Here is a 56630-nt window from a genome sequence, read left to right as displayed (position 1 = left end):
TTTTTCGCTCTGCTTGAAAAAAAGGACTTGACATCGTTTTTTTTTTTGATAGATTTTATTTGTTGGTAAAAGTTATCAGAGGAGATTGATATGAAAAACAAACAAGCATTTACGCTTATTGAACTTTTAGTGGTTGTTCTTATCATCGGTATTTTGGCGGCGGTGGCTGTACCGCAATATCAAAAAGTCATAATAAAAAGTCGATTGGCTGCTGTTATACCTACTGTTAAGGCCATGAAACAAGCCGCTGAAGTCTATTACTTAGAACATGGCGCATATAGTAACTACATTACTGATTATGATATAGAATTCCCTTGCGAGGGTGCGGGCTATTGTATTACGAAAGATCATATTGCTTTTGCCGTGCGGTCCTACAATCAAATGTGTACTTGGGATGTTGCTGTTACTCTTATGAAAGATGATAACAAAACCGCTTTGTTCAATTATTCTATATGCCTAGATCATGCAGATAGATGGGGAGGAAAAGAATATTGCGGAGCTCCTCAAGATTCACAAAATTTAAAAAACATATGTTTATCAATGGGTGGTGTGCATTACAAAAATGGAAATATTTGGATAGGGAACAAAACGCCTTTTAGTTTTTCCGTTATAGGCGGCTGGAGATAGTGTGAATTTTTCAAAACCAAATAGACATACCGACAGGTACATCAGGGGTAAATCGGTGCCAAAGGTACCCAAAATATAGGAAATTGTATCGCTAGAAAGTAACACTCCCCAAAATAACTTATTTTGGGGAGTGTGCGTTACAATAGAACTTCGTGTCGGTTGTTATTTCTCTAATTTCTCAGCGGGCGTGATTGCGGCCAATTGTTTATAAAGGTCGCGTCTCCACGCATACTCGCTTTCCGCTTGTTTAATGAGCTTTTGCGCCAGTTCGGGGTTATCGCGCATGAGCCCTTTAAAGCGGTTTTCGCCACTCATATAGTCGGCTAGCGGCAACGTCGGCGCGCCGAGCGGGCTATCCACGTGCAAGGGGTTCTTGCCTTCGTAGCGGGCCTCGGGGTTGAAGCGGTAGAGGATCCAGCGGCCGGCTTGTACGGCGCGTTTGGCTTCACCCATACCTTTGGACATATCAATCCCGTGAGCGATACAGTGCGAGTAGGCAATTACCAAGGCCGGACCGTCATAGGCGTCGGCTTCCGCGAGGGCTTGGATGGTTTGGTTCATATTCGCACCCATAGCTACTTGCGCGACGTAGATGTTGCCGTACGTCATGGCAATCATACCGAGGTCTTTTTTCGGCATCGTTTTGCCACCCGCGGCAAACAAAGCTTTCGCGCCTAACGGGGTCGCTTTGGACATTTGACCGCCGGTGTTGGAGTACACTTCGGTATCTAACACCAAGATTTTGATGTTCTTGCCGCTGGCCAAAACGTGGTCTAAACCGCCGTAGCCGATATCGTAGGCCCAACCGTCACCACCCAAGATCCACACCGATTTGCGGATGAGATAGTCGGTCAAACTTAAGAGGCGTTTGCAAGTTTCGCAACCTTTTTTCGCGCCGCCTTCTAAAATACCTTTGAGTTCGGCTACGCGTTTGCGTTGCTCTTCCACGCCCGCATCGGTTGTTTGGTCAGCCGTCAAAATAGCGTCAATCAAGGCCGTATGGGCTTTGAAGTTTTCATCTTGTTTGGCTTGCTCCAAGAGGGCTTTAGCATCGTGGTTGAGTTGGTCAAACGCTAAGCGCATACCCAACCCAAATTCGGCGTTATCTTCAAAGAGCGAGTTGGCCCACGCCGGTCCTTTGCCGTCTTCACGTTGGCAATACGGGGTGGTGGGCAAGTTGCCGCCGTAAATGGACGAACAACCCGTCGCGTTGGCAACGGCTAAGCGATCACCGAATAATTGCGTTAAGAGTTTTACATACGGAGTTTCACCGCAGCCCGCGCACGCGCCGGAGAACTCAAACAACGGCTTTCTCATTTGAGAACCTTTGACACTTTCTTTCTTCGTGTTTACAGCGGCTTGTTTCAAGCCCAAGAAGAAAGCGTAGTTGTCAATTTCGTTTTCGCGCACGGAAAGTTGGTGTACCATGTTAATGGCTTTCTTTTCCGGGTTTTCTTTGTTTTTCGCCGGGCAGTTAAATACACACGCGCCGCAGCCGGTGCAGTCTTCCACCGCTACTTGCACGGTGAATTTTTTACCGGCGAGGTCGGCTTTGCCGTCGGCAGATTTAAAGGTTTTCGGCGCATTTTTGAGTGCATCGGCGTCGTACGCTTTAATGCGGATAGCCGCGTGCGGGCACACCATAGAGCAGAAACCGCATTGGATACACGTATTAGGATCCCACGCCGGAACCATAATGGCAATGTTGCGTTTTTCGTATTGGGTGGTGCCCGTCGGGTACACGCCGCCTTCCGGCATTTTAGAGGTAGGCAAAGCGTCGCCGCGTCCGGCAATCATTTCGCCCAAGACGTCTTTTACAAACGCCGGAGCATCGGCCGGAACAGGGGCTTTGGTGTGCAGTTTGGAAGAAACTTTGGACGGATATTTTACTTCGTGTAGACCCGCCAAGGCCGCATCTACGGCTTTGTAGTTCTTCTGTACGACTTCTTCGCCTTTTTTGGAATAGGTTTTTTCAATGGCGTGTTTGATGTCCGCAATCGCTTTTTCAGACGGAATTACACCCGCAATACCGAAGAACGCCGTTTGCATGATCGTGTTGGTGCGGCTGCCCATGCCGGTCTTCAAAGCAATTTCGGACGCGTCAATTACATAAACTTTTAATTGGCGGTCAATGATGATTTGTTGTACTTCCGCGGTTAAGTGATTCCACACTTCTTCGGCGGAGTAGGGCGCGTTGATGAGCACGGTCGCGCCTTTTTTGGCTTTGCCGAGCACGTCGTATTTATCCAAGAAGTCAAACATGTGTACGCCGATAAAATCAGCGGCTTGGATGAGGTACGGAGCGCGGATGTAGTTTTTGCCGAAGCGGATGTGAGACGTCGTCATAGAGCCCGATTTTTTAGAGTCATAGACGAAGTATCCTTGCGCAAAGAAACCGTTGGCAGAAATAATTTTCATCGTGTTTTTGTTCGCACCGACGGTGCCGTCAGAGCCGAGTCCATAGAACAAGGCCGCGAAAATATCGTTGCCGGCTTTGCTTTCTAATTTAGTAGCGGGGAGCGATTTATGCGTCAAATCGTCGTTAATGCCAACTACAAAATCTTTTACCGGGTTTTTAGCGGCTAAATTGTCAAATACGGCTTTGATGTCGCTAGGGGTAAAATCTTTGGAGCCGATACCATAGCGGCCGCCGATAATTAAAGGAGTGGTCGCAAATTTGGCTTTGGCTTCTTCGGTTAAAAAGGCCGCGCAAACATCTTGGAACAAGGGCTCGCCTAAAGAGCCGGGCTCTTTGGTGCGGTCCATGACGGCTACTTTCTTAATGGTGTTCGGGATGACGCGGATGAAATCGGCAATAGAGAACGGGCGGAACAGTTTAACTTTGAGCACGCCCACTTTTTCGCCTTTCATCAGTTCTACGGCGTTTTGCGCTACGTCGGCGCCGGAGCCCATAATAACGATTAAGCGTTCGGCATCTTTATCGCCGAAGTATTGGAACAAATCGTAGGTGCGGCCCGTCATTTTGGCGAGTTTCGCCATTTCTTCTTTGACGATACCGGGTACGGCGTTATAGAATTTGTTAACGGCTTCGCGTTCTTGGAAGTACACATCCGGGTTGGCAGCCGTACCGCGCACGGTCGGGTGTTCCGGGTTTAAGCCGCGCGATTTGTGGGCGGCCACAAGCTCGTCGTTAATCATTTCTTTCATTTGTTCTTTGGTGAGCGGTTCCACCATGTTCAGTTCGTGGCTGGTGCGGAAACCGTCAAAGAAGTGCACAAACGGTACGCGGGCACGCAAGGTGGATGCTTGGGCCACTAAAGCCATATCCATGGCTTCTTGCGGGTTATCCGAGCACAACATGGCCCACCCGGTTTGGCGTACGGCCATAACGTCGGAGTGATCGCCGAAAATAGACAAAGCGGTGGTCGCAATAGCGCGGGCCGAAACGTGGAAAACCGTAGGCGTAAGTTCGCCCGCGATTTTGTACATATTCGGAATCATCAAAAGCAACCCTTGCGAAGCGGTAAACGTGGTGGTCAGTGCACCGGCTACCAAAGAGCCGTGCACCGCACCGGAGGCACCGCCTTCAGATTGCAATTCGCTAACCGAGGGAACATTGCCCCAAATGTTTGTTTCGCCTTTGGCGCTTTTTGCGTCGCAGATTTCACCCATCGTGGAAGACGGGGTAATCGGGTAAATAGCGATTACTTCGTTGGTGGCATGGGCGACGTGGGATACTGCCCCGTTGCCGTCCATAGCAACTAATTTAGCCATACTGGAAAGTCTCCTTATTTTTTGAATTAAAAACGGTTTTGGGTTTTGCTTGCCGGGCAAGCTAAACGAAACCTTATACCTATTATAGAATTTTGAAAGTTCAAGCGCAAATGGGTATTTGCGCGGGAAAAAATTTTGCTTGACATCGTTTTTTTTTTTGATTTAATTTGATTAAACAGAAATCACAAGGAGGGATATGTATGCAAAAAGAAAGTAGTTCTACGGGTTGTTTAGACGCAAAAGCATTTACGCTCATTGAATTATTGGTGGTTGTGTTAATTGTCGGAATTTTGGCCGCAGTCGCGCTCCCGCAGTACCAAAAAGCAGTGGAAAAAAGCCGGGCCACTCAAGCGATTACCTTGCTAAAAAGTGTATATACGGCGGCTAAAGCGTACCAATTGGCTAACGGAGAATGGCCCGCTACGTTTGATGAATTGGCGGTAGAAATTCCGTGGACGGGAACAAGAAACGGAATATACCTTGGACATTACAAGCAAGGTAAATCTAATGCAGATTGGTCTATCCAAATTCAAAATTCGGTAGCACGTTCCGTGGCGGTAACCCGTATTTCCGGCCCGTATAGCGGGGCCTCCTTTGAAATTTATGCCGTGCCGGATCATCCGCAATACAAAGAGGACGAAATGGTCTGCGTGGAAATGGTTAGCGGAAGTGCCGCCTATAAGTTTACTAAGAGTAAAGGGGCTTATTGCAAAAAAATTATGAAAGGAACATTGTTGCATACTACCTCCGAGGGTGCTTGGAATTATTTCCGTATGCCGTAATAAAAATAAAAAATATTACAATACCGCTTGTAAAATCAAGCGGTTTTTTTGTTATACTATTAGTAGATTTACAAGGAGAAAAATTATGAACAAAAAAGGTTTTACGTTACTTGAAATGTTGGTAGTGATGTTGATTGTAGGTATTTTGTCGGCGGTGGCACTCCCTAATTACCGCAAAGCCATAGATAAATCTAAAACGGCTGAGGCCACACTTACGACGAAAACTATTTTAGATGCCGCTATGATTTACGCCGCGGCCTATCGTAGATGCCCTAGTGATTTAAATGATTTGGATATCAAGGTAAGCCAACAGGGCAAGTATTGGAACTTTGCCGTTAAACCGTACGGTGATCCCAAGTACCGCAACTGTTATGCGGTGGCTAGTTCTAAGGAAGGAACAGGAGTGGAATTAGAGCGCGGGTACGTAGGTACGGCTAATGCTACGGGGTTGCCGGTAGATGGTTTGTCCAAAGGCGAGATGTTTTGGATATGCCATAGTGGCGATTGTACGGCTTTTTTCCAAGCCGCACAGGCCAAGAAACATACTACGGGCGGCGGTACTGAATATTATCAATAGGCCGTTTCCTTTCTCCCCGTGCGTGCGCGCGGGGATTTTTTGTGTATGAATCGGAAATTATATCGTAAAATTTGTGCCCGCCGGGCTTTATGTGTGCCGTATGAAATCATGCGGCAGGTGTATCACGCATGCACGGCCTTTGTGCCGGAAAAAACAGCTCCGTGGTATCGCTACGACGGGAGCAACTGCCGCGCGGTTGTTTTACCGACGGATCCGCATTTTTACCGCATTTCGCGTCCGCTTTACCGCCATGAACATGTGCATTATAATTTGGATAACGCGCTTGCTACCGGGGCTGTTAAAGGGTTTGCGTTTATTTTCTTTATGGGTATTGGCGATTACCTATATACTACGCCCGTGTGGGGGGAGCTCAAAAAGAAATATCCTAACGTGCCGTTTTATGCCTATGTCGGCGCGCAGTTTGACCGTAATAACTCCCCGATTGTCGGTAAACTGTTGGAAGAAAACCCGCACTTTGAAAAGGTGTTTTATTTTAACGGCTCTCGTCATCCGCTCATTTGGAAAAATTATGATTACGAAGACGCTTTTAAAAATATCCCGGACGGCTTTTTAGCCGTACCCGTTTATTACGATTACAGTACCAAAGTAACCCACCGCGTGATTAGTTTGCTGGATACGTTTGGTTTGCCGTTGCCCGCCGAAGTTCCTGCCCCGGTGATGTATTTCCCGCAAGAGCCCGCCGCGGTGGTGTCGGAACATGTGCAACGGATCCGCAATAAAATGAGTGGTAAAAAAGGGCTTGTGTTTTTACAGCTAGACTCACGCGGGTCCAATTATGTGTATCCGCACGTTAAGGAACTGGCACTGGGTCTTATTAAACAAGGGTACATGGTGCTGAGCGTTACTAAAGGCGGCCCGATGGAAAACGAGAATTATTTGGAAATTGATATTAAAAAATTTACCATTAACCAAACGTGGCATTTGCTTTGGCTACTCAAACAAGAATTTGCGCTGTACGTAATTGCGGTTAATTCTGTTTTTTGGGCGGCCAGTGCGGGGTTAAATCTGCCTAATTTAGGGTTGCAACATTGGATAGATAAAAAAGTGCACAATTTATGGTACCCTAATATAGAGGTAGTAACGAATTATTTTTATCCGTTTCTGCCGCGGGAAAAACAACTCATGGCCCCGCCGGAAAGTTACACGCCGCACAACCGCAAAATCATTGACTATAAACCCGAGTGGGTATTAAAATGGTTTTTGCAAAAGTTTGGAAAATAAAAGAACGCCCGCCTTATTCTTGGCGGGCGTTCTTACAAATACGCTACCACTAATTGATTTCTTTGATTTCTACGTCAAAGGTTAATTCTTTGCCGGCTAAGGGGTGGTTGAAATCTAACACCACTTCGCTGTCGGTAATTTCTTTGACCACCGCGCGAAACGTATGCCCGGCGTTGCTGGCGCCTACCATGTCGCCTACTTTTAAATTTTCAGCTCCGCCGATAGAAGTTTTCGGCACGCGGCGGATAGCTTCATCCAACACGTTGCCGTAGCCCTCTTCCGGGGCGACTTTGACGGTTTTTTTGTCGCCTACTTTCATGCCCGTAAGTTCTTTTTCCAATCCCGGGATGATGTGTCCTGCCCCGTGGGTATATTCTAACGGGCCGCGTCCGGCGGAAGTGTCGGCTACGTTGCCGTCTACCGTCAGCGTATAATCAAATTTTACTTTAGATCCTTCTTTAATCATATTTTCTCCTTGGCCCGCAGGGGGCAGCACTACATTGTAACAGTTTTTTTGTTATAATAGTAATGGAAATTTAAAATTTTTTAATCTAGAGAGAGGAACAATGATATCCCGTGGTTTTACGTTAATTGAGCTTTTGGCCGTTGTACTCATTATGGGAGTACTAACGGCAATTGCCGTGCCGCAATACAGAAGCAGTATTGAACGATCCCGCATCGCTGAAGCGATGCAAATGTTGCCCGCTATTTTTGATTCGCGCGAACGCTTAATGGAAGAACAGCAAGTGATTAACGATAAAGCGCAAATTACATTCCCTCGGTTGGATATGGACATGAAAGGCCGCGTGGCAACGCCGGAAGAAGTCCCTGCGGGAGACACGGTGGGCCATTACTGGATAACCGATAGTTTTAAATACCGGTTGTTTGATCAGGAACAGGGTGGAGCGACAGAAAATAAAATATCTGCCGAATTGAAACGGGGCAAATTTGCCGGCGCGGTACTGTATTTTGACGGTAACCGTATCTCCTGTTGTAAAAAAACAAGTGCTGAAGCAACTACGTGTGATATCTTAAATGTGCCCGAATTAAGACACGGTTGTTAAGAGGGGGGAAAATATGAAAAAAGGTTTTACATTGGTAGAGTTGCTGGCCGTACTGATGATTGTAGCTATTTTAACGGCTGTCGGTTTGCCGCAATATAGCAAGGTAGTGGATAAGTCCCGCGTATCGGAAGCGGTGTCTATGTTGCGCACGATTTACGACAGCAGCGAACGGCTCTCCGGGGAATTTGGCTACCGTTCTTACGAACAACTGATTGCAAAAAAAAGTGCGCAGTCGGGGTATAACGCCAATGATTATGGTTTCCCGCGTTTGGATATGTTTGATGACAGCAAATTGCCGGCGGGTTGTTCGTTGGGTGATGATAAAACGGTTTTGGTGTGTTCCCGCTTTTCCTATAAAATTGCGGTTAACGGATATGTGGCGGCTAAGCAACACATTACCGGTAAGCGTTACGGCGGTACGTATATTCTGCTCAACCGCCGCACGTTGGCGTTGTCTTGCCAACCGGACAGCTCCGATACCGCGGCCGAAGCGTGCGATACTTACGGACTGGATGTAAACAATGCAGGTGTGTCATTTTAACGGAGTGAATATGAAAAAAGGTTTTACATTGGTGGAAATTTTGGTAGCGGTACTTATCATGGGTATTTTGGTAACGATGGCCGTACCGCAATATGAGAAAGCCGTGGAGAAATCCCGCATGGCCGAAGTCCGCACCGTGCTTAAACGGTTATACGATGCAAAAATGCGTGTGCTGAATAATATGGATAAGGAAACTTATAATACCACCTCGCCGCTATTTGGACTGGAAAATTTGGACTTTACGATCGCTTGTAATGCCAGTACCACCTCTAACGGACATCAAATGACGTGTAGCACGAAAGATTTTGCGTATGTGATCAATCCGTCAGGCACCGGCAATGAAAATTTTGTGTGTGCCGTCCGTAACAAAGGCGATTATAAAGGAGTCAATTTTATCTACAAAGGCGACGAAGTCGCCGTTGGAACAAGCAACTTTTTCTGCAATGAAGGAGTTGTCAGCGGACGCTGTGATGTTTACGGTATGGCGTCTACCGGCTCAACGGCTTTTTGCAGTGTGCCCAATTAATCGGCGAAATCTTTTTAGTTTAAATGCCTCGGAATTTTCCGGGGCATTTTTGCAGTTAGGTTTGTTGCATTTGCTATAATATACCCATGCCGAAAAAATCGTCTGTTTTGGTCGTGTGTACCAACCGCAAAGCGTATCACGATTATTTTATTGAAACCGATTACGAAGCCGGACTTTCTTTGTTGGGGGCGGAAGTAAAATCAATCCGCCAAAAAGAAGTGAGTTTGGAAGGGAGCTTTGTGCGGGTGGAAAACGGCCGGGCCTACGTGTATAATATGCACGTTAAACCGTATAAATTTAATTCGCTTAGCGAATTGGAGCCGACCCGCGTGCGCGAGCTGTTACTGAACAAAAAAGAACTTCGCAAACTGGCGGCTAAGGCGGAAATTAAGGGCTACGCTTTAGTGCCGTTAGAGATTTATTTTAAAAACGGTTGGGCCAAACTCAAATTGGCCGTAGCCAAAGGTAAGCACTTGTTTGATAAACGCGACGCGTTAAAAAAGCGGGATTTAAACCGCGAAATGGAACAGACGTTTAAAAACAATATCCGGTTTTAAAAAAACTGGCTTTTTGTGTTGTAATATTCTAAAATATATCTACTTGGGCGGGTGGCGGAATTGGCAGACGCGTACGGCTCAGGACCGTATGGACGAAAGTCCTTAAGGGTTCAAGTCCCTTTCCGCCCATTATTTTTTTGGTTGTCACATGAATAAATCGCGTAACTATTCCCATAGGCCGACTGTTTGTTTACCAAAGCGTAAACGGATCGGCCGCCGGAAATCAGCTACGCGGTTTTTGTTTAAATTAGCGGTCCTGTTTGCGCTGATAGCCGTTGTCGGTTGTGGGGGCTATTGGGGCGGTAAACAAATTTATACGTGGTTAAGTCAGGCGCGTTTGTCTGATTGGCATGTCAAAACAGTGGCTGTTTCCGGCGTAACCGGTCCGTTGCAACGAAACTTATCCAATTTGGCGTTACCTTACCAAAATCAACCTTTCTCACATAAAGACGCTACCACCTTACAAAAACGTATTTCCGAAAAATATCCCATGCTCACAGACGTATCGGTGCGTCGTGGTTTGTTTAACGGCAAGTTGACCGTTTCGGCCCGCCATCGCACGCCTTTGGCCAAATTTATTAAGCCGGACGGTACCGTCCGCTACATTGATTCCGACAGTACCGTTTATACGGACCCGCAACCTCCTGCCTTGCCGGTCCCGGCGGTGGAGTTAGAAGGCCCTTTGACGGAAAAATTAAGTCCGGAATTTATTGAATTGGTAGAAAGCACGCTTAAACTTAATAAGGCATTAAATTTTAAACGGTTACAGTTGAACTTGACCGAGGATACCGTGCGCATGTATTTGCAAGACGGTACAGAGTTAGATTTCGGTTCGGCCAAGCGGCTTAAAGATAAGGCCCTGCGCGGCGCACAAATTTTAACCATGGCGCGCCAAAAATATACCGGGCCGTTTGCCCTGGATTTCCGGTTTTTTGAAAACGGTAAAGTTTTTTTAACACAAAAAGCTCTGTAAATTTTATAATAAAGTAACGGTTATAAAACTACTGGACCGGAGACGTTTTTTATACTAAAATTTATTCATATTCTTTGTAGGTGGACAACGCTATGGCAAAACCAAATTTGATTGCAGGATTAGATATCGGTAGCGGTAAGATGACGTGTATTGCCGCCGCCCAAGACCCCGAAACCAATATGCTCAAAGTGCTCGCCGGACGCAGTGTGCCGTGTAAGGGCCTGCGCGGCGGGATGGTGTCGGATATCCGGGAAACTTCTGCCGCTGTTACGCATATTTTGGGCAGTATTGAACGCGAGTGTAACCGCGATATTACTAATTTATACGTTGGTATGCGCGGGGCGCATTTGGAATCGTTCAGCAACCACGGTACGTATAATATCTCGCGCATGGATAAAGAAATTACCCAAGCGGATATGGACCTTGCCGTAGAAAATGCCAAAGCCATGCCGATTAAGAACGATAACGAAATTATCAATGTCATCCCGCAAGGTTATTCCATTGACAAGCAACGCGGCATCAACAACCCCGAAGGTATGGAAGGTTCACTTTTAGAAGTAGATGTACACATTACCACCGGTTCTTCCACGCATATCAACAATTTAGCCAAAGCAATTCAACGGCCCGGTTATAAAATTGACGGTAACTTTTACAGCTTAGTACCGCTGGCCGATTGTGTGCTTACGCAGGAAGAAAAAGAAATCGGTGCGTTGATTTTGGACCTCGGCGGCGAGACAATGTCCGTGGGTATTTACATTGACGGCATTTTAAAATTCTCGCGCGATATTCCCTACGGGTGCGATTTGATCACCAGCGACTTGTCGCGCTTGTTGCACACGTCGCGCCAACACGCCAAAGAAATCAAAGAAAAATACGGCGTTTCTTTCCCCACGTTTTTAGATGAAGAGGGCGAAATTCCGGTGCCTTCTTTGGACGGGCGCAGTACACACAATATCAAAAAAAGCTACGTGTTGGATATCATCCAGCCGCGCGTAGAAGAACTGATTGAACAAGTCGCGCATTGTGTGGAAACGTCGGGCTACAAAAATTTTCCGGTGGTCGGTGTGGTAACGGGCGGCGGTTCGCTTATGCCCGGCATTACCGAACATTGTGTCAGTATTTTAGGGCTTAAGGAAGTACGCCGCGGCCTTGTTCAACGCGAACTGGTTACCAGCGACGAAGCATTTTTTGACCCGCAGTACAGTACGGCGATGTCACTAGCTATTTACGCCGCCGGTGGAACGGGTTATGACGATTACAGCGGTGCGTCGTATGAAAAGGGATCCTCTGTCTTTGGCAAATTAGGCAAATGGCTCAAAGGCGTGGACATTTTCGGCGGTTGATGGAGTTAGTATGAGAGATTTATTCATGCCGGCCAATTCGTTTGAATCTAAAAAGGCCAAAATCAAAGTAGTCGGAGTAGGCGGCGGTGGCGGAAACGCCATTAATCACATGGTAGCCAGCGGCCTTAAAGACGTTGATTTTATTGCCGTTAATACCGACGCGCAAGATTTGCGCCGCAACCAAGCACCGTATCTGGTGCAAGTAGGCGAAAAAATTACCAAAGGCCTAGGCGTCGGCGGAGATCCGGAACGCGGCAAACGCGCGGCGGAAGAATCCAAAGAAAAATTAAAACTCATCATCGGCCAATGTGATTTGTTATTTATTACGGCCGGCATGGGGGGCGGCACGGGAACGGGGGTCGCTCCGTATTTGGCCAAACTGGCTAAAGAAATTTACGGGGACGATTTACTCGTTATCGGGGTAGTAACGCGTCCGTTTAATTTTGAAGGATACGTGCGCGAAAAACAAGCCGACGAAGGTATCAAAGAAATGTCCAAGTATGTGGACTCCATGATTATCGTTCCTAACGAAAAATTATTTGCCAACATTGATCCGGAAACCTCTTCGCGCGATGCCTTTAAAATGGTAGATGAGGTATTGTTGCAAGCGGTCAAAGGAATTTCCGAAGTAATTACACAACCCGGCGAAGTAAATATTGACTTTAACGATATCCGCAAAGTGATGTGTCACTCGCACAAGTCGCTCATCGGTATCGGCGAAGCCAGCGGGCCGGGGCGTCATTTGGCGGCTGTGAAAAAAGCAATTTCTTCTCCGCTACTTGAAAACGCCGATATCCGCGGAGCCAAAGGATTTATCGTTCATTTCTCGGCGGAAGAAAATTTGACTTTGCTGGAACAAGGCGAAGTGATGAATTTAATTCGCCAATACGCCAGTAATGATTCTATTATCATGTTCGGATACACGTACGATTCGTCGTTGGCAGGAGCGTTTAAAGTCACCGTGATCGCTACGGGTTTCAGCCCGGAAAAAGCCAACGTGTTCCGTGGGCGTGTGCCGCTTCCAAAGGGTGATACCACGTCGGTTTCTAAGCCGACGATTGGGGATATATTTTCGTCGTTTGAAAAAGAACGGGCCGTAGAACCGGAAGATGAAATGCTCATTCCGGCGTTTTTGCGTCGTAAAAAAAACAGATCGTAACAGGAGAAAAAAATGGCGGTAGGATTACAAAGTTTATTAAGAACGGTAGTAGATAACAAAGCCAGCGGATTACATATTCGCGGTAACTCCAATGCGTATGTACGTCTAAACGGGCAAATGAAACCCATTGAGGACAGTTTTGTTTCCAACGATGATGCCAAAAAAATGGCGTTTGCGTGTATGGGTGAGCGCGAGCGGAAAATTTTTGAACAATATAACACGGTAGACTTTTCGTTAGATGCCAAATCGTACGGCCGTTTCCGTTTTAACGTATTTCGCCAAATGGGCAAATACTGTATGGCCATTCGCCATATTCCTTATAAAATCCCGTCGTTTGAGTCCCTGCACTTGCCCGGCGATATTTTGCGCAAAATCTCCGATAACCGCCGCGGGCTTATCTTGGTAACCGGTATGACGGGTTCGGGTAAATCTTCCACGTTGGCGGCGATGATTGACTACATCAACCAAACCCGCGCCAGCCATATTTTAACGATTGAAGACCCGGTGGAATTTATCCACAACGACAACTGCAGCGTCGTCAGCCAGTTGGAACTGGGGGTGGATACGCCGTCTTACACGAGCGCGCTGCGCGCGGCGATGCGTCAAGACCCGGATGTCATTTTAATCGGCGAACTTCGCGATGGCGAAGTGATGAAAGCCGCTATCAGCGCGGCCGAAACCGGACAGCTCGTGCTGGGTACAATGCACACGGTAAACGTCGTGCAAACGCTTTCGCGTTTAGTAGACGCATTCCCGGTGGAACAACACGAACAGGTCCGTTTGCAAATTTCGGAACTTATCCGCGGGATCGTGTGCCAACGGTTATTGCCTTCCACCGATTCCGGCATGTATCCGGCGATAGAAATTTTGGTTTCTACGCCACAGGTACGCAAGCTTATTAACGACAACAAACCGAACGATTTAGTTAAAATCATGCAAACCGGCGAGTTCTACGGCATGAACACGTTTGACCAAGCGCTTGCCAAACTTTACAAAGACGGCCACATTGATTTGGAAACCGCGCAAGGTGCGGCCACCAGCCCGGATGCGATTATGTTGGCCATCCGCGGCGTAACGGACAGCTTAGCGGCGGCGGAGGAGTAAAATGCGCACAAACGGGATGTTAATAGCCATTGACGGAACAGCCGGAACGGGGAAATCTACCGTCGGCAAAGCGGTGGCGGCAAAATTAGGATATGGTTTTTTAAGTACGGGCGAAATGTACCGCGCACTTGCTTATACGGTGTTTGCCAAACACATTGACCCGGACGATCACGACGGCGTTTTAGCCGCTGCGCGGGAAATCCGCTTTACGTTTGCGCGCCAACCCGATGCCGTGCTTAAAATGTTTGTAGACGGCGAATATCTGGGGGCGAAGTTGCATTTGGAAGAAGTGGGCAACGTAGCCAGCCGCGTATCTACCAACCGCGAAGCGCGCCGGGTGCTCACCGAAAAAATGCGCGAGGTCGGCGAGCCGGGCGGTATTGTGATGGAAGGGCGCGATATCGGTACAGTGGTGTTCCCGGATGCGGACAAGAAGTTTTATTTAGACGCGTCTGCTACGGAGCGCGCCAACCGCCGTTTTAAACAACTCAAAGAAGCCGGCGAAAATCCGAATTATGACGAGATTTTGCGTTTGATTGAGGAGCGCGACGCACGCGACAAAAACCGCGCCACCGCCCCGTTAAAACCGGCAGAGGATGCTATTATTATTGATACGTCGTCTTTAAATTTACAGCAAGTCATTGATGCTGTGTTGGAGAAAATTCCCCATCATGCTTCTTAATTTGGTAAAATTATTCTCAAGGATCTATTTTAAAACTTTCCACGATTTTAAAGTGGAAGGATTGGAAAATATCCCCAAAGAAGGGCCGGTGATTATTGCCTGTAACCATCTTTCCAATGCAGACCCGCCCGCTATCGGCGGTTTTGCGGGGCTCGTGCGCGATTCGCGTTTTGTTGCCAAAAAAGAGTTATTTGAAATTCCGGTAGTCGGTTGGTTTTTTCACCGTTGCGGATATATCCCGGTGGACCGCAACCGCACCATCGGCGATTTTGGCGCACTAAAAGAAGTGGAACATGCGTTAGAGCGCGGGGAGAGCGTGGTAATGTTCCCCGAAGGCACGCGCAGTAAAACCGGCAAGCCGCAAAAGCCCAAAAGCGGCATCGGATTTGTAGTATATAAAACAGGTGCACCGGTATTGCCGGTAAAAATAGACGGTACATTTGGCGGAAAATTATTCGGGCAAAAAATCCGTTTAAAATTCGGTACGGTTATGCACCTGAAAAAAGATGAAACCTTGGAGCCCAAGGCGCAGTACAAACAATTTGCAGTAGAAGTAATGGAAGCAATAAATTCAATTCATATCTAACGGAGGATAACGCAGGCCCTCCCTCAGGAAGGCCTGTAAATAAGGACTTATGACAAACGAAGAAATTAAACAAACCGAAGACACAATTAACGAAACCGAAATGACGATGGACCAGTTAATTGCGCAGCAAGAGTCTTTATCGGAGAAGTTGTTTAAAAAAGAAATCGTAGAAGTACCCGTCGTACAAATCAACCAAGATTATATTTTAGTGGACATCGGTGCTAAAAAAGAAGCTGCTATTGCCGTAAGCGAATTTGAAGGCAAAGCGATGCCGAACGTGGGGGATAAAATTTCTGCTGTACTCGTTAAACGCGGCGGCGATGAACGCCCGGCTCTTTTGTCTCACAAAAAAGCGTTGGAATTTTTGGGTTGGGACGTTTGCAAAAAAGCGTACGAAGCCAAAGAACGCGTGAAAGGTACTATTTTACAATGTGTAAAAGGCGGTTATATCGTAGAAGTATTTGGCGTGTCGGGTTTTATGCCGCTTTCGCTTTCCGAATTACACACCGCGTATAAACATTATTTACCCGTCGGCGCTAAGATCAAAGCCGTCATCGTGGAATTTGCCAAAGAAAAACAAAAACTGATTGTTTCGCGCAAACAAGTGTTGGAGGAGGACGAAGCCGTCCGCCGCGAACAAGTCTTGGGCGAAATTAAAGAAGGCGATGTGTTGCGCGTCGTAGTATCTAAAGTAGATAGCGACAAATTGTTCTTGCGTTTCCACGGTATTGAGGGCATTGTTACGCTTGAAAACGTGGCGTGGAAAGAGCCCGAAACGGCGATTACCAATTTCCGCCGCGGTCAACGCTTGAAAGCCAAACTCTTGGCGTTAGACAAAGAAACGCCGCGCTTGACGTTTGGTCTTAAACAACTGTTCTTGAATCCGGCCGATGCGTTAAAACGCCGCTATCCGTACAAGAGCTCGGTCAAAGCCACGGTTGTCAAAGTGTCTGCCGAAGAAGGCGTGGAATGCACGATCGGCAAGAACAATACCAAAGCGTATATCAGCCCGTTTGAAATGGGCCGCGATTTTAACGCTAAAGAAGGCGATACGATTACCGCGCTCGTTACCGGCGTCAACCCGGAGACGTTTGTGGTTAATTTGTCCGTTAAGAAATACGACCAAGCGCAAAACCGCAAAGTAGTGGCGCAATACTTAAAGCAAGCCCCGCGCCCGACCTTAGGCGAACTGTTGCAAGATTCGTTCGGTCAAACGGAAGAAGAAAACGCCGCCGAAGAAGAAAAATAAACTTCGTTAAATTGAATTGAACAAAACCCCCGCCCGGTAAATCTGTGGCGGGGGTTTTTGCGCTCAAGCTTACACCTGATCTCCTTTCTGTTTTTGTTGTTTAGATCCGCCCCTTTAGCACCGTTTACAAAAAGCGCCAAATCGGAAAAGAAAATTTATATGTTTGAGCGAAGCGAGTTTATAAATTTTCCCGATTTGTCTGCTTTTTGTGGTGCCCGGGGGCGGCGGTCTTTTGCGAGCTTTTCTGCCGTCAGAAAAGCGGAAAGCTTGTTGCGTTGCAAAGCGACAATGCTAATAGAGTGTGGCTACAAGTAAGTGAAAGTTGGCTCCCCATTTGCCTGCCCCCGGCAAGGGGGCTTGACATCGTTTTTTTTTTTGATTTAATTTGATTATACCTAAATCAAACGGAGGAGTTTTTATGGAAAAAGGAAGATGTTTTAAAGTCGTTTTAAATCAAATTACGATGTCATGCCGGAAGGTTTTTATCCGGCATCTTCGTATTTTTGTTTCAGTTGGGATGGCTAACGAGCGAAAGGAAATCAGAAGATCCCGGAGTCCTCGCCGGACGGGCGAATTCCGGGATGACAGACCTTTATTTAATAACAACAACGCATTTACACTTATTGAATTATTAGTCGTTGTCCTCATCATCGGCATTTTGGCGGCAGTGGCATTGCCGCAGTACACCAAGGCGGTGGAAAGATCCCGCGCTACGCAAGCCGTAACCTTATTAAAATCTTTGTATCAGGCGGCGCAAGAATATCAGTTGGCCAACGGCGAATGGTTTAAAAAATTTGATGAACTGTCCGTAGATATTCCGTGGACAGGTACCGTCAAATGGCGTGATCACAGCATTATGAAAGACACCCGTTCCAATGAGTATTGGTCGCTACAAAACTACGCCGGGGAAAGTAATCCTATTTACAGACCGAGTATCAGCATAGGGCGTATCAACGGTAAATATGCGGGTGCCGGATTGATGATTTCAGAGAAAGGCGAGTTATATTGTGCAGAACGCTTGTCGGAAGGTATCACTTTTGACGGCGAACCGGGCGATTATTGTGTGAAAGTAATGCGTTGTACAGGTACATTGAGTAATGCAAGTGCGGTGCGGTCTTGGCCGTGCCCGATGTAAAACACGCCACGAAATTTCCACTTTACAAAACTGCGTAATATTTCTACAATAAAAACGTAGTTTATTTTCCCGTTATTTTCAGACGGATAAAAAGTGAGGAAAAACATGAGTGGAATTTGGATTGTCGGCATTGTAGTAGTGGTGTTTGCGTTGTATGCTATTAGCGTATATAACAAATTTGTTACGCTTCGCAACCGTACCAAAGAGGCGTGGAGCGATATTGAAGTGCAGATGAAACGTCGGTATGATTTAATTCCCAACTTAGTGGAAACCGTCAAGGGATATGCCGCGCACGAAAGCGGTACGCTTGAAAAAGTAATTCAGGCGCGCAATATGGCGATGTCCGTCAACCCCCAAGATATGAAGAAATTGGCCGAATCTGAAAACGTACTCACGGGGGCACTTAAATCGGTTTTTGCGTTAAGCGAAAATTATCCCACATTGCAAGCCAACCAAAACTTTATGGAGCTCCAACGTGAATTGCGCGATACGGAAGATAAAATTCAAGCCGCCCGCCGTTTTTATAACGGCAACGTCATGGCGTTTAACACCAAAGCCGAAACGTTCCCCAGCAATATCATAGCGTCTGTTTTCCACTTTGAAAAACAACCTTTCTTTGAACTTGCCGAATCGGAACAAGTGGCCCGTCAACCGGTACAAGTTAAATTCTAAGTAGGGCCTATGGCTACTATTTACGAGCATATTGAAGAAAACAAGCGGCGCACCGTGCTGCTTGTTTTGCTTTTTCCGTTAGTGTTTGCGTTGTTGGTCGCGGCAACGGCAGGTATTTTCTTTTTTCTGCTTTCGGACCCAGGCACCTCACCTACGTACGCAAATGGACTAACCGAAGCGCAAATGAATGTTGTGCAACTGGTGCTGTGGCTGACACCTGTTTGCTGGGTAGTGGCCGTATTATGGATAGTTATTTCCTACTTTGCGGGTGATAAAATGATGATGTCCGGCGTGGGTGCGGTAGAAATTTCCCGCCAAGACCAACCGGAAATTTTCCGTTTGGTGGAAAATTTATGTATCACGCGCGGCCTACCGCTACCGCGTATTTATATTTTGGATGATGACTCTTTAAACGCTTTTGCTACCGGGCGCGACCCGGAGCATGCGTCGGTCGCGCTTACGAAAGGAATTGTAAAACGGTTAGAACGCGCCGAGTTGGAAGGCGTCGTTGCCCATGAACTGGCGCACGTGGAAAATCGCGATATCCGGCTGATGTTACTGACGGTAGCCGGTATTTCGTTTTTCACATTTGCCGGGGAAATGTTACTTCGCATGGGGCTTTCGTCCGGGCGCGGTAACCGCAAAAATGAGGGCGGCGGAATTTTTATTATTTTAGGGCTTGTCTGTTTAGTTTACGGTTATTTTTTGGCACCGCTGATCCGCTTGGCTGTCTCGCGCCAACGTGAGTATCAGGCCGACGCTACCGCCGCACTTACCACGCGTAACCCGCGTGCTTTGGCAAGTGCACTACGTAAGATTTCATCAGACAGCCGCGTAGAAGCGTTAGACAAACGCGAAAGTATGGCGGCGATGTGTATTGCTAATCCATTAGAAAAAATGGGGTTGTTTTCCAGCTTGTCGGGCTTGCTGGCTACCCACCCGCCTATCCAAAAACGTATTGAGGTATTGTTGGAAATGGACGGCACACCGTACGACCCGAGGTTATAAATGGCTATTGCTTATGATTACAAGGAGCGCAACGAACGCAAAAGTGTAATACTCATCGTCTTGTTTGCGCTTTCTTTTTTAATGTTTGTGTATTTGGCTACGTGGGGCTTTTTTATACTAAGCGGGCTACTGGCTTATTTCCGCCCGACGGGATATCTCACGTGGAACAGCACGATGACCCACGCTTTTTTGCAAACCGTAGATACGTGTGAGTGGTTATTGCCGCTTAGTTTGGCGGTATCTTTGTTTTGGGCGAGGGTGGCACTGAACGAGGGGGAAGATTTTATTTTGGGGCGTTTGCACGGGGTGCGGTTTTTACCCAAGTGGGACGATTACGGAGCAAATACCACGTTGGAAAATTTGTGTATCCGCACCGGCGATATTACACCGCGTGTATATGTATTAAAAGATAAATCACTAAACGCATTTTCCGTCGGAGCACGGCCGGACCGCAGTGCAGTGGTCTTGTCATCAGGGTTACTTAACCAATTAACACACGACCAGTTGGAGGCCGTTTTAGCCCACGAACTGGCCCATATCCGCAACAACGATACGCGGCTGATGATGGTGTTTGTGATGTGTTTAGCGTTTTTTACGTTTATGGGCGAATATTTATTTTACGGCCGGGAAAAAGATGATATCTACGAAGAAAACGGAATCCGTTTAAACCGCATTCGCTGTCCGCTGGGGTTGTGGTCTTATATCGGGTTTATGTTACTGGTGTACGGGTACGTGATTGCACCGGTACTGCGGCTCGGGCTGTCGCGCACGCGTGAGCGGTTGGCTGACGCCGAGGCCGCCCTCATTACCCGCCACCCGCGGGCACTGGCTAAGGCGCTCTGGCGCGTTAGTTTGGACAGCCGATTAGAAGCATTGGACTCGTCGGTACTGTTGAGTGCGCTATGTATTGCTTCACCGTCCGGCGAGCCGACGTTTTTTGAGCGGATCAGCGGATTGTACCGCGCTCATCCGCCGGTGGAAGAGCGTATCTACGCGCTTAATGACATGGACGGGATGTTTCTATCGTTACCCGCGCGTAAATAATTAGAAAAAACACTTTGCTAAACCGTCTGAAAAAACTACAATATAAGAAACTGTTTGCAGAGGGAAGATTATGTTGCAGTTAACTAAACCGGCCAAAGAAACCGTTTATATGAAAATCGTTCGTGTGCTTTTGGCGATGTGTTTTCTCGTCGTGCCTCTCATCTTTTTTACCGATTTGACGGCCAACCCTTTCTTTATCCAAAACAGTTTGCTTTATGTGCTTATTGCTTTAATTTACGGTACGCTCGCTGTTAAATTTTTGCGCACGCAAACCATTGACTTTACCAAAACATTTTTTGATTTAGCTTTTTTTGTATACGTACTTGCCTGCGTGATGGGGTGGCTTTCGGCAGTGTCGTCCGCGCCACAGGCCATGCGCCAAACCATGTTCTACGGCATGCTCAATTACGGCAGTTTGCTTATTATCGTTTCCGTGGGGGCGTATATCATCAGCAAAAATATCATTTGCGCCGGCGTCATTGAAAGTAAAACAAATTACATTTTGCTCTTTTTTGGATGGGGGGCTTTGTGGTATTTTTTGCCGCTTGTTAAAACCCATTTATCCTCTGAAAATTTATTTGCCAAAATGTTTGATTGGTACGCACTTTTCCTGTGGGCGGTAGGTATTTGGCTGGCCGTGCGGGTGCTGCGTAAACTGGTGCAGGAAAATATTTTAGTGCTGATGTTTGTGGCTGTTTTCTTGGCGTGTTGTTACGGTGTGTTGCAGGCACTCGGACTTGAGTTTTTGTGGCCTTTTGAAATCAACCAATTTGCTACGCGTGCTTTTTCTACCTTCGGTAACCCGAACTTTTTATCGTCGGCGGTTGTTATGTTATTACCTGCTTTGCTCGTTTACTACATGCGCACGGAAAGTAAAAAAGATTTATTTGTGTACGGTTTATTAGTGCTCGTGTATATTCTGTTTTTATCGTTTGGGTTGGCGCGTTCGTGTTGGATCGGCGCGGCGTGTGCGCTAGTAATGATGTGGATGTTCGGCACACTCCGGGCGTTGATTTGGACCCGCCGCGGGCGCGTGTTTTTATTGGCGGTGCTGGCGGTTGGTGTCGGGTGGGGGTCTGTGTATATGGATGATAAAGATACCCCCAGCCCCGTAGCGGCCCGTGCACAGGAACTTACCCAAATTTCACCCGCCACGCTAACGCTTAACATTGAGCGTGATAAAATTTTTCAATCTATGCACCAACGGCTTTTTATGTGGGATATTTCCAAAGAAATTTTCTTAAGCCGTCCCGTCATGGGCAGCGGACTTGGTAACTTCCAAATGGCGTTTGCGCAAACTCAACCCAAAACGTTACTTAAATATCCAAACTTGCGCGAACTTAAAACCATTACCAACGCTCCGCACAATGAATTAGCTTTCCAACTGGCGCAAGGTGGCATCGTCGGACTCGGACTATTTATGTTTATGTTCATGGTGCTGTTTTTGGAAGTGCGCGACTTTGCGGCCCACAAAAAAGAAGGCGATAAAAAACAACTCTTACAGGCGTTCTTCTGCGGAATTTTGGGGATGCTCGTAGACAATATGTTTAACATTTCTTTGCACGCAGTAGTGCCGGCGTTTATCTTTTGGTGGCTCGTCGGTGCGGAAGTGAGCGGCGTGGGGAAAGAAGAACGCCAGATCGTGGTAACAGCTAACCCGCTGACCAAAACGGTGGCACTCGTTGTGGTGGCGGGGAGTATAGCGGTTATCATTTGGCAAGGGTTGTGGCTAAAAAGCGAATACCGTTTCTTTACCGGACAAAAAGAGATTGCCGCGCTTAATTACGATAAAGCTGCCGAAAATTTATCAGCGGCTCTTGCCCTTTATCCGGCTAATACAGAGGCGGGGTTCCGTTTAGGCAATTTATTACTTGCCGAGCAAAAATATAAAGAATCTTTAGAGGTCTTTGAAAAAACTATTTCCGCGGCTGATTATTACGAAGAAGTCTACTACCACGCCGCGCTTGCGGCTTTTGGCGCGGGCGATACCAAAAAAGCTATTCGCTATTTGATGAAAAATTTGGAGTTGCATCCATACCACTTACAAGCGTATGAAATGTTAGCACAACTGTTGCATGAAAACAGTATTTACGCCGGCAGTGAGGAGTTGGCAATGGTGCAACGCGGGTTGGAATTGTTCCCGTATGAAACGGGACTGTGGCGTTTGGTGGGCGAAACATATGCCAAATTGGGTGAAACCGAATATGCTAAAAATGTGTACGAACGCGGGCTAAAAGTAGACACGTTAGACGCAGAACTCTTAAAACGGTTGGAAAAATTATACGCTACTTCGCCCGAAAAACCGGCTGTTTTAGCGCAAGCCCGTCAGTTGCAAAGATATAATGAGAAAGTCGGCAAGTTTGATAAAATGTCGCTCTATTACCAACAACGCTTGCGCTCGGATATTGAGGCCTATTGCAAACAATACCCGGACGATACCAACGGATTTATTTTGCTTGCGCGGGTGCTTTCTTTGGCGGGTAATGATATTAAATCAAAAGTGGTGTTGGAACAAGTATTACACAAACACCCCGATGATTTATGGGCCAATTTGGCTTTATCTACGCTTTTTTATAAGGCAGAAAATACAAAAGATGCCATACGGTGTTTGCAAGATGCCCTGTTTTATTACCCGGGCAATGAGCTGGCACTTAAACGTTTACAGGCCTTGGGAGTGAGCCAATAAAATTAAGGACGAAAAAAAACTATTTACAAAACGTGTTAAATTGCTATAATTCTTATAGTTGGCTGTGTCGGAGAATATAAAATAACAGCCCAAGAACAGGGATATTCAATGATGAAATTAAACAAACGCTGGAATTATGTACTCGTTTTTTTACTCGGCTTATTTGTAATAAGCGCGACGGAAGTTGTAGCTGCTTCGGCGGCGAGACAACTGGCCAAAGGTATTTCGCTTTATAACGATAATAAAGACGAAAAAGCCATGGATTATTTTATTGACGTGCTTGTCAACGGAAATGCGGAAGAAGTGGCGGAAGCGAACAAGTACATCACGCTTATTCACAATCGTATCGGTGGTATTCAAACGCCGGTGGAAGTGGATGTGAATTTTAAAGAAGGTGAAGTAAAAAGTTTGGATGAAGTAACTGCCCAAACCATGCAACAGGCCCAACAAACAGCGCAAGATCAGGCCGCTATGTTGCAAGCGGAACAAGAAGCCGCCGCTGCTGCGGCCGCGGCCAAACAACAGCAAGCGTTGGATGCGGTCAACGCCCAACAACAAGCGTTAACAGAACAAATTGAAGCCAATAAATTGGCGGCCCAAGAACAAGCCGATCAATATAAAGAGGCACTGCAAAAAGCCCAAACCGATTTACAAAATGATTGGGATACGGCCGTAGGTGTGGAACAAGGCATTGAAGATTCTGCCGTCGCCGCGACAGTGGGTGCTGCGGGCTTAGCGGCTACGGCACAAGAGGATGCACAAGCCGTGGAAGATCAAACCGCCAAAGAGATAAATGCTTCGCGCGATAACGTGCTCACCACCGTAAACGGCGAATCTGCCTTTACCGATTTAACTTCGGAAAAAGCCATTGAAGCGCGTGAATTATATACGGCGCAAAAAATTGCCAGTATGACCGACGCAGCCATTAAAAATATTAACGATACGAAGGGCGTTAATTTGTATATGCGCGACAACCGGCCCGATGCGTTAGACATTGACCCGGAAGTTATTTTTGATAAAAATACGTTCCGCTCCGATGCCCTGCCGCTACTCAACAGTATCTATGAATTATTGGCGTTGACGCAAGGTTCCGCTTACGTGATTTTGCCGCCCGGCTCTTACACCGATGATGTAACCTTATCGGGTATCCGTCAAGCGATGGCGTTAAATTCGTATTTGATCAACCGCGGTATTTCGCAAGGAAAGCTTCATTATAATATGGGACTGGTGGATGAAGAACCGCCGGCCCGCTTTGCTAACTTGCACGGTTTAGCGGTGGTGTTTGATTATGATGCCAAATTGCCTACCGTCATGGAAAAAAACGAAAAGAACGAAACCGCCCCGTTACTTAGCATGGCTATCGTACCGCTTTGCCATGCCATAGATCGTTCTTTGGGCGAAGCGTTTGCGATAGATTTTTCCGTATTGGAAACGGAAAATCCGTTAGATAATTGGGTGTTGCAAGTGGTCCAACACGGGCATGACGGCAAATATTATATTGTACGCCAACTGGAAGGTTTTGCACCCGTTTACCATCAAATTTTATTCAACGGGCGTAAAGGCATTATCGGTCCGGAACTTCCGTGCGGTAAATATACGCTCGTGCTTACCGGAACGGACTTAAAAGGTAAGAAGCAAACTTTACGCCGTCGGGTAGTGGTCAAATGTGCCGATGCCGTTAATTCGTGTGAGGGTACTTGCCCCGTCAAAAAAGAGGCGGCTGCCGAACAAAAAGAATTGGATTATAAAGCCGCGCGTTTGTGGGTAAAGCCCGGTCGCACCATGGTTGCGCCTGTAACAAAACAGGCCGCCGCTTCCACGGCTTCCACTTCTACTTCTACCTCGTCTAGTACCTATACAAAAACGGTAAACACCACAACCATCGTTCAAGATGATGACGGTTCGGATCCGTTAGCCGGCACGGTAGCGGGTTCTGCGACAGCGCAACCGTATGGTGCTCCGGCAGATTCGTTACCGGTCAATAATCCGTACGATATGCCGTACGAAACGTATAATAACTAATCTGGAGAGAAAATATGGGATTGTCAGAACAGTTAATCGGTCAAAACATGAATGCCCATCCGGATTGTTTGGGTATTTACATCGGATTAGATGAAATTTACATGGCACAAACCTCCCGTAAGGATGGAAGTATTGTGTTGGAGTCGCTCGTGCGTGTGCCGATTACAGATGTAGACCGTACGCTCTTAAAACCGCTTGATTTAAACGAAGCATTTTTCTCTATGGACGGTTGGACCGATTCTTTGGGCAAAGTAATGGCCAAAAAGAAATGGAAAACAAATAAAGTGGTTGTTAGCTTAGCTCCGGCGTTTTGTTTGTTGCGCCATTTCGTTATTCCTACGATGCTTGACCGCAAACTGTGGAAAAGCTCTGTCCCGCTTCAAGCTCGTAAATATATCCATTTCCCGTTTGAAAAATCGGCGTATGCCTATTATGTGTATCCGTTTGAAACGGCCGCCACTAAACAAAAACGCTTGGGTGTGGTTTTCGCCATGACCACCAAAGTTATTATTGACCAAATCCGCAAGGGACTCAAAGGATGCGGGTTGGAATTGGTATCCGTAGAACCTTCCAGTTTATCGTTGGGGCGGGCTTTTAACGATAGCGACAAAGAAGCCGTCGGCAACGGGGGGCGTATTTATTCGTTCTTCGGCAAAGATATGGCCAATTTTGTGTTCTTAAACGAAAACGCTCCGGTGTTGCTGCGCGAAGTGGAAATTTCGGGTTCTATTCCGGCAGAACGCCGCCGCTTTGAAATCACCAATTGTACGGAATTTATTGCCAAGCAGTTGGAAAAAGACCCGTTTGAAGAAGCGGTTATTACCGGCGTGGATGTGGACCAATGGGTGCCCGCGTTGGAAGCTGATTCTAAAAAACCGGTTCGTAAGTGGAACTTAAGCGAAGTATACGGTATTGAAACCCGGTCCGCCGGCGAGATCGCTGCCGTAGGAGCCAGTATTAAATTTTTAGACCATAAAACGCCGGATGTTGACTTTACTAAAGGAAACCGGCTCAGCACGTACGAATTTAACGCCAGTTTAACGTTTTGGAAAATTGCAGTTGCGCTTGTTTTGATTATATTAGCCCTTATCGGTAAAGGATATTGGGACGTTCACCAAAAAGAGCAAGAATTGCGCCAAAAAAGAAGTACGCAAAAAGGGCGTGTGGCCGATTTTGAGGGGTTAACTGCCAGTCAGATTTCGTCTAACTTGAGTAAAATTAAAACTCAAAACGCCAGCTTACAGGCCATGACGAAATACGATCACGTTGTTACGCCGATTTTGGCCGAAGTGGCAGACTCTATCCCACCCGAGGTGTGGGTTACCAAAATGACCTATAACGATACCTTCCCCGGCAACGGGCAAGAAGCGCGGGTCATTACCATTGAGGGGTCGGTCAAGTCCGGCACGGGCGACGGTCGTGACGATATGAATATCGGCAATAAGTTCAAAGATGCTTTTGCCCAACAACCTACCGTCAAGAAAATTTGCGACGGTAATCCGCTTATACGTTATACGAACATCGCCGGTACGGGCGGAAACTCTTCACGCGGGAAAGACGCGGAAACAAATTTTACGTTAACTTGCAGCAAAGGAGGTAACCGTTAATATGGCCAAGAAAGCTAAGCAAGCCAAACCTGTTAAACCGGGCAGTTTCCAACAAGGTTTGCAAGATATCAATACGGTTGCGCAAGAAGGCAATTTTAAGTTATTTGCTAAACAAGTTGTTGTGGTAGCATTGGTAGCTTTTGCCTATTGGGGATTTTTGAAGGGTAAATTTATTACCAAAATCCAAAATATGGATGGCCAAATAGAAGCTATTACGGCCCAACAAGTCAATGAACAGGAGTATTTGGCTAACAAAAAATTACTCATTTCGTTAGAGCCGCATTTTGCCGGTATTGAGTCTAAGAACGAGTGGTTGGTCAGCCAAGCCATTGCTATTTTTAAGCGGGCTAACATTACACCTAATATACAGGGCTCGCAAATGGAAGATGCCTCCAACCCGACGTTTACGGCTACGTCTATACAGGTTGGTCTGACGGGCGGGTATGAACAATTTGCACGGCTCTTGGAAAGTATTGAAAACCGGCATGAATATGTAAAGATATCTAACTTTATTATTGAAAAAGATAAAGACCCAAACCGCATGGGACAAAATAAGATATCTTTGCGCTTAAATACCATTTTCCCGAAAGAGAAAATTGCTAATAACAAGTTGTTTAAAGATTATGACCAACTGGTGGCTGCCCAAAAGAAAGAGGCCGCTAAACGGGCGCGGAAAAAGAAGGTGAAATAATTTATGAAACCGATATTTAGTTTATTTATAGCTTATATGTTGGCTTGTCCGGTGTTTGTTTTAGGGCAAACGCCTGCTGAGCCGGCTGCGTCGCAACAAACGCAAGAAGCTCCGGCTACAACGGCTGATGCCGCAACGCAACAACCGGTCCAACAAGCCGCGCAGCCCGCGCCGGCCCCGTCAACTTCGGCACAGGCCGTTACACCGCAAGAGGTGAAACCTGCGGACAAGGCCGAGCCGGCTTCCGTTTCGGAACAAAAACCGACTGAGGCGGTAAGTAAGCCGGTCCCGGCGGCTGATACACAAGCCCAACCCAATGCCGAGCAGAAAGAATTGGAGAAAGATTTAGCCCAAGCTACCTCCCAGGAAGAACAACCTAAAGAGGAATTCGTGGCGGCCCGTGAAACTGTGGAAGAAGAAGTAGAACCGGAAGAGGAGCAAGTGGTTGTATATAATCCAAAGTCGCAACGGGATCCTACGTTATCTCCGGACGATTTTCTGTTAATCCAACACCGCGAACAACAACGTTTGGCGGCTATTGAAGCCGAACGTCAACGCAAGTTGGAAGAAGAAAGACGTAAAAAAGAAGAAGCCGAGCGCTTGCGCCGGTTGGAGTTGGAACGGATTAAAGACCCGACCCGCGAAGTGCGTAACAAAATTCGCATTGGCGGGGTAATCGGGCAAGAAGTATTTATCGGCAGTAAGATTTATACCATCGGCAACACTATTTACGGTGCGCGCATCGTAGCGGTAAAGCCGGATGAAGTGGTATTTTCTTATAAAGGTCACAAATTTGTACGCAAAGTGCAGTTGTAACATTTAAAAAATTCATAGGAGGATTATGACAAATCGTTTAGCAGTTGTGCTGACTGGAGTGGCTGTACTGGGGCTAGGCACTGCTACGGCGGCGCCGAGCCGTCAAGTATTGCCCAGTGACAATACCGTCACCTTAGTGGAAGAACCCACCGTAAAACTGTCTGGCGAAGCCGACTTGTACAAAAACGTGGAGGAGGCATCTCCGTTAGACCGCAAAGTGTCTATCCGCGTTTCTAATGTGCCGATATCGGTCTTTCTCAACAGTATTACTACGCAGGCCAAAATTAACTTCATTATGAGTGAAGAATTTGCGAATAAAAAAGTAACGGCCTCGCTAACCCGTGTAACCGTGCGTGAAGCGTTGGACACGTTATTGCGTGTTCATGGTTTGGCGTATCAACGTATCGGTAAGAGCGACAGTTACGTGGTAACTAAGCGTTCTAACGATGCGCCCGACACGATTACCAAAATCTACACGCTTAGCTACATTTCGCTTAGCGGTGTGGGCGGTGGCTCCGGTTCTGCTTCCGGTGAGCTAAACAGTCTGTTGTCTCCGGGATCGTCCGGGGGTGATATGGGCGGCGGTGTTGGGGGCGGTGCGACGTCCTCAGGTAGCACCGGCGGCAGTGACGGTGCTTCGGAAATTACCGGTATTATTAAGAGCATGATGTCCTCTGTGGGCCGCATCGCTACGGATCCGCGCACCAACAAGCTCATCATTACAGACGTGCCGGAAGTGTTCCCGCCGATTGAGAACATCTTGGCGGAATTAGACGTCAGACCTCCGCAAATTTTAATTGAAGCTCAAATCGTAGAAGTCAACAAATCCAGCGGTTTGAACTTAGGGTTTGAATACGGCGGTGCCGATGGGACTTTAGTGTCTGCTACCGGTCCGAGCCGTACGTTTGACTTGGATTACGTCCGCGGTACGGGTATTAAAGGATGGAACTACATTTTCCCGAAATCTGATTCTTCCAGCAGCAGCGGTGGCAGCGGTGGCGGCAGTGGCGGTGAAGGCGAAGACAGCGACGGCGATGAAGCCGGTGTGTTAAACTTCGCGGCCTTTAACATCGTACTGAAAACCTTACTGACCCGCGGGGAAGCCAAATACTTAGGTAAACCGAAAGTCGTTACGTTAAATAACAAAACGGCAACGATCACCACCTCTACGGATGCTACGGTAGGTTACACGCAAAGCTTATCCGGTGGCGGAGACACGCAGATGACCACGCAATCAGCCGAACGCAAACAAGTGGGCTTGACCTTGCAGGTAACTCCGCAGGTCAACCGCGAAGGGTATGTGACACTCTTTGTGCAACCGACTTATTCCGACGTGATCAGCTCCGGCTTTGAAAATACCAAAGATACCGTTACCCGCGCAGCTTCTACGCTGGTGCGTGTGAAAAACGGTCAAACGGTAGTCATCGGCGGTTTGCTTACTTCACGCGAAACAGAGCAAGTGCGCAAAGTGCCGCTCTTGGGTGATATTCCGATATTGGGTTGGTTATTTACCAGCAAAACTTCTACCAAGAGCACGACCGATTTGGTCATCTTTATCACGCCGACCGTTTTGGCGGAATAAAGGAATTTATCAAGGGCTGCCCCCGTTCGGGGGCAGGCCTTGAGTTTGGCTAGTTTAGGGGAATAGGAAATGGCAAAACAGTTACATGAAATTTTAATGGACCAAGGCACGCTCAGCGCCGAGCAAGTCAAGCGGGCACAGCTTTACGCCAAACAAAATAATATTTCGTTTGCAGAAGCCGTTGTCAAAATGTCTTTTGCTACGGAAGAACAGGTGACGATTGCCTTGTCTAAGCATTTTGCCATGCCCTATGCCTCTAAAGAAAATGGTATTTTAGTTCCCGAAAAAGAGCAAGACCTTCAAAAAATCATTCCGGAAAAATTTGCCCGTGAAAATATGGTCATTCCGCTGTTCGTAGAAGACGACAGTTTGGCGATTGCCTTATTGGATCCGACGAACTTATTTTTGCTGGAAAATATTAAAATGATGTCCGGGCGGCAAGTACAGCCGTTTATTGCTAGCAAAAGCCAGCTGTTAAATGCGTTAGATTCGTTTTATGCTACCACTTCCAACCTCTTAGATGAGGTCATGAACGAAGCCGTTAAGCCGCAAGTAGACGCAGCCGCTACTGCCGAAGCCGACGAAGAAGTGGCCGAAACGGGTATTTTGGACTTAGATAAAGTCTCGCCGAACTCTTCCCAATACGTTAAACAGGTAAACGCTATTTTGCGTCAGGCCATTGCGGAGCGCACGTCTGATATTCACTTGGAAATGTTTGATGAACGTGTGTCCTTGCGTTTCCGTATTGACGGTTCGCTCTACGAACGCACGCCACCGGCCAAAGAATCTGTAAACGCCATTATTTCCCGTATTAAAATTTTGTCTAAGTTGGATATTGCCGAAAAGCGTTTGCCGCAGGACGGTTCGTTTACGATTCGTTACCAAAACCGTTCCATTGAGGTCCGTGTGTCTGTGTGTCCAGCGGTATTCGGCGAAAAGCTCGTACTACGCGTACTGGATAAAGGTACGGGGGAAATGAACGTAGATAAATTAGGTTTTGAGCCGGAACAGAAAAAAGCGTTCTTGGAAGCTGCCAACTTGCCGCACGGGTTGATTTTCTTAACAGGTCCTACCGGATCGGGTAAATCTACCACCTTAAATGCCGTACTTACCACGATTCGCACGCCGGAGCTAAACTTTATGACGTTGGAGGACCCGGTGGAATATAAGCTGGCGGGTATCAGCCAGGTACAGGTCAAACCGGCTATCGGACTTACCTTTGCGGCCGGCCTGCGCTCGTTCTTGCGTCAGGACCCGGATGTAATTCTGGTGGGGGAGGTCCGCGATAACGAAACGGCCGAAGCGTGCCTAAAAGCCGCTTTGACCGGTCACTTGGTGCTTTCTACGTTACACACCAACGAAGCGCTCGGTGCTATTCCGCGTTTGATTGATATGGGTATGGAGCCGTTCTTGTTAGCCAGTTCGCTGGCTCTGGTGGCGGCCCAGCGTTTGGTACGTATTTTGTGCCCTTACTGCAAGGTGCCGCACGTGCCGGATCCGGCCTCGTTACAGCGCATTATTCAAGAAGGTCATTTGAACCCGCGCGATCAAGGGTCTTGGACGTTTTTTAAATCGGTAGGATGTCCGCGGTGTTTTGGTACGGGCTTTATGGGTCGCCGTGCTATATACGAAGTGTTCCGCATGACGGAAGAAATGCGTAATATTATTTATAAAACACAAGATTTAGTTGCTTTAAAACAAGCGGCCGTTCGCTCGGGGGCGATGAACCTGCGCGCCAACGGTTGGCGTAAAGTCATTCGCGGACAAACCACGATAGATGAAATTTTAAGTATTACTACGTCCGACGAATAATTTTGCCGGATCGGTGCCGTAGGGTGATCAAAAGCGGCACATGATGTTATAAATACGAGGAAAATTTATGCAACGGTGGACATATACGGTCAAAGACGGAAATGGCAAAACTTTGCGCGGGACCATTTCTTCCGATAACAGGGAAAAAGTTATTTTGGCCTTGCAAAACAAGGGCTATTTAGTATTGGATGTTAAAGAAGGGGGCGGCGGTCTGTTTGGCGGCGGGTCTAAGTCGCGCAAGCGCGGCGGTAAAGTGCCCGGACACGTACTGGCCTTCTTCGCTGAACAGTTAGCTACACTGATCGCCGGCGGTGTGCCGCTTGTGCGCGCTGTATCGTTGCTGGGTGAATACGCCTCTAACCCGACGTTGGGTTACGTGCTTACCCAAGTGGCTAAGGATATTTCCGGCGGGCAATCTCTCCACGAAGCGTTGGCGCATCACCCCAAGACATTTAGCCATATTTGGTTGTCGTTGGTGGAAGCGGGGGAACTGGGCGGTCAGTTAGCCGATACATTGACGCAGGTATCGTTGTATACTAAAACGCAGGAAGGCATGAAAAGTAAAATTATCACGGCCGTAACTTATCCGGCGGTGTTAGGGTTGGCCTCTGTGGGCGTACTTATTTACTTCGTTATCGGTATCGTGCCGACGTTTGCGCAAATCTTCAAAGATTTTAACTTGGACTTGCCCACTATTACCCTAGTGGTGTTGGCAGTATCCGGTTTCTTAGTTAATCACGGGGTGATGTTGATTTTCGGAGTTGTAGTATTGTTTATTGCGTTCCGTTTCTACATTAAGACAACCGACGGCCGCAAACGCTGGCACTCTTTCTTAATCTCCATGCCGTTGTTCGGCAATTTCTTAAAGAACATCTATTACGATCGTATGCTTTCTACGCTTTCCACCCTTTTGCGTAGCGGTGTTACCATTTTGAATGCTATTTTGGTATTGGAAGACTCGTTTGACAGTAACGTCATCATCCAAAACGCGCTTAAAATGGTCCGTGCCGAAGTGGCGGCCGGACGGTCTATTTCCGAATCGTTCCGTGCTACGGGCGTGTTCCCCGGGCTGATGACGGAAATGATGCTGATGGGTGAAGAATCCGGTAAATTGCCGGGCATTATTGCTACGCTGGCCAAATTCTATGCAGACCAAGTAGACCAATTTATTGCCCGTTTCTCCGCGGTGATTGACCCTATCTTAATTTGCGGTATTGGGTCGCTCATCGGTATTATTGTAGCGTCTATTTTCTTGCCGATTTTCAAACTTTCTCAAATCGGCGGCAACTAGAGGGTATTATGCAGGCCAAAACAGGTTTTACCTTGTTGGAAATTTTGATTGTGGTAGTGATTGCATCGTCGGTATTGGCGTTTGCATTGCCGGCCCAACGCCGCGCGCAGGACCGTAACAAGTTTTTAGCCGCGCAAGGGGTTTTATTGGATATTGGCTCGGCGGTGCAAGCTAAGCGGGCCGATTTGAAAATGTCCGCTACGCCTACCGCTACGTTCCCGGATCCTAACGCGGTAACACAAGTAACCGGCGATTTGGACGGCTATATCCAAGCGGTTGCGTTTGATGATAACTCCGCTTATAAAAATTATAAGTTTTACGTGTGCAAACAAGACGCGGCCAGCGGCGATGCCCAATGTTGCGGCAATAACGCCAAATACATTGCTTGTATGTATAACTCTCAAGCGGATGATTCGTCGGCTTCGGACTCTGTCAAATTATACGCGGGAGCCCGTTTTTTGCGTAACGGCACAATGGAACAAATTTCCAAATAAACGGTTAAAGAGCTTGAAACTTGTATAAATATCAGTAATACTATTAGAAAGGTATGACAAACAAAAAAGGATTTACATTATTGGAGTTGTTGATTGCCGCTACTATTATCGGTACGCTAGCTGTGTTGGCTACGGTATCTTACCGGGCCAGCGAGGCCGATGCGCATGTGGCGGCCGCGCGCACAAAAGTAGATGTTTTGGCAAGCGGGGTACAGCGTTTTTCTTTGGAGTATGAAAACGCTAAAGCAGTGACGGGGGAAATAGGCAATTTGGCCGGGGTGGGCAATTGCGATCCCGTATCCGTGACTTCCAGTGGGAGTAATCCCGCAACGATACTTATTTCGTGCGATTTTGTGGATAACGGTGGTTGGAATAATCCGTATTTTCATTTTTACGTATGTGGCGGTACGCCGGATAGTTGTGCTAGCCAAACCACAGGCGTAAGCAGTCCGTTAGCGTGTATGAAAGGCAAGGGCCATTCTCGCTTGACGGACCAATACCAAAGCGATTATTGGTATTGCGTAAGCGCTACCACAAGTGGGGAGCATTTTTCCAGTTGATTATGAAGAAAGGTTTTACGTTAATGGAAGTGTTGGCGGTGTTATTGATTTTAGCGGTCGTCGCGGCGATGGCAGCTCCGGCATTCCGTTCGGTGCGAAATGATATGAAACAATCGCAAGCGAAAGCCGCCGCTTTGCGTGTGGCCCAAGCGGCTCGGGAGTATTACCAAGTCAGCCGCGGTCAATTGTTGCAAGTTTGTTTTACGCCCACCACAGCGTCCGGTAAGACCATTATGCAAAGTACCAATTGCGATAATCCGGCCGCTACGGGTATCCCGCGCAAGAACACTTCCGTCCAAACCGTACCGTCTACGGCTACCAACGGGGCCAATGATACACAAGCCAACCGGTTATTTGGGTGCGGGTATTTGTCACTTAAAGATTTTGCTTCATTACCCTATACCTTTTGTACGTACCGTCCCTCCGGGGTTTTACCCGATGACGGCAATCCGGTTACTCCGGTGGACCGCTTTTATGCAGTAGCGTACGGCACAGCTGATGCCGGAAAAAAATATTTTAAAGGAAATAACACCTCCGGTCCGTTAAAAGGATATATTTACGTAGACGGGGATATGGATCCGAAAGATACGTATTAAACGGGGAAGAAAAACTATGAAACATATTTTCAAGAACAAATTGGGTATTACGTTATTGGAAGGGTTGATTGCCTTGGGGCTTTTGTCGTTGGCGGCAACGGCTACATTTGGGGTATTATTATCCACTTCGCGCAAGTCTTCCCGTTCGGACATTCGTGAAGAAATGTTATGGGCCGTAGAGCGTGCCCATGAAAGATTGCAAATGTATAACGGACTGTCCGATACAGAAGTGCAAAGTATGCCTTCTGCGCAACAAGGATTATGCGGGGTGGAGAGTCCTTACCGCCATCCGTTAGATACGGGAGAACCGCACACCATTACCTGTATGTTACCGCCTCTGTGCGATTTGCAACGGGATTCTTCGTTTGCTTATACGGTTACATTAGAAGATATGCAAGGTGTTCAGCATTCGTTGTTTAACGGAGACGTTAATGAAGTGTCCGGGCCTTTATTCCAACGCAAACACATTGCTTTTGATATCCGGTGTAACGGATTCACATTGACTAGTGGTGCATCGGGCAACTGATAGGGAGTAATACGATGAACAAGGAACGCGGTTTTACATTGACGGAAGTATTGTTGGCGGTGCTGGTCGTGGGGCTGATTGGTATAGCGTTGGCCTCGCTCACGACGGCCGCGTCGCGCGAAAGCGGGGTGGGGCGTAGCCGCGTGATGTTACGCAATAGTATGTCCCGCGCGATTAAACAGTTGCGCCAAGACGTACACGACTCCAGCCGTGTGCTTTATGTGCGTAACCGGATCGCCAGCGTAAACGGTACAACGATGATCCCGTTGTTGTTGTTGGGCCAAAATTTACGTATAGACGGTACGGCTGTCCCGGGGCAAACCGTTTCTTATGTGGTGTATTGTTTTAAACCGGGCACAATCACTACTACCGCTAGCGGAGCTGCCGTAGAGCCGACGACGGCTCACTCCGGGGCTTCCCAAGCGGCTACGGACGGTGGCACGATTTACCGGCGCGTGAGCTCTACGTTGGCGTCAAACGAGCAACAAACCGGTATCCCTTCCTGCACAGATACCGCCGCGGATATATTTTTAGAAAACGTGAAGTTTATTCCGCCGGTTTCCAGTACCAGTTCCGAGTATTATTATCCGGTACCGCTTTTTGCGGCGGTCGGTTCGGAAACCAGCTCTACTGCGTATAATGCCAAAACGGCAACCGATTTGTCGTTAGAAGGACGGTTGAAAGTTAATTTTATTTTGGAACTTCACAGTTCACCGGTAGTCAACGATGCTGCTGACGAAGAATTTGTACTGCCGGTAGGGTATAGCGATCCGCGTACCTAAACTATATAAGGAGAAATTAGTATGCTACACAATAAAAGAGGTGCCGCTTTATTGCAAGTTTTATTAGTAACCGTGGTGCTCGCCGGTATGGCCACCATGCTGTTGCGGGCGAATTTATCCCGTACGACCACGTCGCGCCAAACGCGCCGGGCGGTGTCAAGCCAGATGTTAATTAGTGCGTGCCAAGCCGAGGTTAATGCGTTGTGGAGTTTAAAAGACGCAGATCAATTTGCGGCTGATTTGAATAATTGTTTGATGACTTGCAACCGCAATCTTAAACAGACATGCGTGACTCAAAATAAGAAATCTTACAAATGCAAACCGGTTAAGGCCGAAGGGGTCTGGTACCAAGTAGAAGCGACTTTTACGGGGTCTGCCCCCAATGCAAACACAGGCCAATGCGATATCAAATACGATATTCTCACCGTTACACCTGAAACGGCAGATTATCCGACCGCAGGGCCGACAGCCGCAGATAGTGGGGATGATAATAACGGCAACGGTAACGGCGGCAATCATCATTTTGACCCGTATGAAGAATATTACCTTGAAATAGACCAAGCTCGGATAAATGCATCGGATGCAAATGCCTCTGCCGCACTGGCTGATTTAAATAAAGATAATTAGTTTTTGGTGTTTATATGCAAAAACGGCTTGTTTTAGTGATTGTTACCGCTTGCTGTGCCCTACCTGTGTGGGGGCAGCAGGCGGCGTCTGATTCTATCCGGGTATCTACGGCGGTAGAAACCCCGGAATCAAACATAGATTTACTCAAACAGTCATTACAAACAAGCCCGAAAAAAGATAGCGTGGTAGGTGTTTCCAAACCGGTTGTACCACCTGTTCCTACAAACACGCAACCGGCCGTAACGCCGAAAGCGGCGGCGAGCGCAACACCGGCGGCCACGTTGGATATGCCGCTTGAGATGAGCGGGCAAGTGCAAACGGTCAAAACGACGGTTGCTCCCGCACAAAAACCGGCTGCTTCCAAAACGTCCAAAGGGAAACGTACTAAAAGTGCGTCTAAAAATGTTTCCGCAACTAGTGCAAAAACGGTAAAAGCCACCCAGCCCGATAAGCAAGCCGAGTCGGAACAGCCCGAAGAGAATACCGAACAAACCGCTCCAGACACAAGCAATTTGAGCGAAGAAGATGCGGCCGATGCCGAACTGGAATTTGCGGTAAAAATGTTGGAGGAATCTAAGGCCAAGGCCAACTCACAACGTCCGATTCCGCCCTCTGCCGCGCAAAATAAGCCCAGCAAAGTCCCTGCGCCCAATAAAAAATTTAACCCCAATGCTTTCCGTCCTAATGTAACATGGTTGGAATCCAAAAGTACGCATTTTGATATTTATACCCAAAAGCGTAAAGAAGGGATACCGTCTTCCAATATGTCCATGACGTTTGAGCAGGCCTATCAAACCTTACGCCGTTTTATCCCGTGGATGTTGGCCGGACGGGTGCGGGTATTTATTTATCAAGACCACCAATCGTACCTGCGCCACGAACCCAATGCCAAAGCGTGGACGCGTGCTATGGCGTACCCGACCCGGGGGGAAATTGTGGTGTATGACGAGCCGGGCAAACAACGTGAGTTGCAAGAAGTGTTCACGCATGAACTGACGCACATTTTTACACAGCAATTTTTTGACAGCCACAAAACGGGCCGCATTATGACGCCGACGTGGTTGGATGAAGGGTTGGCCGTTTTTATGGAAGACCAAACTTCCGGTACAAAAGGCGGTCCGTGGGCGAACGATTTAAAAACGCTCAATATCCAACGCGATCCGGCCCAACAGCCCTTCTCGTTTGGGTCTTCGTCTTTATTCAGCTCGTCGTTTAGCAACCGCTTAAAACCCAAAAAGCACGGCAAACCGGTCCAACTGGTTGCGTTTGAAGAGTTTATGTCAGAAGATTCGTTGCAAGGAGCCGAGGCCCGCAACCAAGTACAGAATTGGTATTTTCAGGCCTATGCCATGGTACGGTTTTTATTAAATCCGGCCGGTGGTTCTACGCCGTCTAACCGAATGCAGTTTGAACAATTTACCCGTCTGATTTCGCAAGGCGAAGCCAAGCGCGACCCGTCTACCGGATTTTTAATGAAAGATGCCCGGGGAAAAACGGTGTATGAGCCGTTCTCGGTAGAAAAAGCGTTGGGGCGGGCGTACCGGTACAATTCGGCCGCTAATTTTGAGGATAATTTTTGGCGTTGGGCCGAAAAACAATAGCTCTATGCTAACACAAAAAACACCCCGGTTATTAACCGGGGTGTTTTGTATATACTAAATGTTTTATTCCATGCCGCCCATCAGTTCCATGGCCATGCTAGCCAACGTCATTTGTACAATCATAGTTCCGGTTTCGTCCAACGATTCTTCTTGCAACATTTTGTTCATTGCAAACAGTTGGATAAGTCCGCCGGCGATCTCCTCGTCCACATTATTTACTTTTTGTTGGTTTTTAAGAACGTTTTTGGCTAACTGGGCACATTGGGTAGTAAATTGTTCTGCCCGGGGAGCTAGGAGTTGCTCTGCTTCTTCCTCACTGGTGATTTGGCTAAAATCTAATCCGTTAAAAATAGCCGGAAGAGCTTTGAAAGCGGCGTCAATTTTGGCGTTTAAACCGGTCAGTTCCGCACCGGAAGAAAGTTGTGCTTCGTAAGTAAGCAACCCGGCGCGCAACGCCGTGGCCGCATCTACGAGCGGTTGTTGTTCAGCGGTTACCTCTTGTGTTTGGGACAAATTTTCCAGTTGTAGGAAAGTTTGGTTAATTAAATACTTGAGTTGCGACGTGTTCCCCGCAAAAGCAACACTGGTAGCGAGTACGGCTACAACGGCTAACATCCATTTTTTAAGTTTCATACGGCCTCCTTGATAGGTGCTTCTAAATTTATTCTAGGGGAATTGTAAGCAAAAAACCTGAGCCGTTGGACCTAGCTATTGCGTGAAAAAAGGCCCAGAAAAATCTGGGTCTTTCTCCGCAAAATATACTACAATATATCCATGATTATACCTACTATTATTGAAAAGAACGTCGGTTACGATATTTTTTCCCGCCTGCTTAAGGACCGTATCATCTTTGTAGGCGGCCGCGAAGGCGAAGTAGATACCGCCAGTGCCAATATGATTATCGCCCAACTGTTGTATTTGGATGCGGACGATTCCAGCCGGGAAATCAACCTCTATATCAACTCCCCCGGCGGGCTTGTAACGGCCGGGTTGGCAATTTACGATACAATGCAATTTATCAAAGCCCCTATCACTACAATTTGTATGGGGCAGGCCATGAGCTTTGGTGCGGTGCTGTTAGCGGCGGGCTCTAAAGGCAAACGCTATGCGTTGCCGCACGCGCGCATTATGATTCACCAACCGCTTATTTGGGGTGGCGGTATTTCCGGCCAAGTAACGGATATTGAAATTGAAGCGCGCGAACTACGCGACAATAAAGAACATCTTTTAGATATCTTGGCTAAACATACCGGACAGGATAAAGAAAAAATCCGCCAAGACAGCGAACGCAACTATTATATGTCCGCGCAAGAGGCCAAAGATTACGGCCTGATTGACGAAGTATTGGAACTCAAAAAATAAGTTGGCGCGCTAGCGAAATTTAACGGGCGAGACCTTTTACGGGATTCGCCCGTTATTTTGATTTAAAATTAGCAATCAAAGTTTAATCTTGCTAATTTTCAAACAATTTGTTACAATATACTAAACACGCAAACGGGGGGAAAATCGTTTGCGGCGCAAATCAATTTAGGAGAGATTTATGGAAGAAATTAAAAAGACAACGCTATCTTTGCCCACGGTTGTTCCGGCGGTAGCCATACGCGATGTGGTGATGTTCCCCGGGATGAATTTGCCGCTGTCTGTGGACCGCAAAAAATCGGTCGCGGCGGTAGATTTGGCTCTGCATACGCCGGAGCGCTACATTTTAGCCGTTTCCCAAAAAGACGCGGATATGGACGAGCCGCGCGCGCAAGATATTTACCATTTCGGCGTGATTGCCCAAATTACGCAAAGTTTACAAATGCCCGACGGATCTATGAAAATTTTTCTGCAAGGGCTTGTGCGTGCGCGTGTGAATAAATTAGAGATGAACACCGCCGCCAATGCGTGGTTTGCTAACGTGGAATATATTGAAGAAGAGGATGATAACTCCCCGGTCGTGCAAGCACTCATGCGCCAAGTGTTAGACGAGTTTGACCACTACGCGCGTATCTCGCACCGTATTGCGGTAGAGGGCGTTTCGTTCTTGCGCCAAATTAACGATCCGTCCAAACTGGCTGACACGATCGCCTCTAACATGGTCGTTAAAACATCGCAACGGCAAGAAATTTTGGAAGCGGTACACATCAAAGACCGCTTGGAAAAAATCTTAAAACTGATCACCAGCGAAGTGGAAATTTTGGGCTTAGAAGAAAAAATTCACTCCAAGGTCCGCGCGCAAATGGAGAAAAACCAAAAAGAATATTACCTCAACGAGCAGATGAAAGCCATTCAAAAGGAACTGAGCCAAAAGGACGATTTCCAAAAAGAACTGGACGCTATGCGCGCCAAAATCAAAAAGAACGGGCTACCCCCGCACGCCAAAGAAGCGGCCGAAAAAGAGATTGAGCGTTTAGCCAAAATGGCACCGTTCTCGCCGGAGGCCACGGTATCGCGCACGTATTTGGATTGGCTGTTAGATATGCCGTGGAACAAAACCACCGAAGATATATTAGACCTCAAAAAAGCCAAACAAATTTTAGACGAGGACCACTTCGGCTTGGAAAAACCGAAAACCCGCATTTTGGAATATTTGGCGGTGAGCAAACTCACAAACGGACTTCGCGGTCCGGTGCTTTGTTTTGCGGGCGCGCCGGGTGTGGGTAAAACGTCGCTTGCCAAATCTATTGCGCGGGCGGTCGGACGTAAATTTGTGCGGATGAGTTTGGGCGGCGTGCGCGACGAAAGCGAAATTCGCGGTCACCGCCGCACGTATATCGGCTCTATGCCGGGGCGCATTATTCAAGGGCTTAGCAAAGCCAAAAGTTCCAACCCGGTATTTTTGTTAGACGAAATTGACAAGATGGGCTCGGACTGGCGCGGCGACCCCGCGGCGGCGTTGCTGGAGTTATTAGACCCCGAGCAAAACAAAGAATTTACCGACCACTTTTTAGATGTGCCGTTTGATGTGTCTAAGGTGATGTTTATTACAACGGCCAACTCGCTTTCCGGTATCCCCACCACACTGCGCGACCGGTTGGAAATTATTGATTTTGACGGTTATACCGAGTATGAAAAACACGATATCGTCAAAAATTATCTCTTGCCTAAGCAATTAAAAGCGCACGGTTTGAAACCGGGTCAAGTGGAAATTGAGCACGACGCCGTAGCCCAACTGATGCGCGAATATGTACGCGAAGCGGGCGTGCGTAATTTGGACCGCGAGATCGGCTCGCTCTGCCGCAAAGCCGCCAAAATGGTGGTAGAGGGCAAAAAGAAAGTGGTTGTTACGAAAGAAAACTTGCACGATTTCTTAGGTGTGCCGCGCTATGCCAACTTTGCAACCGAAGAAAACGGCGTCGGTATCGCTACGGGCCTTGCGTGGACGAGCGTGGGCGGAGAAACGCTGTCTATTGAAGCCACTAAACTGCCCGGCAAAGGCCAACTCATTTTAACGGGTATGCTCGGCAACGTGATGAAAGAATCGGTCCGCGCCGCGCTGACGTATGCGCGTAGCCGCGGGTACGGCGGAAAAGTTGATTTTGACAAGACCGACTTTCACATCCACTTCCCCGAAGGTGCCGTGCCGAAAGACGGCCCGTCGGCAGGTAGCGTAATTACGACGGCTTTAACAAGTTTGCTGACCGGACTTCCCGTCAAAAAACGCTTAGCGATGACGGGCGAAGTAACCATTACCGGGCGCGTGCTACCCGTGGGGGGCATTAAAGAGAAATTTTTAGCCGCCTACCGCGAGGGAGTCAAAACGATTCTGTACCCGCACACCAACGCCAAAGACGTGTCCGAAATTCCGGAGCGCGTGCGCAAAGATTTAACGCTTATCCCTGTCAAACACATGGACGAAGTGTTGCCCTTGGCGTTAGAGGGGTGGAAAGAATTTGCGGCTAAACTAACTAAAACGCAAAAGCCGAAAACGGCAAAAAAAGCAGTTAAAAAAGCCGTGAAAAAAGCGGCTGTTAAAAAGTCCGCGCCGAAAAAAGCGGCAAAGAAACCCGCTAAAAAAGTAACTAAAAAAGCGGCGAAAAAGAAAACCGCCAAACGCAAATAAGTTGCATTTGTTTGAGCAAAACACACCTCCGAAAAGTTTTTCGGAGGTGTGTTGGCTATAAAACAGATTCTTATAAAACCCAATTATTGGTAAAGATAAAGACGCCAACTACTTCCACCTACGTAAGAGGCCTGTTCTATTTTCGCACAAAAATCGCCGTTACCCGCGTTATAAAGATTTTGCCCATTAGAGGGATTCATTTCGCGACAATGAAGAGTCCCTGCGGGCATCAATTCCATGTCATGCATTGGAATACCAAATCCGGCGCATTTATAGACGCCCGTGTTCCAATAAGCCACGACTGCAAGAGAGGATAAATCAGCCGTTGTTGTATTTAATGCTACATAGAAATCTTTTCCTGCACGTCCGGAATCTGTGCCTTGCACAGTAGTACCACAGACTCCTACACCCGGGTTAGTAGTTATAGGTGTTAACGGTAAATCAATGGCCAGTTCATCAAAGTTGGCAGCGTATTTGCCGTTCGCCATGTAGTAAGCTTGTTCGGCTTGGGCGACGGTTTTGACCAGTTGTTTAAGTTGGGTGTTGCGCGATTTCCACACCGCTTTTTGATATTGCGGCAACGCCACCGCCGCTAAAATGCCGATGATGAGAACAACCACTAATAATTCAATAAGGGTAAAAGCGCCGTTATCAAATAAGACGTCACCCTGAACTTGATTCAGGGTCTTCCACGCAGGTCGTTGTCGTTGCGAAACAGCGAGCGTGGAAGATGCTGAATTAAATTCAGCATGACATTTTTGTTTTATGTTTTTCATATTGTTTGCTCCTTTGTTGTTTTTTTGTCCCTTTATTATCGTTTTTTTTTTTGATTTGTCAAGCACTTTCTGTCCTTTTTCTGGAAACAGAAAAAGGACCAAAAAGATTTTCTGCCCCAGGATGCCATAAAAAGCAGACGAAATGGGCAATTTTTCAAACTCGCTGACGCTCAAACATGAAAAATTTCTTATCCATTTCGGCGCTTTTTATAGACGGCATTAAGGGGCAGATTTGAACGACAAACGGCTCGCTATCGGACGGATAAACGGCAAGGACTCGGTACATAAATTTTCATTAACGGTATTTTAGTTGCCGGAAACGGAAGTTGTAATTCTGCCCAATTCGGCCCAATATGGTATAATAAACTTGTACAGTCGGAAACATTATTTAAGGAGAAGAGATTTATGAAAAAAGCTTTTATTTTACTCGCAGTCGTTGTGTTTGCCGCCGCCTGCTCTAAAAAAACCGCCAATACCACTACATCTGCCGACGGTAAAACCGTTTATTATACCACATCTGCCGCTGCGGCTGCCGATGCTAAAAATGCCAAATACCAAATCATTGACCAAGAATTTGACAATATGTTAGCCCCGGATTCCGATTACGATTCTCTCTCTGATTATGAATTGCAAGCGTGTGGGGCGTCTTATTTGCCTCCGGCTGAAAAACTCAAAAAACCGCAAGCTAAAGCTGCTGCGGCTGCCGTCAAGGCAGATGCCGCCAAAGCGGCTGCTAAGACCTCGGTTTCCAAGAGTAAAAAAGTTACCAATACCACTAACATTTATTACGTGGACGGGCCGACGCCTAATGTGCCGGTTCAATCTACCAGTACGACTACTACCTACGCCAGCGACGGAAGTGTAATCAGCACGACCACCAAATAGAGGGTGTATGTTGCGTACGCTGGAAAAAGAGGCCGTTGTGATGCAAGAAGCCCAACGCTTGTATGGGTTATTGCATAACGTATCCAAAACTAAAACAGACAAATGGACGTTGGAAGATTGTTTGGCGGCTGCGCCGTATACGTTGTCTATCAATAAATTTAAAAAGGAACAAAACGCCGTTATTTTAGCCCACTCCTATACCACGCCCGATTTAGTGTACGGTGTGGCAGATTTCCGGGGCGATTCGTATGAGCTCGCTTTAAAAGCGCGTGAATCGTCGGCCGATGTAATTGTTTTTGCGGGCGTGTGGTTTATGGCCGAGACGGCTAAAATCATTAACCCGTCTAAAAAAGTACTCATCCCGGCAGGCAAGGCAGGTTGTTCGCTCGCGGACGCGATGACGGGCGATGAGGTCCGTGCGTTGCGCGCTAAACATCCGGGCGTGCCCGCGCTTTGTTACATTAACAGCTCGGCAGACGTAAAAGCCGCGTGCGACGCGTGCGTAACATCGGGTAATGTATATGACATCGCACAAAAAATGCCGGGCGAAGAACTGATTTTTGTGCCCGATATGCTCATGGCGGAAAATTTAGCGGCCGAGTTACAACGCCGCGGTACGCCTAAAAAAATTATTGCTGACGGAGGATCGTGCTGTGTGCATGATAAATACCGCCCGTCCGACGTCAAAAACTTGCGCGCGCAGCACCCGGATATCCGCGTTTTGGCCCACCCGGAGTGCTCCATAGAGGTCTGCCGCGAGTGTGATTACGTGGGCAGTACAAAAGGCATGGTGTCGTATGTGGCATCGTCGCCGGATAAAATTTTCGGGTTACTTACCGAGCACGGACTCGTCAACCGTTTGGAAGCCGAGCACCCGGATAAACAGTTTATTTGGCCGTTTGGTACGTGTGCGTATATGAAGAAAAATTCGCTGATTAACACGTTGGAAGCACTGGTAGATCCGCGGCCGGAACAAATCGTTTGTGTGGACGAGCAAATCGCCGCGCAAGCCAAGAAATCTATTGAAAAAATGTTTGAGTTAGCCAAATGATTTTAGACAAAATAATTGAACTTGCTTTAGAAGAAGATTTAAGTTTGGGGGATATTACTTCAGAAACGATTTTTGCGCCCAAAGACAAGGCGCGCGGCGTTATTGTAGCCAAAGAAGATTTAGTGCTTTGCGGGTTGCCCACCGCCCAGGAAGTGTTTGCCGCGGTGGATCCGGCCGTTACTTTTACCGCGCACAAACAGGAAGGCGACGACGTAAAAAAAGGCGAAACGGTGGTGGAAATTTCCGGCCCGGTGCTTTCTATTTTAAAAGCCGAGCGCACCGCGCTAAACTTTATGCAACGTTTGAGCGGTATTGCCACGGCGGCACGTGCGTGTGCTAAAATCGGCCATAAATACGGCGTGAAAATTGTAGATACCCGCAAAACGCAACCCGGTATGCGCCGCTTGGATAAATACGCCGTGCGCGTAGGCGGCGCGCGCAACCACCGCATTAGCTTGGCTGACAGCGTGATGATTAAAGATAACCACATCAAAGCCGCGGGATCTATTACCAAAGCGGTAGCCAAAATTAAAGCTGTGATCGGGCATACGCCTAAAATTGAAGTGGAAACGACCAATTTAGACGAAGTCAAAGAAGCACTTACCGCCGGAGCGGATATTATTATGCTTGATAATATGACGCCGTCGGAAATTGTGCGTTGCAAACAAGAAATTGCCGGGCGTGCAATTATAGAAGTTTCCGGCGGTGTAAACGCTGCTAACTTGGAAGAATTTTGCAAAACGGGTGTAGATGTGATTTCTATGGGCGCGCTTACGCACTCGGTACCGGCTAAAGATTTATCGCTTAAAATAGTAGAATATATTAAATAACAAATTTAACGAGGCAAAATTAAATGGACTATTCCCCTTTATTTTCAAACGCGGTACGCCGCAGTAAAGCTTCGGCGATACGCGAACTTTTAAAAGTAATTGCGCAACCGGAAATTATTTCGTTTGCGGGGGGGTTGCCGGCGGCTGATTTATTCCCGGCGGATGAAATTGCGGATATCATGCAACGTATCGTGCGTGAACATCCCGAAGCTTCGTTGCAATACGGGGCTACCGAAGGCCAAGCTCCGCTCAAAGAAGAACTTATTAAACTCTTAAAAGAAACCGAAGACATTACGGTAACGTCGGACCAGATTTTAGTGGTGTCCGCTTCCCAACAGGCGTTGGATATGACGGCGCGGGCGTTTGTCAACGAGGGAGATAGTATTATTACGGCCTCGCCCACGTATTTGGGAGCTTTGCAGGCGTTTACGGCGGCGGGCGCGGATATCCGCGGCGCGCAAAGCGACGAAAACGGCGTTCTGCCCGAAGATGTGGAAGCGAAATTAGTGGCTCTTAAAAAAGAGGGCAAGCCGTGTAAATTTATCTATTTAGTGCCCGATTTTCAAAACCCCACCGGCACGACTATCCCCGAAGAACGCCGGGTGCAACTTTTAGAACTTGCCAAAAAATACGATACGTTTATTTTGGAAGATTCCCCGTACCGCCAAGTCCGCTTTGAGGGGAGTGCCCCGCGTACGTTTTATGCGCTAGACGGCGGACGCGGTAATGTGATCACTATGTTTACCTTTTCCAAGGTGTTGGTGCCCGGATTCAGGTTGGGGTTTGTGATCGGTCCGAGAGATGTTATCCGCAAATACGTGATTTTAAAACAAGCGATAGATTTGTGTTCGTCGCCTACGTTGCAGTTGGCTACGGCAGAATATTTGCGCGGCGGACATCTTAAAAAACACATTAAAGATTTAATTGCCGCGTACCGCGAAAAACGCGATTTAATGTTAAAAACGCTTGCCGAAGTAATGCCCAAAGGCGTTACGTGGACGCGCCCCGAGGGAGGGCTTTTCCTGTGGGTAACGCTGCCCAAACACATGGACGCGATGGACTTGCTTTCCAAAGCGTTGGAGCGCAAAGTGGCGTATGTGGCGGGCGTTGATTTTTACCCGGCTACCGATGTGAAAAACGATTTGCGGCTTAACTTTTCCTACTCTACCAAAACGCAAATTGTAGAGGGGCTAAAGCGTCTTGCCCAAACCATTAAAGAAAATATGTAAGCTGTTTCTAGTGCGAGCAGACGGCAAACCGAATAAACGGTTTGCCGTTTTTTTGTTGTTTTGTTGCCTGCCCCCGGCAAGGGGGTTGACATCGTTTTTTTTTTTGCTACATTTTATTTAATGATAAAAAGGAGGTTGTATGAAAAACAAACAAGCATTTACGTTAATTGAATTATTAGTTGTCGTGCTTATTATTGGTATACTCGCCGCGGCAGCTCTGCCGCAGTATAAAATGGCGGTAGCCAAATCGCGCATGAGTAATTTAATTACCATGCTCAAAACCGTTACCGATGCCGAAGAAGCGTATTATTTAGCCAACGGAAAATATACCAATCAATGGGACGAGCTGGCGGTTAATTTTGCGGGAACAGTAGTCAGTTACAGCGTGCTTAACAGCAATGATTCTATTAAGGGGAGTTTTGGGCGAATAACTTTACAAACGGGAAACATATCTTATGCAGTAGATAATAAAGTTCCCGGAATAGAATTGTATTCCTTTTACAGCACACACCCTTGGCATGGACTTGTTTGTTATGCCGTTGCTACAAACAGTTTCGCTGATAAAGTGTGTAAGAATTTGACGAATAAGAAAACAGCTGATGATCACGCGGAAAACGGAGCCAAGAATGTCTATCGTTTTTAATTGTTACATTCCCCAAATCAGTTGGGCGCGTTTGTCGTAAGGAGTGACGGTTTCGGTCGTTGTGTCCACCAACCACTGGCCGCACGGGAACGTAGATGCATTTAAACTTTGCGCGTCTAACCCGGTGCGTGCTTTGGCGGTGCACGAAACAATAGCCATCGTATCGCCCGCCGGCTGGACGTGTAAAATACGTTCGCTAAGCAAAAACACCGCCCCTTGTTTGTTGTAGCGTTTATTCATATCGTAAAAATACGAATCAATTTTCGGGCCTGCGGTGCGTTGAACGAGTGCTTTGGCCGGGTCGGTTTGCGTGTAGGTTTTGGTAACGGTTTTAGTAGTTACTTGAACGGTTTTTGCGGGCGTGCTCGTCGTAGTTGTTGCCACGGCCGGACGTGCGGCGGCTTGCCGTTGTTGTTCTTTTAACTGCGCGATACGCGTTGGGTTGTCCACGGTGCGGTATGAAAGTTTGATCAGCCCGTTATTGGTAATAGACCCTTTGGGCGAAACGGAAACTTTAGTAGTATTTAACCAATTGGAGTGGCTGACTTTAAGCGTAATTTTCCCCGGCGTATATTGGCGTGCTTGACCGTAACGGGCTAAATTTTTCTCAAAATTTTTATTAAAATCTAAGGTTACTTCTTCTTTATCACTGCGCCAACAGCAAGAGGAAATACAGTTTTTTTGCAAGTCTAATTCGTTAGCGGCTTCCTGTGGCCAAAAACGCACGTTGAAGCGGTAGCAAGAATCGTATTGTTTGCCTTCAAAATCGTTCTTGCGGCCGGAAATTTCCAACCACGGTTTAGTGGTTGCCACGCCCGAATTATTAAGCGGCGTATAACACCCGGCAAGCGCGCATAGTAAAGTTGCACACAGAAACCCTTTTTTCATACACTTTATTATAGTAAGTTTTTTAAGGAGTGCAATATGCAAGTTATTTTAGTTTATATCAAAAAAATTCAATACATTCCCGAGCAATACCACGTGATGTTGGCGCAATTTGTGTCGGCGGTTGTGTTTATCGCGGGGCTTTATTTTTTGGCGCGGTTTACGACGTGGTTTTGTAACCGGTATTTAGCCAAACTGGTGGCCAAAATTCACTCGGCCCGCGCGTTTGAGGCGATGAAAAAAAATTATTTTTTTACCGCCGTGGGGGTAGCGTTAGCTGCATTGGTTGCCATTAACTTGCACCCGGTGTTCATTTCCGAGCAGGTAGATTGGATCGCCACGTTAATTGTCAAGCTGACGGGCTTGTTTGTCATGCTCAGTTTTTCGTGGTTTATTTGCACGTTTTTAAACACGCTTAACCAGCTGTACGGCCGCAATCCCAACGTGCCGATAAAAGGGTTGGTACAGGCGTTAAAAATTGTGGTTTATTTGGTAACGGGGCTGTTTATTTTATCGCTGCTGTTGGGCCGAAAACCGATGTATATTATTACCGGGTTATCGGCGTTGGCGGCGGTGTTTTCCCTTATTTTTAAAGATCCGATTTTGGGCTTTGTGGCCAGTATCCAACTGACTACCAACAAGATGATAAAAATAGGCGACTGGATCACCGTGGATAGCGCAGGGGCTGACGGAAACATTGTGGATATTTCGCTCTTGTGCGTGCGTGTGCAAAACTTTGATATGACCATTGTCAGCGTGCCCAACTACGATCTTGTGTCTAAGCCGTTTAAGAATTGGAGCGGTATGTACGAGGCCCGCGCCCGCCGCGTGCAACGCACGATGTTAATTGACGTAGATACGGTCAAATTTTTAGATAAAGAAATGCTTGCGCGCCTAAAAAAAATTGAACTGCTCAAAGATTATTTGGCGCAAAAAGAACAGGAAATTACCATGTTCAATTCCGCGCACAACACGCAAGACAGTTTACTCAACGGCCGTCATTTAACGAATATCGGTACGTTTCGCAAATATGCAGAATTATATTTGGCGTCGCGTCCGTACGTCGTAAAAGATCCGAATTTTACACTCATGGTGCGCCAACTTAAACAAGAGGCACAAGGATTGCCGCTTGAAATTTATTGTTTCTTAAATACAACCGTTTGGACGGAGTACGAGGGATACCAGAGCGATATTTTTGACCATTTGTTCTCGGTACTACCCGAGTTTGGCTTGTATGCGTACCAACCGCCCAGCGGACGCAATATCGCGCAAGGTATTAAACAACTGAGTCAAAAATAAAAGTTTGAGTTGTCCCAATCCGCCCCGCAAAAGTATATCTTTTGCGGGGCTGTTTGTTTTCATTTCTTCGTCGACTCCTAACCAAGCAACAATGCAAAAACAGTGTGGCTACAAATAAGTGGAAGTTGACTCCCAAAATGCCTGGGCCCGGCAAGGGCCTTGACATCGTTTTTTTTTTTGCTACATTTTATTTAATGATACCACAAAGGAGGAGTTTTTTATGGAAAAGGAAAATGTAGTTTTGTCCTCGCCCCTTGCGGGAGAGGATGTCCGCAGGACAGGTGAGGGGTATATAAAGGGAAATACTTATTTAAACCCCCTCATCGGTTTTGAGTGCTTACGCACACAAAACCACTTCCCCCGCCAGGGTGGAAGTCAAACGGCAAGCGGTTTTACACTCATTGAGCTTTTAGTCGTTGTTCTAATCATCGGCATACTCGCCGCGGTGGCGCTGCCGCAATATAAAATGGCCGTTGCCAAAGCGCGGGCAAGCACACTTTTAGGAATGATGAACGCGGTTAAACAAGCCCAAGAAACATATTATTTGGCAAACGGCAGTTATGCAAACGATATCAACGAATTATCCGTGTCGCTACCGGGGCAACCTTCCCTTAATTGGCCAACCCGGAGAATTTATGCTCCCGGAGCATGGTTAATTGACATCAACGATAGTACGCTAGGTGCCATGGGATATGATACTCGTATTTCCGGTGTAAAAATTTATTTTTTTTATGACCGTACTTCCCATGGATGGGCGGGTAAACAGTTGTGTTATGCCACTATGTCTAACGATGTGGCTAATAAAATTTGCCAAAATTTAACGAACCGGAAAACACCTAACTCCGATAATGGGCCGAATACAGAGAATATTTATTTTTTCAAATAACCGGTCCGGTGGAGGTATGCTCTTCCCACGCGTCCTTAAAAAGTGCTAAAATATAGGCGTATTCATTTAGGGGAATTTTCCCTGCATTTTTTACAGGAGGATGTATGCCGATTTGGATTTTCCGTATCGCTACGTTAGTGGCGTTTCCGTTTCTTACATACACGTTTATCAAGCAAGACTGGATGACGATTTTAAGCGGCCTTTTGTGTGGTGCTATCGTCATAGCGGGCGAAGTGTTATTTAAACGCTTGCGCCTTATTAAAATTATGATTGCCTGCACGGGGCTTTTGATGGGGTATATGCTTTTTGTGCTCATCGGCAACGTGGTTGGATTGGTGGAACACCAAGATGCGCTTAACTGGTGGAACAACTATGCGTTTAAGGCAGAGATTGTGCTGCTTGCGTTTGGGGTGCTCGCCAGTATTTGGAAATCGCGCGATTTGGAAGGGCTGTCTTACAAAGGACATCATTTAAAAATTGCCGATATTACTGCACTTATTGACGGACGCATTATAGATTTGTGCGAAATTAACTTCTTGTCCGGTATTATTGTATTGCCGGTATTTGTCTTGGAAGAACTGAACAAAATGGCCGCGTCCAACGATCCGTTGGAACGCGCCCGGGGCCGCCGCGGCTTAGACGTAGCTACCCGCCTGCAAGAGCTTAAAGAAATTACTACCCGTATTACCAACAAAAATGTGAAAGCGCCCACAATGGAAGAAAAAATCGTTAAACTTGCCAAAAGTTTAGATGCTGAAGTGGTGACGTTAGATTTTAATGTCAATAAAGCAGCTGTTTTGCAAAATGTGATTGCGCTTAACATTGCCGATTTGGCTACCGCCCTTAAACCGGTGGTGCTCCCCGGGGAAGATATGTCGCTGTTTGTCATGAAAGAAGGCAAAGAGAAAGAACAGGGCATCGGCTATTTGGACGACGGTACCATGGTTGTAGTAGAAGACGGACGACGTGCGATCGGTAAGCGGGTGGAAGTGGCTGTTTATTCCATTTTACAGACATCTTCGGGCCGCATGATCTTTGCGAAAGTAAAATAATTTCTTATGCCTAAAGGATCTGGTTTTTCGTCGGTAGTAATTGTAGCGGGTGGCAGTGGCAAACGCATGGGCCGCCCTAAACAAATGCTTCCGCTGGGCGGGAAACCGGTGCTCGTGCGTACGATTTTGGCATTTCAGCAAGTGCCGCAGGTGCGGCAAATTATTGTAGTAACGCCAAAAGAAAATCGGCCGGGCGTAGAAAAATTTGTGACGGCAGTTACGTTTGCCGACCCCGGAGACACGCGCTTAAATTCAGTTAAAAACGGCTTTGCCCTTGTAGATGAGCAAGCGCAAACCGTGGCCGTGCATGACGGAGCACGCCCGCTTGTGAGTCCGCAACATATTGCGGCTTGTTTGCAAAGTGCGCAAACATACGGCGCGGCGGTATTGGCCGTTCCCGTGAAAGATACGGTCAAAGTAGCGAAAGGGGATTTTGTAGCCCGTACATTGGACCGCGCTACCTTGTGGGCGGCGCAAACGCCGCAAGCGTACCGGCGGGAAATATTAGCCGAAGCGTTAGAAAAATTCGGCAACGAAACAGACGCTACCGATGAGTCGCAACTGGTAGAAAAATTAGGCGTGAGCGTGCGGCTCGTACCGTCCGATTACAAAAATAACAAAATTACCACGCCGGAAGATTTAATTTTTGCGGAGGCCTTAGTGGAAAAACAAGTGATGTACCGTACCGGGTTTGGTTTTGATTTGCACCGGTTGGAAGCGGGGCGCAAATTATTTATCGGCGGTGCGGAAATTGCACATACCAAAGGTTTCTTGGGTCATAGCGACGGAGATGTTGTCCTGCACGCTATTTGCGATGCTATTTTAGGGGCTTTGTGTGAGGGGGAAATCGGCATTTTATTCCCGCCGACGGATCCCACCATTAAGGGTATTTCCAGTGTAGATATCGTTAAAAAAGTGTTGGAAATTGTGCGCGCTCGCCACGCCGAGCTCGTGCATATTGATGCAACGATTATTACCGAAGAGCCCAAAATCAAACCGCATTACGACACGATACGCCAACGCTTGGCGCAGGTGTTTGAAATCCCTTTGCAAGCAGTAAGTTTTAAATCCAAAAGCCACGAGAAAGTAGGCGAAATCGGCCGCGGCGAAGCGGCCATGTGCCACGCCGTGGCTACGGTAAAAATTACACAATAGGAGAGAGTATGAAAATTCGTTTAGGGGTACTTTGTTTGTTAGGAGTTTTATTGTGCGCGTGCGGAGCAAGCACATCGTTTAGTTCGCGCAAAAAAGTGACGCAGGGTATTGATTATTCCAATTACGGCAGAAACGAGGCGTATTATGAATTTTCTTCCGCTATTCCCAACGATACGGAGGGGAACGCATTTGCCGATACATTAACGCCGTCGGAAGCGAACGGTAACTTGGAAGAAGAACAAATGCCCGGCGAAGATGAAGATTTTGTATCTGAGGGTTTGGCTAATTCGTATCAAACTTACGGAGATGTAGTTGTTACGGTGGCATCGCGCAAATTTGAATTAGGCCCGGCCGCTACCCGCAAAGATATGTCTGTGTTGATGAAAGCAATGGAAAAGTCGTATGCCAAGGCCTTGCGCACCTACCAACCTAGCGGGTTCACCTATACCATGAGCAGCGTAGGCGCGGTTAATCCGCTTTCTGTGGTACAAGTACAATGCCGCATGAGCGAACGCTCGGCCAATACAAACGGACAAAAGGCCTGCCACGCCTTCTTTGAACAAATCCGCGACAATTACGTGTCGGCCAAAAAAGAAGCCGCAGAAGCGGCCCAAGCAGCTAAACAAGGGGTCAAGTAATGATCCGTTTGTATAATACGGCCTCGCACCGCAAAGAGGAGTTCGTCCCGCAAAACGATAAAAACGTGACGATGTATTGTTGCGGGCCGACCGTATATAACTTTGCCCATATCGGCAATTTACGTACGTACATTTTTGAAGATTTACTTTCGCGCACGATCCGTTTACATTATCCGCTCACGCACGTGATGAACGTAACCGACGTGGGACACTTGGTGTCTGACGCCGACGACGGCGAAGATAAAATGGAACTCGGTGCGGCACGCGAAGGAAAAAGTGCGTGGGATATTGCCAAATTTTACGAGCAAAAATTTTGGCAAGATTACGATGCGTTGTACTGCACGCGTCCTACCATTATCAGCCGCGCAACCGAGCATATCGGCCCGATGATAGATTTAGTCAAAACGCTGGAAGAAAAAGGATACACTTACCGAACTTCCGACGGTATTTATTACGACACTTCTAAATTCCCCCGCTACGATGCGTTAGTCGGGCACGCGCATATTTCCGGCTTACAGGGCGGTGCGCGCGTGGAAATGAGCGACGAAAAACGCAACCCGACCGATTTTGCGTTGTGGAAATTTTCTCCCAAAGATAAAAAACGCCAAATGGAGTGGGATAGTCCGTGGGGGGTCGGTTTCCCCGGTTGGCATATTGAGTGCTCGGCGATGGCGATGAAATATTTAGGCAACACGTTGGATATCCACTGCGGCGGCATTGACCACGTAACGATTCACCACACCAACGAAATTGCTCAGAGCGAAGCCGCTACCGGGCAAAAATACGTGAACTATTGGATACACGGCGAATTTTTGATTTTACGCTCGGGCAAGATGTCCAAGTCCGGCGGCACATTTGTGACGGTGGACGTGCTCAAAGAAAAAGGATACGAGCCGCTTGCCTACCGTTATTTGTGCTTAGGCGCGCACTATCGCACGCAGTTGGAATTTTCCTACGAAAGTATGGACAGCGCGGCTAAAAGTTTAAAAAACTTGCGCGCGCTGACGGACCAAATTGGACAAGCGTGCGGGCGCACTGCCCAAGAAACCGCTAACAGCCGGGCGTGGAAAGAAAAATTTACCGCCGCGATGGAAGATGATTTAAATGCACCCAAGGCACTTGCTCTTACGTGGGAAGCGGTGCGCAGTAATGACTTATCCGCCGGCGAAAAATGGGATTTTTTGGTAGCGGCAGAGGCGATATTGGCTTTAGATTTATTAGAGCCGCCCACCTTGCAGGCCGCGGAGTTGCCGGACCGCGTAAAAGAGTTACTTAACGAACGTGCCGCCGCGCGTAAGGCCAAAGATTGGAAAAAATCAGATGAACTGCGCGACGCTATTTTGCAAGAAGGGTACGTGGTTAAAGATACCCCGCAAGGCCAACAAACGGAGAAAAAATAACGTGAAATTACATATTCCCGCCGAGTTTTTACGCCGTATCCCTAAAGCCGACCTGCACGTCCATTTGGACGGCTCGTTGCGCTTATCTACGTTAATTGAACTGGCCCAAGCGCAAGGGGTAAAACTGCCCGCGTACACCGAGCAGGGGCTTATTCGCACCGTTTTTAAAAAGAAATATAACTCGCTCGTGGAATATTTAAAGGGTTTTGAATATACCGACGCCGTGATGCAAGATGCGGCCAGTATTGAGCGTATTGCGTATGAACTGGGGCAAGATGCTATTGCCGAGGGAGTGCGGTATATGGAAGTGCGCCTTGCTCCCCAACTTCACGCCAACGAAATGCTCAGCCCCGAAGAAGCCATCCGCGCAACTGTGCGCGGTTTAGCGCGCGCGCAAAAAGAGCATAATACGTCCAAAGCTGTTAAGGACGGAGCGGAACTGAAATTTTACTTTGGCGTTATTGCGTGTGCGATGCGTAATTTTAACAAATCTATGTCGCCTTATTACGCTACGCTAATTAGCAGTTTGCCGCATTTTTCCAAGAGTGAAATTGTGTCTACTGCGTCTTTGGAACTGGCGAAGATGATTGTTAAACTGGTGGAAGAAGAACATTTGCCCGTCGTAGGTTTTGATTTGGCCGGAGAAGAAGCCGGCTATCCGGCCTCTAACCATATCGCCGCGTATCAATATGTGCATAAACATTTTATGCGTAAAACGGTCCACTCCGGCGAAGCGTACGGACCGGAATCTATTTTTCAGGCCATTACCGATTGCCACGCCAACCGCATCGGCCACGGTACGCATTTATTTTCAACCGATATGATTAAAGACCGCAAAGTAACCGATAAGCAACGCTATGTGGACTCGTTAGCCGATTATTTGGCCAGCGGACGTATCGGCGTGGAAGTTTGTTTGACCAGCAATTTACAGACGCTTCCGGAACTAAAATCAATTCGCAATCACCCGGTGACCGAAATGATTAAACGCGGTCTGCCGGTGAGTATCGGCACCGACAACCGGCTTGTTTCCCATACCACGGTTACCCAAGAAATGGAACTGCTGGTAAAAAATATAGACCTAACCCCCAAGCAACTTAAAAATTTGGTAATTGCCGGGTTTAAGAGCGGCTTTACGCCGATGTCTTACACGGAAAAAAACCATTTTGTGCGCCAAGTGATTGACCGCTACAACGCGATCGCCAAAGAGTACGGTATCCCGTTATTTTAGCTGTATTTTTTGAAAAGACACGCTTTTTCGCAAACACGAAAAAGCGTGTTTTTGTTTCGTTGCAAAGCAACAATGCAGAAACAGTTACATGTAGGTCAGGCTATGCCTGACAAGGGTATTACCTTATTGAACGTTAGGCTGACACCTGACCTATAATTCTAAAATAAGGATACATGCCTCTTGCGAGGCATTGTCAGGCGTAGCCTGACCTACATTTTCTCGTCGATACATAACAAAGCAACACAGCAAAAAGAGTGTGGCTCTAATTAAGTGTAAGAGGGCTCCCAAAATGCCTGCCCCCGGCAAGGGGGTTGACATCGTTTTTTTTT

The 56630-nt window shown here is 47.3% G+C and carries 53 protein-coding genes and 1 tRNA gene; 49 read left to right on the top strand and 5 right to left on the bottom strand.

All coding sequences use genetic code 11. From position 1 onward, the window contains the following. Window positions 1–90 precede the first annotated feature (90 nt). Window positions 91–627: a type IV pilin protein gene (locus ACQY2W_RS01320; protein WP_428048778.1), complete on the top strand. Its 537-nt coding sequence runs from the start codon at window positions 91–93 to the stop codon at window positions 625–627. Between the two features lie 162 nt (window positions 628–789). Here the strand turns inward: ACQY2W_RS01320 and nifJ are convergent, their stop codons facing one another. Beyond that, complete coding sequence (nifJ, locus tag ACQY2W_RS01315; RefSeq protein ID WP_428048777.1) at window positions 790–4362, bottom strand: pyruvate:ferredoxin (flavodoxin) oxidoreductase; 3573 nt, start codon at window positions 4360–4362, stop codon at window positions 790–792. A 200-nt stretch (window positions 4363–4562) separates the two neighbouring features. On the opposite strand from nifJ, the gene ACQY2W_RS01310 reads away from it, so the two are divergent. The 3 genes from ACQY2W_RS01310 (at window position 4563) to ACQY2W_RS01300 (ending at window position 6963) form a co-directional block, all read left to right on the top strand. Then, window positions 4563–5144: a type IV pilin protein gene (locus ACQY2W_RS01310; RefSeq protein ID WP_428048776.1), complete on the top strand. Its 582-nt coding sequence runs from the start codon at window positions 4563–4565 to the stop codon at window positions 5142–5144. 85 nt (window positions 5145–5229) lie between these two features. Further along, on the top strand, window positions 5230–5721 hold the full coding sequence (locus tag ACQY2W_RS01305) for a type IV pilin protein (protein WP_428048775.1): 492 nt from the start codon (window positions 5230–5232) through the stop codon (window positions 5719–5721). A gap of 45 nt (window positions 5722–5766) precedes the next feature. Next, entirely contained in the window at window positions 5767–6963 is a 1197-nt protein-coding gene (locus tag ACQY2W_RS01300; RefSeq protein WP_428048774.1) for a hypothetical protein, read from the top strand. A gap of 49 nt (window positions 6964–7012) precedes the next feature. On the opposite strand, the gene ACQY2W_RS01295 is transcribed toward ACQY2W_RS01300, so the two are convergent. Beyond that, on the bottom strand, window positions 7013–7429 hold the full coding sequence (locus ACQY2W_RS01295) for an FKBP-type peptidyl-prolyl cis-trans isomerase (RefSeq protein WP_428048773.1): 417 nt from the start codon (window positions 7427–7429) through the stop codon (window positions 7013–7015). A gap of 100 nt (window positions 7430–7529) precedes the next feature. Between ACQY2W_RS01295 and ACQY2W_RS01290 the strand changes: the two genes are divergently transcribed. From ACQY2W_RS01290 to ACQY2W_RS01140, 31 genes are all read left to right on the top strand, one after another. After that, entirely contained in the window at window positions 7530–8027 is a 498-nt protein-coding gene (locus ACQY2W_RS01290; RefSeq protein WP_428048772.1) for a type IV pilin protein, read from the top strand. A gap of 13 nt (window positions 8028–8040) precedes the next feature. Next, the gene (locus ACQY2W_RS01285) at window positions 8041–8568 is read left to right on the top strand and encodes a pilin (protein ID WP_428048771.1); all 528 of its coding nucleotides are present in this window, start codon (window positions 8041–8043) and stop codon (window positions 8566–8568) included. Window positions 8569–8578: 10 nt separating this feature from the next. Then, window positions 8579–9094 (top strand): type IV pilin protein, encoded by a 516-nt coding sequence (locus ACQY2W_RS01280; protein WP_428048770.1) that lies wholly within the window; start codon window positions 8579–8581, stop codon window positions 9092–9094. Window positions 9095–9180: 86 nt separating this feature from the next. After that, window positions 9181–9651: an SsrA-binding protein SmpB gene (gene smpB, locus ACQY2W_RS01275; RefSeq protein ID WP_428048769.1), complete on the top strand. Its 471-nt coding sequence runs from the start codon at window positions 9181–9183 to the stop codon at window positions 9649–9651. 45 nt (window positions 9652–9696) lie between these two features. Next, window positions 9697–9780: transfer RNA gene (locus ACQY2W_RS01270), tRNA-Leu, on the top strand. 19 nt (window positions 9781–9799) lie between these two features. Continuing rightward, window positions 9800–10624, top strand: coding sequence for a hypothetical protein (locus ACQY2W_RS01265; protein WP_428048768.1), 825 nt, complete (start codon window positions 9800–9802; stop codon window positions 10622–10624). Between the two features lie 92 nt (window positions 10625–10716). Then, complete coding sequence (ftsA, locus tag ACQY2W_RS01260) at window positions 10717–11967, top strand: cell division protein FtsA (protein WP_428048767.1); 1251 nt, start codon at window positions 10717–10719, stop codon at window positions 11965–11967. Window positions 11968–11977: 10 nt separating this feature from the next. Further along, a complete protein-coding gene (gene ftsZ, locus ACQY2W_RS01255; RefSeq protein ID WP_428048766.1) occupies window positions 11978–13126 on the top strand; it encodes a cell division protein FtsZ in 1149 nt (382 codons plus the stop codon). Window positions 13127–13138: 12 nt separating this feature from the next. Beyond that, window positions 13139–14230 carry a type IV pilus twitching motility protein PilT gene (locus ACQY2W_RS01250; RefSeq protein ID WP_428048765.1) on the top strand — a complete coding sequence of 364 codons (1092 nt, stop codon included), beginning with the start codon at window positions 13139–13141 and terminating at the stop codon, window positions 14228–14230. Window position 14231: 1 nt separating this feature from the next. Further along, window positions 14232–14912, top strand: coding sequence for a (d)CMP kinase (gene cmk / locus ACQY2W_RS01245; RefSeq protein ID WP_428048764.1), 681 nt, complete (start codon window positions 14232–14234; stop codon window positions 14910–14912). After that, window positions 14902–15498, top strand: coding sequence for a lysophospholipid acyltransferase family protein (locus ACQY2W_RS01240; protein WP_428048763.1), 597 nt, complete (start codon window positions 14902–14904; stop codon window positions 15496–15498). Before cmk ends, ACQY2W_RS01240 begins: the two co-directional genes overlap by 11 nt. 49 nt (window positions 15499–15547) lie before the next feature. Further along, window positions 15548–16747, top strand: a complete 1200-nt coding sequence (locus ACQY2W_RS01235; RefSeq protein ID WP_428048762.1) for a S1 RNA-binding domain-containing protein — start codon at window positions 15548–15550, stop codon at window positions 16745–16747. Window positions 16748–17165: 418 nt separating this feature from the next. Next, entirely contained in the window at window positions 17166–17882 is a 717-nt protein-coding gene (locus tag ACQY2W_RS01230; protein ID WP_428048761.1) for a type IV pilin protein, read from the top strand. 105 nt (window positions 17883–17987) lie between these two features. Continuing rightward, the gene (locus ACQY2W_RS01225) at window positions 17988–18554 is read left to right on the top strand and encodes a LemA family protein (protein WP_428048760.1); all 567 of its coding nucleotides are present in this window, start codon (window positions 17988–17990) and stop codon (window positions 18552–18554) included. Window positions 18555–18563: 9 nt separating this feature from the next. Then, the gene (locus ACQY2W_RS01220) at window positions 18564–19562 is read left to right on the top strand and encodes a M48 family metallopeptidase (protein WP_428048759.1); all 999 of its coding nucleotides are present in this window, start codon (window positions 18564–18566) and stop codon (window positions 19560–19562) included. Then, window positions 19563–20606, top strand: a complete 1044-nt coding sequence (locus tag ACQY2W_RS01215; RefSeq protein ID WP_428048758.1) for a M48 family metalloprotease — start codon at window positions 19563–19565, stop codon at window positions 20604–20606. It abuts the gene before it with no gap. 70 nt (window positions 20607–20676) lie between these two features. Continuing rightward, on the top strand, window positions 20677–23292 hold the full coding sequence (locus ACQY2W_RS01210; protein ID WP_428048757.1) for an O-antigen ligase family protein: 2616 nt from the start codon (window positions 20677–20679) through the stop codon (window positions 23290–23292). Between the two features lie 108 nt (window positions 23293–23400). Beyond that, the gene (locus ACQY2W_RS01205; RefSeq protein ID WP_428048756.1) at window positions 23401–25314 is read left to right on the top strand and encodes a hypothetical protein; all 1914 of its coding nucleotides are present in this window, start codon (window positions 23401–23403) and stop codon (window positions 25312–25314) included. Between the two features lie 14 nt (window positions 25315–25328). Further along, on the top strand, window positions 25329–26921 hold the full coding sequence (locus ACQY2W_RS01200) for a hypothetical protein (RefSeq protein WP_428048755.1): 1593 nt from the start codon (window positions 25329–25331) through the stop codon (window positions 26919–26921). Between the two features lies 1 nt (window position 26922). Beyond that, window positions 26923–27612: a hypothetical protein gene (locus tag ACQY2W_RS01195; protein WP_428048754.1), complete on the top strand. Its 690-nt coding sequence runs from the start codon at window positions 26923–26925 to the stop codon at window positions 27610–27612. 3 nt (window positions 27613–27615) lie between these two features. Beyond that, window positions 27616–28428 (top strand): hypothetical protein, encoded by an 813-nt coding sequence (locus ACQY2W_RS01190; RefSeq protein WP_428048753.1) that lies wholly within the window; start codon window positions 27616–27618, stop codon window positions 28426–28428. A 25-nt stretch (window positions 28429–28453) separates the two neighbouring features. Continuing rightward, window positions 28454–30010 (top strand): secretin and TonB N-terminal domain-containing protein, encoded by a 1557-nt coding sequence (locus ACQY2W_RS01185; protein WP_428048752.1) that lies wholly within the window; start codon window positions 28454–28456, stop codon window positions 30008–30010. Between the two features lie 69 nt (window positions 30011–30079). Beyond that, complete coding sequence (locus tag ACQY2W_RS01180; RefSeq protein WP_428048751.1) at window positions 30080–31822, top strand: GspE/PulE family protein; 1743 nt, start codon at window positions 30080–30082, stop codon at window positions 31820–31822. Window positions 31823–31889: 67 nt separating this feature from the next. Next, window positions 31890–33113: a type II secretion system F family protein gene (locus ACQY2W_RS01175; RefSeq protein WP_428048750.1), complete on the top strand. Its 1224-nt coding sequence runs from the start codon at window positions 31890–31892 to the stop codon at window positions 33111–33113. An 8-nt stretch (window positions 33114–33121) separates the two neighbouring features. After that, window positions 33122–33607: a type II secretion system protein gene (locus tag ACQY2W_RS01170; protein ID WP_428048749.1), complete on the top strand. Its 486-nt coding sequence runs from the start codon at window positions 33122–33124 to the stop codon at window positions 33605–33607. A gap of 53 nt (window positions 33608–33660) precedes the next feature. Then, a complete protein-coding gene (locus tag ACQY2W_RS01165) occupies window positions 33661–34167 on the top strand; it encodes a type II secretion system protein (protein ID WP_428048748.1) in 507 nt (168 codons plus the stop codon). Between the two features lie 2 nt (window positions 34168–34169). Then, on the top strand, window positions 34170–34763 hold the full coding sequence (locus tag ACQY2W_RS01160; RefSeq protein WP_428048747.1) for a prepilin-type N-terminal cleavage/methylation domain-containing protein: 594 nt from the start codon (window positions 34170–34172) through the stop codon (window positions 34761–34763). Window positions 34764–34779: 16 nt separating this feature from the next. After that, a complete protein-coding gene (locus ACQY2W_RS01155; RefSeq protein ID WP_428048746.1) occupies window positions 34780–35289 on the top strand; it encodes a type IV pilus modification PilV family protein in 510 nt (169 codons plus the stop codon). Window positions 35290–35303: 14 nt separating this feature from the next. Then, on the top strand, window positions 35304–36071 hold the full coding sequence (locus ACQY2W_RS01150; protein WP_428048745.1) for a prepilin-type N-terminal cleavage/methylation domain-containing protein: 768 nt from the start codon (window positions 35304–35306) through the stop codon (window positions 36069–36071). Between the two features lie 21 nt (window positions 36072–36092). Continuing rightward, window positions 36093–36698: a hypothetical protein gene (locus tag ACQY2W_RS01145; protein ID WP_428048744.1), complete on the top strand. Its 606-nt coding sequence runs from the start codon at window positions 36093–36095 to the stop codon at window positions 36696–36698. A gap of 14 nt (window positions 36699–36712) precedes the next feature. Continuing rightward, window positions 36713–38299, top strand: a complete 1587-nt coding sequence (locus ACQY2W_RS01140) for a hypothetical protein (RefSeq protein ID WP_428048743.1) — start codon at window positions 36713–36715, stop codon at window positions 38297–38299. Between the two features lie 63 nt (window positions 38300–38362). Here the strand turns inward: ACQY2W_RS01140 and ACQY2W_RS01135 are convergent, their stop codons facing one another. Then, window positions 38363–38932: a hypothetical protein gene (locus ACQY2W_RS01135; RefSeq protein ID WP_428048742.1), complete on the bottom strand. Its 570-nt coding sequence runs from the start codon at window positions 38930–38932 to the stop codon at window positions 38363–38365. A gap of 141 nt (window positions 38933–39073) precedes the next feature. On the opposite strand from ACQY2W_RS01135, the gene ACQY2W_RS01130 reads away from it, so the two are divergent. Together ACQY2W_RS01130 and lon are read left to right on the top strand one after the other, a co-directional pair. After that, window positions 39074–39661 carry an ATP-dependent Clp protease proteolytic subunit gene (locus ACQY2W_RS01130; RefSeq protein ID WP_428048741.1) on the top strand — a complete coding sequence of 196 codons (588 nt, stop codon included), beginning with the start codon at window positions 39074–39076 and terminating at the stop codon, window positions 39659–39661. Window positions 39662–39839: 178 nt separating this feature from the next. After that, complete coding sequence (gene lon, locus ACQY2W_RS01125; RefSeq protein ID WP_428048740.1) at window positions 39840–42344, top strand: endopeptidase La; 2505 nt, start codon at window positions 39840–39842, stop codon at window positions 42342–42344. A gap of 83 nt (window positions 42345–42427) precedes the next feature. On the opposite strand, the gene ACQY2W_RS01120 is transcribed toward lon, so the two are convergent. Further along, window positions 42428–43120 (bottom strand): type IV pilin protein, encoded by a 693-nt coding sequence (locus tag ACQY2W_RS01120; protein WP_428048739.1) that lies wholly within the window; start codon window positions 43118–43120, stop codon window positions 42428–42430. A gap of 405 nt (window positions 43121–43525) precedes the next feature. Between ACQY2W_RS01120 and ACQY2W_RS01115 the strand changes: the two genes are divergently transcribed. The 5 genes from ACQY2W_RS01115 (at window position 43526) to ACQY2W_RS01095 (ending at window position 47758) form a co-directional block, all read left to right on the top strand. Then, a complete protein-coding gene (locus ACQY2W_RS01115) occupies window positions 43526–44005 on the top strand; it encodes a hypothetical protein (RefSeq protein WP_428048738.1) in 480 nt (159 codons plus the stop codon). A 7-nt stretch (window positions 44006–44012) separates the two neighbouring features. After that, window positions 44013–45056, top strand: a complete 1044-nt coding sequence (gene nadA, locus ACQY2W_RS01110; RefSeq protein ID WP_428048737.1) for a quinolinate synthase NadA — start codon at window positions 44013–44015, stop codon at window positions 45054–45056. After that, window positions 45053–45886: a carboxylating nicotinate-nucleotide diphosphorylase gene (nadC, locus tag ACQY2W_RS01105; RefSeq protein WP_428048736.1), complete on the top strand. Its 834-nt coding sequence runs from the start codon at window positions 45053–45055 to the stop codon at window positions 45884–45886. The genes nadA and nadC overlap by 4 nt, the downstream gene beginning before the upstream one ends. 23 nt (window positions 45887–45909) lie before the next feature. Then, window positions 45910–47115, top strand: a complete 1206-nt coding sequence (locus tag ACQY2W_RS01100; protein WP_428048735.1) for a PLP-dependent aminotransferase family protein — start codon at window positions 45910–45912, stop codon at window positions 47113–47115. A 139-nt stretch (window positions 47116–47254) separates the two neighbouring features. Beyond that, entirely contained in the window at window positions 47255–47758 is a 504-nt protein-coding gene (locus ACQY2W_RS01095) for a type IV pilin protein (protein ID WP_428048734.1), read from the top strand. Between the two features lie 3 nt (window positions 47759–47761). Here ACQY2W_RS01095 and ACQY2W_RS01090 read toward each other — a convergent pair whose 3' ends face one another. Continuing rightward, on the bottom strand, window positions 47762–48646 hold the full coding sequence (locus ACQY2W_RS01090) for a hypothetical protein (RefSeq protein WP_428048733.1): 885 nt from the start codon (window positions 48644–48646) through the stop codon (window positions 47762–47764). A gap of 36 nt (window positions 48647–48682) precedes the next feature. Between ACQY2W_RS01090 and ACQY2W_RS01085 the strand changes: the two genes are divergently transcribed. The 7 genes from ACQY2W_RS01085 to ACQY2W_RS01055 all read left to right on the top strand — a co-directional run bounded on the left by ACQY2W_RS01085 (window position 48683) and on the right by ACQY2W_RS01055 (window position 56301). After that, window positions 48683–49942, top strand: coding sequence for a mechanosensitive ion channel family protein (locus ACQY2W_RS01085; protein WP_428048732.1), 1260 nt, complete (start codon window positions 48683–48685; stop codon window positions 49940–49942). 220 nt (window positions 49943–50162) lie between these two features. Beyond that, window positions 50163–50828, top strand: coding sequence for a type IV pilin protein (locus ACQY2W_RS01080; RefSeq protein WP_428048731.1), 666 nt, complete (start codon window positions 50163–50165; stop codon window positions 50826–50828). A gap of 104 nt (window positions 50829–50932) precedes the next feature. Further along, a complete protein-coding gene (locus tag ACQY2W_RS01075; RefSeq protein ID WP_428048730.1) occupies window positions 50933–51880 on the top strand; it encodes a PIN/TRAM domain-containing protein in 948 nt (315 codons plus the stop codon). Between the two features lie 6 nt (window positions 51881–51886). Then, window positions 51887–53035: a 2-C-methyl-D-erythritol 4-phosphate cytidylyltransferase gene (gene ispD / locus ACQY2W_RS01070; RefSeq protein WP_428048729.1), complete on the top strand. Its 1149-nt coding sequence runs from the start codon at window positions 51887–51889 to the stop codon at window positions 53033–53035. Between the two features lie 8 nt (window positions 53036–53043). Next, window positions 53044–53673, top strand: coding sequence for a hypothetical protein (locus ACQY2W_RS01065; protein WP_428048728.1), 630 nt, complete (start codon window positions 53044–53046; stop codon window positions 53671–53673). Then, window positions 53673–55073, top strand: coding sequence for a cysteine--tRNA ligase (cysS, locus tag ACQY2W_RS01060; protein WP_428048727.1), 1401 nt, complete (start codon window positions 53673–53675; stop codon window positions 55071–55073). The genes ACQY2W_RS01065 and cysS overlap by 1 nt, the downstream gene beginning before the upstream one ends. 1 nt (window position 55074) lies before the next feature. Continuing rightward, the gene (locus ACQY2W_RS01055) at window positions 55075–56301 is read left to right on the top strand and encodes an adenosine deaminase family protein (protein ID WP_428048726.1); all 1227 of its coding nucleotides are present in this window, start codon (window positions 55075–55077) and stop codon (window positions 56299–56301) included. Window positions 56302–56630: the final 329 nt, after the last annotated feature.

Origin of the sequence: Candidatus Avelusimicrobium caledoniensis, from assembly GCF_902756455.1 — a bacterium.
GTDB lineage: Bacteria > Elusimicrobiota > Elusimicrobia > Elusimicrobiales > Elusimicrobiaceae > Avelusimicrobium > Avelusimicrobium caledoniense.
The sequence above is the reverse complement of the archived record's forward strand: the minus strand, read 5'-3'. Positions and strand labels throughout refer to the sequence as shown.

Coding starts and splice junctions, on each gene's coding strand:
- ACQY2W_RS01320 (WP_428048778.1), top strand. CDS start 91: ATGAAAAACAAACAAGCATTTACGCTTATTGAACTTTTAGTGGTTGTT.
- nifJ (WP_428048777.1), bottom strand. CDS start 4,362: ATGGCTAAATTAGTTGCTATGGACGGCAACGGGGCAGTATCCCACGTC.
- ACQY2W_RS01310 (WP_428048776.1), top strand. CDS start 4,563: ATGCAAAAAGAAAGTAGTTCTACGGGTTGTTTAGACGCAAAAGCATTT.
- ACQY2W_RS01305 (WP_428048775.1), top strand. CDS start 5,230: ATGAACAAAAAAGGTTTTACGTTACTTGAAATGTTGGTAGTGATGTTG.
- ACQY2W_RS01300 (WP_428048774.1), top strand. CDS start 5,767: ATGAATCGGAAATTATATCGTAAAATTTGTGCCCGCCGGGCTTTATGT.
- ACQY2W_RS01295 (WP_428048773.1), bottom strand. CDS start 7,429: ATGATTAAAGAAGGATCTAAAGTAAAATTTGATTATACGCTGACGGTA.
- ACQY2W_RS01290 (WP_428048772.1), top strand. CDS start 7,530: ATGATATCCCGTGGTTTTACGTTAATTGAGCTTTTGGCCGTTGTACTC.
- ACQY2W_RS01285 (WP_428048771.1), top strand. CDS start 8,041: ATGAAAAAAGGTTTTACATTGGTAGAGTTGCTGGCCGTACTGATGATT.
- ACQY2W_RS01280 (WP_428048770.1), top strand. CDS start 8,579: ATGAAAAAAGGTTTTACATTGGTGGAAATTTTGGTAGCGGTACTTATC.
- smpB (WP_428048769.1), top strand. CDS start 9,181: ATGCCGAAAAAATCGTCTGTTTTGGTCGTGTGTACCAACCGCAAAGCG.
- ACQY2W_RS01265 (WP_428048768.1), top strand. CDS start 9,800: ATGAATAAATCGCGTAACTATTCCCATAGGCCGACTGTTTGTTTACCA.
- ftsA (WP_428048767.1), top strand. CDS start 10,717: ATGGCAAAACCAAATTTGATTGCAGGATTAGATATCGGTAGCGGTAAG.
- ftsZ (WP_428048766.1), top strand. CDS start 11,978: ATGAGAGATTTATTCATGCCGGCCAATTCGTTTGAATCTAAAAAGGCC.
- ACQY2W_RS01250 (WP_428048765.1), top strand. CDS start 13,139: ATGGCGGTAGGATTACAAAGTTTATTAAGAACGGTAGTAGATAACAAA.
- cmk (WP_428048764.1), top strand. CDS start 14,232: ATGCGCACAAACGGGATGTTAATAGCCATTGACGGAACAGCCGGAACG.
- ACQY2W_RS01240 (WP_428048763.1), top strand. CDS start 14,902: ATGCTTCTTAATTTGGTAAAATTATTCTCAAGGATCTATTTTAAAACT.
- ACQY2W_RS01235 (WP_428048762.1), top strand. CDS start 15,548: ATGACAAACGAAGAAATTAAACAAACCGAAGACACAATTAACGAAACC.
- ACQY2W_RS01230 (WP_428048761.1), top strand. CDS start 17,166: ATGGAAAAAGGAAGATGTTTTAAAGTCGTTTTAAATCAAATTACGATG.
- ACQY2W_RS01225 (WP_428048760.1), top strand. CDS start 17,988: ATGAGTGGAATTTGGATTGTCGGCATTGTAGTAGTGGTGTTTGCGTTG.
- ACQY2W_RS01220 (WP_428048759.1), top strand. CDS start 18,564: ATGGCTACTATTTACGAGCATATTGAAGAAAACAAGCGGCGCACCGTG.
- ACQY2W_RS01215 (WP_428048758.1), top strand. CDS start 19,563: ATGGCTATTGCTTATGATTACAAGGAGCGCAACGAACGCAAAAGTGTA.
- ACQY2W_RS01210 (WP_428048757.1), top strand. CDS start 20,677: ATGTTGCAGTTAACTAAACCGGCCAAAGAAACCGTTTATATGAAAATC.
- ACQY2W_RS01205 (WP_428048756.1), top strand. CDS start 23,401: ATGATGAAATTAAACAAACGCTGGAATTATGTACTCGTTTTTTTACTC.
- ACQY2W_RS01200 (WP_428048755.1), top strand. CDS start 25,329: ATGGGATTGTCAGAACAGTTAATCGGTCAAAACATGAATGCCCATCCG.
- ACQY2W_RS01195 (WP_428048754.1), top strand. CDS start 26,923: ATGGCCAAGAAAGCTAAGCAAGCCAAACCTGTTAAACCGGGCAGTTTC.
- ACQY2W_RS01190 (WP_428048753.1), top strand. CDS start 27,616: ATGAAACCGATATTTAGTTTATTTATAGCTTATATGTTGGCTTGTCCG.
- ACQY2W_RS01185 (WP_428048752.1), top strand. CDS start 28,454: ATGACAAATCGTTTAGCAGTTGTGCTGACTGGAGTGGCTGTACTGGGG.
- ACQY2W_RS01180 (WP_428048751.1), top strand. CDS start 30,080: ATGGCAAAACAGTTACATGAAATTTTAATGGACCAAGGCACGCTCAGC.
- ACQY2W_RS01175 (WP_428048750.1), top strand. CDS start 31,890: ATGCAACGGTGGACATATACGGTCAAAGACGGAAATGGCAAAACTTTG.
- ACQY2W_RS01170 (WP_428048749.1), top strand. CDS start 33,122: ATGCAGGCCAAAACAGGTTTTACCTTGTTGGAAATTTTGATTGTGGTA.
- ACQY2W_RS01165 (WP_428048748.1), top strand. CDS start 33,661: ATGACAAACAAAAAAGGATTTACATTATTGGAGTTGTTGATTGCCGCT.
- ACQY2W_RS01160 (WP_428048747.1), top strand. CDS start 34,170: ATGAAGAAAGGTTTTACGTTAATGGAAGTGTTGGCGGTGTTATTGATT.
- ACQY2W_RS01155 (WP_428048746.1), top strand. CDS start 34,780: ATGAAACATATTTTCAAGAACAAATTGGGTATTACGTTATTGGAAGGG.
- ACQY2W_RS01150 (WP_428048745.1), top strand. CDS start 35,304: ATGAACAAGGAACGCGGTTTTACATTGACGGAAGTATTGTTGGCGGTG.
- ACQY2W_RS01145 (WP_428048744.1), top strand. CDS start 36,093: ATGCTACACAATAAAAGAGGTGCCGCTTTATTGCAAGTTTTATTAGTA.
- ACQY2W_RS01140 (WP_428048743.1), top strand. CDS start 36,713: ATGCAAAAACGGCTTGTTTTAGTGATTGTTACCGCTTGCTGTGCCCTA.
- ACQY2W_RS01135 (WP_428048742.1), bottom strand. CDS start 38,932: ATGAAACTTAAAAAATGGATGTTAGCCGTTGTAGCCGTACTCGCTACC.
- ACQY2W_RS01130 (WP_428048741.1), top strand. CDS start 39,074: ATGATTATACCTACTATTATTGAAAAGAACGTCGGTTACGATATTTTT.
- lon (WP_428048740.1), top strand. CDS start 39,840: ATGGAAGAAATTAAAAAGACAACGCTATCTTTGCCCACGGTTGTTCCG.
- ACQY2W_RS01120 (WP_428048739.1), bottom strand. CDS start 43,120: ATGAAAAACATAAAACAAAAATGTCATGCTGAATTTAATTCAGCATCT.
- ACQY2W_RS01115 (WP_428048738.1), top strand. CDS start 43,526: ATGAAAAAAGCTTTTATTTTACTCGCAGTCGTTGTGTTTGCCGCCGCC.
- nadA (WP_428048737.1), top strand. CDS start 44,013: ATGTTGCGTACGCTGGAAAAAGAGGCCGTTGTGATGCAAGAAGCCCAA.
- nadC (WP_428048736.1), top strand. CDS start 45,053: ATGATTTTAGACAAAATAATTGAACTTGCTTTAGAAGAAGATTTAAGT.
- ACQY2W_RS01100 (WP_428048735.1), top strand. CDS start 45,910: ATGGACTATTCCCCTTTATTTTCAAACGCGGTACGCCGCAGTAAAGCT.
- ACQY2W_RS01095 (WP_428048734.1), top strand. CDS start 47,255: ATGAAAAACAAACAAGCATTTACGTTAATTGAATTATTAGTTGTCGTG.
- ACQY2W_RS01090 (WP_428048733.1), bottom strand. CDS start 48,646: ATGAAAAAAGGGTTTCTGTGTGCAACTTTACTATGCGCGCTTGCCGGG.
- ACQY2W_RS01085 (WP_428048732.1), top strand. CDS start 48,683: ATGCAAGTTATTTTAGTTTATATCAAAAAAATTCAATACATTCCCGAG.
- ACQY2W_RS01080 (WP_428048731.1), top strand. CDS start 50,163: ATGGAAAAGGAAAATGTAGTTTTGTCCTCGCCCCTTGCGGGAGAGGAT.
- ACQY2W_RS01075 (WP_428048730.1), top strand. CDS start 50,933: ATGCCGATTTGGATTTTCCGTATCGCTACGTTAGTGGCGTTTCCGTTT.
- ispD (WP_428048729.1), top strand. CDS start 51,887: ATGCCTAAAGGATCTGGTTTTTCGTCGGTAGTAATTGTAGCGGGTGGC.
- ACQY2W_RS01065 (WP_428048728.1), top strand. CDS start 53,044: ATGAAAATTCGTTTAGGGGTACTTTGTTTGTTAGGAGTTTTATTGTGC.
- cysS (WP_428048727.1), top strand. CDS start 53,673: ATGATCCGTTTGTATAATACGGCCTCGCACCGCAAAGAGGAGTTCGTC.